At 57.7% G+C, this 57,671-nt stretch carries 40 protein-coding genes (1 of these 40 running past the window's edge); 20 read left to right on the top strand and 20 right to left on the bottom strand.

Going from position 1 to position 57,671, the window contains the following annotated elements; all coding sequences use genetic code 11:
- Positions 1-984: 984 nt before the first annotated feature.
- The gene (locus tag XH88_RS08910; RefSeq protein WP_271615027.1) at positions 985-1,707 is read left to right on the top strand and encodes a nodulate formation efficiency C protein; all 723 of its coding nucleotides are present in this window, start codon (positions 985-987) and stop codon (positions 1,705-1,707) included.
- A 764-nt stretch (positions 1,708-2,471) separates the two neighbouring features.
- Here the strand turns inward: XH88_RS08910 and XH88_RS08905 are convergent.
- Positions 2,472-2,621 carry a hypothetical protein gene (locus XH88_RS08905; protein WP_271615026.1) on the bottom strand — a complete coding sequence of 50 codons (150 nt, stop codon included), beginning with the start codon at positions 2,619-2,621 and terminating at the stop codon, positions 2,472-2,474.
- Between the two features lie 554 nt (positions 2,622-3,175).
- Here XH88_RS08905 and XH88_RS08900 point away from each other — a divergent pair.
- The 3 genes from XH88_RS08900 to XH88_RS08890 all read left to right on the top strand — a co-directional run bounded on the left by XH88_RS08900 (position 3,176) and on the right by XH88_RS08890 (position 7,738).
- Positions 3,176-3,874 carry a thermonuclease family protein gene (locus XH88_RS08900; protein ID WP_271615025.1) on the top strand — a complete coding sequence of 233 codons (699 nt, stop codon included), beginning with the start codon at positions 3,176-3,178 and terminating at the stop codon, positions 3,872-3,874.
- An 8-nt stretch (positions 3,875-3,882) separates the two neighbouring features.
- Entirely contained in the window at positions 3,883-4,626 is a 744-nt protein-coding gene (locus XH88_RS08895; RefSeq protein ID WP_271615024.1) for a carbonic anhydrase, read from the top strand.
- 1,945 nt (positions 4,627-6,571) lie between these two features.
- Entirely contained in the window at positions 6,572-7,738 is a 1,167-nt protein-coding gene (locus XH88_RS08890) for a flavin-dependent monooxygenase (protein ID WP_271615023.1), read from the top strand.
- A gap of 1,020 nt (positions 7,739-8,758) precedes the next feature.
- Here XH88_RS08890 and XH88_RS08885 read toward each other — a convergent pair.
- Positions 8,759-9,406, bottom strand: coding sequence for an FkbM family methyltransferase (locus XH88_RS08885; protein WP_271615059.1), 648 nt, complete (start codon positions 9,404-9,406; stop codon positions 8,759-8,761).
- A 223-nt stretch (positions 9,407-9,629) separates the two neighbouring features.
- On the opposite strand from XH88_RS08885, the gene XH88_RS08880 reads away from it, so the two are divergent.
- The 3 genes from XH88_RS08880 (at position 9,630) to groL (ending at position 12,543) form a co-directional block, all read left to right on the top strand.
- A complete protein-coding gene (locus XH88_RS08880; protein WP_271615022.1) occupies positions 9,630-9,941 on the top strand; it encodes a hypothetical protein in 312 nt (103 codons plus the stop codon).
- A gap of 563 nt (positions 9,942-10,504) precedes the next feature.
- Positions 10,505-10,819 carry a co-chaperone GroES gene (groES, locus tag XH88_RS08875; protein ID WP_271615021.1) on the top strand — a complete coding sequence of 105 codons (315 nt, stop codon included), beginning with the start codon at positions 10,505-10,507 and terminating at the stop codon, positions 10,817-10,819.
- Between the two features lie 83 nt (positions 10,820-10,902).
- Complete coding sequence (gene groL / locus XH88_RS08870; protein ID WP_271615020.1) at positions 10,903-12,543, top strand: chaperonin GroEL; 1,641 nt, start codon at positions 10,903-10,905, stop codon at positions 12,541-12,543.
- Between the two features lie 1,476 nt (positions 12,544-14,019).
- On the opposite strand, the gene XH88_RS08865 is transcribed toward groL, so the two are convergent.
- The 3 genes from XH88_RS08865 to XH88_RS08860 all read right to left on the bottom strand — a co-directional run bounded on the left by XH88_RS08865 (position 14,020) and on the right by XH88_RS08860 (position 17,924).
- Positions 14,020-14,730: a YopT-type cysteine protease domain-containing protein gene (locus XH88_RS08865; RefSeq protein ID WP_271615058.1), complete on the bottom strand. Its 711-nt coding sequence runs from the start codon at positions 14,728-14,730 to the stop codon at positions 14,020-14,022.
- 753 nt (positions 14,731-15,483) lie between these two features.
- Positions 15,484-15,891 (bottom strand): DUF7694 domain-containing protein, encoded by a 408-nt coding sequence (locus tag XH88_RS39185; RefSeq protein ID WP_442868425.1) that lies wholly within the window; start codon positions 15,889-15,891, stop codon positions 15,484-15,486.
- A gap of 1,826 nt (positions 15,892-17,717) precedes the next feature.
- The gene (locus XH88_RS08860) at positions 17,718-17,924 is read right to left on the bottom strand and encodes a hypothetical protein (RefSeq protein WP_208757086.1); all 207 of its coding nucleotides are present in this window, start codon (positions 17,922-17,924) and stop codon (positions 17,718-17,720) included.
- A gap of 1,794 nt (positions 17,925-19,718) precedes the next feature.
- Here XH88_RS08860 and trpD point away from each other — a divergent pair.
- The 3 genes from trpD to XH88_RS08845 all read left to right on the top strand — a co-directional run bounded on the left by trpD (position 19,719) and on the right by XH88_RS08845 (position 24,544).
- A complete protein-coding gene (gene trpD, locus XH88_RS08855; protein ID WP_271615019.1) occupies positions 19,719-20,732 on the top strand; it encodes an anthranilate phosphoribosyltransferase in 1,014 nt (337 codons plus the stop codon).
- 1,362 nt (positions 20,733-22,094) lie between these two features.
- On the top strand, positions 22,095-22,310 hold the full coding sequence (locus XH88_RS08850; protein WP_271615018.1) for a hypothetical protein: 216 nt from the start codon (positions 22,095-22,097) through the stop codon (positions 22,308-22,310).
- Between the two features lie 923 nt (positions 22,311-23,233).
- Positions 23,234-24,544 (top strand): peptide ligase PGM1-related protein, encoded by a 1,311-nt coding sequence (locus XH88_RS08845; protein ID WP_271615017.1) that lies wholly within the window; start codon positions 23,234-23,236, stop codon positions 24,542-24,544.
- A 277-nt stretch (positions 24,545-24,821) separates the two neighbouring features.
- On the opposite strand, the gene XH88_RS08840 is transcribed toward XH88_RS08845, so the two are convergent.
- The 14 genes from XH88_RS08840 to XH88_RS08775 form a co-directional block, all read right to left on the bottom strand.
- On the bottom strand, positions 24,822-25,499 hold the full coding sequence (locus tag XH88_RS08840; RefSeq protein ID WP_271615016.1) for a 2OG-Fe(II) oxygenase: 678 nt from the start codon (positions 25,497-25,499) through the stop codon (positions 24,822-24,824).
- Positions 25,487-26,647, bottom strand: coding sequence for a GFA family protein (locus XH88_RS08835; protein ID WP_271615015.1), 1,161 nt, complete (start codon positions 26,645-26,647; stop codon positions 25,487-25,489). The genes XH88_RS08840 and XH88_RS08835 overlap by 13 nt, the downstream gene beginning before the upstream one ends.
- Positions 26,648-27,845: 1,198 nt before the next feature.
- Complete coding sequence (locus tag XH88_RS08830) at positions 27,846-28,712, bottom strand: electron transfer flavoprotein subunit beta/FixA family protein (protein WP_271615014.1); 867 nt, start codon at positions 28,710-28,712, stop codon at positions 27,846-27,848.
- 542 nt (positions 28,713-29,254) lie between these two features.
- The gene (gene nifA, locus XH88_RS08825; RefSeq protein WP_271615013.1) at positions 29,255-31,075 is read right to left on the bottom strand and encodes a nif-specific transcriptional activator NifA; all 1,821 of its coding nucleotides are present in this window, start codon (positions 31,073-31,075) and stop codon (positions 29,255-29,257) included.
- A 185-nt stretch (positions 31,076-31,260) separates the two neighbouring features.
- Positions 31,261-32,097 (bottom strand): SDR family NAD(P)-dependent oxidoreductase, encoded by an 837-nt coding sequence (locus XH88_RS08820; RefSeq protein ID WP_271615012.1) that lies wholly within the window; start codon positions 32,095-32,097, stop codon positions 31,261-31,263.
- Between the two features lie 718 nt (positions 32,098-32,815).
- Positions 32,816-33,928 (bottom strand): nodulation protein NodZ, encoded by a 1,113-nt coding sequence (locus XH88_RS08815; protein ID WP_271615011.1) that lies wholly within the window; start codon positions 33,926-33,928, stop codon positions 32,816-32,818.
- A 167-nt stretch (positions 33,929-34,095) separates the two neighbouring features.
- Complete coding sequence (locus XH88_RS08810) at positions 34,096-36,123, bottom strand: carbamoyltransferase family protein (protein WP_271615010.1); 2,028 nt, start codon at positions 36,121-36,123, stop codon at positions 34,096-34,098.
- A gap of 323 nt (positions 36,124-36,446) precedes the next feature.
- The gene (locus tag XH88_RS08805; RefSeq protein WP_271615009.1) at positions 36,447-37,235 is read right to left on the bottom strand and encodes an ABC transporter permease; all 789 of its coding nucleotides are present in this window, start codon (positions 37,233-37,235) and stop codon (positions 36,447-36,449) included.
- A gap of 3 nt (positions 37,236-37,238) precedes the next feature.
- Positions 37,239-38,159, bottom strand: coding sequence for a nodulation factor ABC transporter ATP-binding protein NodI (gene nodI, locus XH88_RS08800; protein WP_128948433.1), 921 nt, complete (start codon positions 38,157-38,159; stop codon positions 37,239-37,241).
- 1 nt (position 38,160) lies between these two features.
- On the bottom strand, positions 38,161-39,870 hold the full coding sequence (gene nodU / locus XH88_RS08795; protein WP_271615008.1) for a nodulation protein NodU: 1,710 nt from the start codon (positions 39,868-39,870) through the stop codon (positions 38,161-38,163).
- A 13-nt stretch (positions 39,871-39,883) separates the two neighbouring features.
- Positions 39,884-40,513 carry a nodulation methyltransferase NodS gene (gene nodS, locus XH88_RS08790; protein WP_271615007.1) on the bottom strand — a complete coding sequence of 210 codons (630 nt, stop codon included), beginning with the start codon at positions 40,511-40,513 and terminating at the stop codon, positions 39,884-39,886.
- Between the two features lie 11 nt (positions 40,514-40,524).
- Positions 40,525-41,898: a chitooligosaccharide synthase NodC gene (gene nodC / locus XH88_RS08785; RefSeq protein ID WP_271615006.1), complete on the bottom strand. Its 1,374-nt coding sequence runs from the start codon at positions 41,896-41,898 to the stop codon at positions 40,525-40,527.
- 15 nt (positions 41,899-41,913) lie between these two features.
- Positions 41,914-42,573 carry a chitooligosaccharide deacetylase NodB gene (gene nodB, locus XH88_RS08780; RefSeq protein WP_128948429.1) on the bottom strand — a complete coding sequence of 220 codons (660 nt, stop codon included), beginning with the start codon at positions 42,571-42,573 and terminating at the stop codon, positions 41,914-41,916.
- Positions 42,570-43,202, bottom strand: a complete 633-nt coding sequence (locus XH88_RS08775) for a NodA family N-acyltransferase (RefSeq protein ID WP_128948428.1) — start codon at positions 43,200-43,202, stop codon at positions 42,570-42,572. Before XH88_RS08775 ends, nodB begins: the two co-directional genes overlap by 4 nt.
- 786 nt (positions 43,203-43,988) lie before the next feature.
- Between XH88_RS08775 and nodD1 the strand changes: the two genes are divergently transcribed.
- The 8 genes from nodD1 to XH88_RS08735 all read left to right on the top strand — a co-directional run bounded on the left by nodD1 (position 43,989) and on the right by XH88_RS08735 (position 53,883).
- A complete protein-coding gene (gene nodD1 / locus XH88_RS08770) occupies positions 43,989-44,933 on the top strand; it encodes a transcriptional regulator NodD1 (protein ID WP_128948427.1) in 945 nt (314 codons plus the stop codon).
- A 625-nt stretch (positions 44,934-45,558) separates the two neighbouring features.
- Positions 45,559-46,551, top strand: a complete 993-nt coding sequence (gene nodD2 / locus XH88_RS08765; RefSeq protein ID WP_271615005.1) for a transcriptional regulator NodD2 — start codon at positions 45,559-45,561, stop codon at positions 46,549-46,551.
- 551 nt (positions 46,552-47,102) lie between these two features.
- On the top strand, positions 47,103-47,312 hold the full coding sequence (locus XH88_RS08760; RefSeq protein WP_271615004.1) for a hypothetical protein: 210 nt from the start codon (positions 47,103-47,105) through the stop codon (positions 47,310-47,312).
- A 122-nt stretch (positions 47,313-47,434) separates the two neighbouring features.
- Positions 47,435-48,148, top strand: a complete 714-nt coding sequence (locus XH88_RS08755; protein ID WP_208757090.1) for a MerR family transcriptional regulator — start codon at positions 47,435-47,437, stop codon at positions 48,146-48,148.
- A gap of 417 nt (positions 48,149-48,565) precedes the next feature.
- On the top strand, positions 48,566-49,576 hold the full coding sequence (locus XH88_RS08750; protein WP_271615003.1) for a branched-chain amino acid ABC transporter substrate-binding protein: 1,011 nt from the start codon (positions 48,566-48,568) through the stop codon (positions 49,574-49,576).
- A 1,142-nt stretch (positions 49,577-50,718) separates the two neighbouring features.
- The gene (locus XH88_RS08745; RefSeq protein WP_271615002.1) at positions 50,719-51,081 is read left to right on the top strand and encodes a NolY; all 363 of its coding nucleotides are present in this window, start codon (positions 50,719-50,721) and stop codon (positions 51,079-51,081) included.
- A gap of 1,024 nt (positions 51,082-52,105) precedes the next feature.
- A complete protein-coding gene (locus XH88_RS08740) occupies positions 52,106-52,387 on the top strand; it encodes a hypothetical protein (RefSeq protein WP_271615001.1) in 282 nt (93 codons plus the stop codon).
- Positions 52,388-53,157: 770 nt separating this feature from the next.
- On the top strand, positions 53,158-53,883 hold the full coding sequence (locus XH88_RS08735; protein ID WP_128948423.1) for an outer membrane protein: 726 nt from the start codon (positions 53,158-53,160) through the stop codon (positions 53,881-53,883).
- Positions 53,884-54,234: 351 nt separating this feature from the next.
- Here the strand turns inward: XH88_RS08735 and XH88_RS08730 are convergent, their stop codons facing one another.
- Positions 54,235-54,390: a helix-turn-helix domain-containing protein gene (locus XH88_RS08730; RefSeq protein ID WP_333909242.1), complete on the bottom strand. Its 156-nt coding sequence runs from the start codon at positions 54,388-54,390 to the stop codon at positions 54,235-54,237.
- Positions 54,391-55,581: 1,191 nt separating this feature from the next.
- Between XH88_RS08730 and XH88_RS08725 the strand changes: the two genes are divergently transcribed.
- Both XH88_RS08725 and hemN read left to right on the top strand, forming a co-directional pair.
- The gene (locus XH88_RS08725) at positions 55,582-56,298 is read left to right on the top strand and encodes a sulfite exporter TauE/SafE family protein (RefSeq protein WP_271615000.1); all 717 of its coding nucleotides are present in this window, start codon (positions 55,582-55,584) and stop codon (positions 56,296-56,298) included.
- A gap of 1,282 nt (positions 56,299-57,580) precedes the next feature.
- Positions 57,581-57,671 carry the beginning of an oxygen-independent coproporphyrinogen III oxidase gene (gene hemN, locus XH88_RS08720; protein WP_271614999.1) on the top strand. Its footprint extends 1,247 nt past the window's final position, so the window shows 91 of its 1,338 coding nt (coding positions 1-91); the start codon lies at positions 57,581-57,583; its stop codon lies off the right edge, out of view.

Genomic DNA, 57,671 nt, shown 5'->3' with positions numbered 1-57,671 from the left:
ATTGTGTGCCAAGCCAATCTGCGACATTTGAGGCGAATGAGCGTGCATGTGTATGATTCACCACCATCTAGAGACATTCTCCAATCAGAGATGCCGTAATCAGACATGTCTTTGTCAGATGTCTCAATGAGCATCGGAGGTGCCTTGAGGCGGCGCCGCACGCCAGATCGATGAAAGGGACAGAAGCAGCCTGCCGGCCGGGAGTACCGCTGTTTCGAGCAGAATACTGGCGATGCGGCTTCCGATTTCCAGAGGCTCGCCCAGCACCTCCGTTGGCCAGCAGTTTTCTCGGACTAAAGGATCTACATCGAATAGGCCAGGGCACGTGGCGCAATCCAGCAACATGCGCGGCGAGAGGTTGATTTGGCGTGCCGGCCGGACTTCAAAGGCGGAACTCGGCTTTGTGTCGCTGGCAATCCTGTAGCTCGAACGCCGACGACAGCGATAGCGAACCGCACGGTTTTAAATGGCGGCAAACGCACCGCCGATTGTTATCAGGCACTTGGCATCGAGGCGTTCACCTCTTGCGCTAGCTATCCAGTGCGGCACAGGGATACGACAGCTGCGGCGGATACACTGAATGAAAACATCGAAACGGGCGCAGGTCGGAAAGTCGACAAGAGGGACACTAAATCCTTGAAAATTTCCGCCTCTTGCCTGGCACGAAGAATGCAAGCCCTCGGCATGCCCAGTCTCCTCCTGCTGGGCATGTCCAGCTCAGCCAATTGACGCTGTCGCTGGCGAGGGAAGTCAGCGGCGCGTGACATAGAGGGGAGCGCCTGCTGGCGCGGGAGAGCTAGCGGGGTGCCCCCTCGCATCTCGGGACATTTCTTAAGCTCGCTCATAGCAGGTTCAAGGTTACCCGCTTTGAAAGATGTCTGGATGAAACGTGATAGGCTGAGGTTTATGAAGAGAATGTCTGGAAGACCAGCGCCATGGCTTTGCCTGGCCGGATTTCTAATCTGCCTCGCCTGGCCGGCTGCCATGAGCAACAGTATTCGCGCCAACGACAGCCCCCTTGTCGAACGACTCAAGTCAACTTGGCGATCGCAAGATGGTGAGACGATAGAACAAATCATCTCCAATGTTTCGATGGTGGCCCAGTTCGTCCCTCAAATGTGGGGCGTTGTTGAACTTGGCCAAAACGACTTTGTTTTCGTTTCGTGGACCAGGCACCGGGACAACAAATCAGACGAACAGTCCGTTATCGCCTGGAAAGTCGCGCCCGACGGTACGATTGAACTCGCCTCAACGTATGCGAAGCCGATGGAGTTGGGCTGGCGCGCCCTGGCGCTCTCGTTGATCGCCACTGAAGTCGCACATGGCGAACGGGGCGCAAATCTTAGCTTTCTGCATGATCCGACCAACTTCAACTTTGTGACTACGCCGCAAGGCCGGCTCGGCGATCTTCTGCGGCACGGCCGCTGCACTATCGTCGATCCTGTTGGAGTGGACTACCTACCGAAGCGGAATGACAAGCCGACCGAGAAAGGAGATATTTGGCGCGTTCTGCTCGTTGTGAACTGTAGTATCCAAGGACCACGTTATTTTACACACAATGGGGTCATCTCTTTCGAGAAGACCGAAGGACATGATTGGGAGCCACAATCCTCCTTTGCCAAGCGTATCGGGAAATTTCCTCCCGGCTCCTGGTTCCAACGCACCGAGCCAAAGGAAGAGGAAGACTTAGAAGAGCGAAGGCCTTAGTAAACGGTCGTGCAGCGCAACATCGCGCCGCACCCGTCCATGGCCAGGCGCGTCGGACTCTACTGCAAGACATACCGCTCTGTTGTTTAGGGCTCCGCAACTGTCCGGCTGCCCTTTCTCTGAGACGAAAGCGACGAGGAAGTTACCGCGAACGGGGCAGCGGTAGCGACCCCGGCATGCCCGCTGAGCGCCTGCACATTTCCGAGTGCGCAGGGTGGGAAGCTCCGGGCCCGTACGCGAGAACGTCGAGGACCAGACTGGCTCGGCCCCTAGCTTTCCTCGCGCTCATTCGTCTGCACGCATAGATCCGGATTCGACGCATGGGAAAGCGCCATCCACTTCAAGCGCGCAGGAAGAGACCGGTACTTCCCGAACGGCCGCGACCATGTCATTCCAATCGTGCAGCGAGGTGCTTAAGAATGATGCGCAGCTTGAGTCGGCAACCGCACCGAAGCTATCCGCCCCGAGTGCGGTGATGCGCAACGCGTATTGTAGACTGAAGCCTCGCACTGAATTTGCATCAGGATGGTACTCGCGATTATCCGAACACGTGGGCCGCCTCCCCTTCTCCGGCGCGTCTACGGCAAAGCCGCGGCTCAATATCGCAGCCTTTACAATTTCTGGAGCAAACGCACGCTAATGCCAGCGCTCCTGGGTAAGCACGTTGAGATCGCGGGGAACGTCCCTACCAAAGAGCGGCCGCCCGTCGCGCGGCCTCAGTCATAAATAATTCAGTCCTTGTAAAACCGTTTGAGACGTAGCGCTTAACGAATATGGTGCAGCGCGGAGGAGCCAAAAGCCCCAATGCGATTGCCATAACCGATCATCTCGGGCGTAAGAAGGCACGGGATTTGTGCGGTTTTCTCAAACAAGAAAGGTTCATTTGCGCGGCGAGCGTTGAGGCTGAACTCCATTGCGTCTTCCTTTGAATCCGGTCAGAGCGATTCAGACCAGAAGCTTCTTGAACATCTTTTTCCTGTCAAGACTTAGGGCGCAATTTCATTGTCCTAGTCGGAACGGTCGGCAGCGTCCAGTTTGCCGATCCGAAGTCGTCACCAACCACAGCAAGGTTGCTCCTCCACGCCTGACTGCACCGCGAGCGCCGACGCTTCATAGTCGGCAATTTTGCAAAGACAACATTCCGACGCTCGGGTTTGTCCATCACCGCGAGTTCGGCGGGGCCCGATGCGGATCTTCTCCTCAGGTCGAGAGGGTACAGGGCGCTCCCAGTGAGAGAGCCGTCGATGCTCGAATACCGCCGCACGCACTGCGGAAGAAATCTCTTGACCCTTACGCAGCGTCAGGTCGTAGCTTCGCGAAGCTCTCATAAAGCACGTCGAAAATGCCAGCCGGATAGCGGATATAACTCGGTCGGGCAGTCGAATGTATCGGCACCGTATCGTGCGTGAACATGGATCAGGAGCGAAAGGTTAGTCTCGGGATGAAGCACCGCGGAATCATATGCGCATTGCTCGCTCTCATCACATCTCCGGTCTGCGCCGCGACACTCAGCGGTGTTCCGCGCATCCTCGACGGCAATACTATCGAGATCGAGCACACCAACGTTCGGCTCTCAGGCATCGAAGCTCCTGAGACGGACCAGATTTGCCTCGACGCCCAGGGCCGGAGATGGCCGTGCGGCGTAGCTGCTCGCGACGAGCTCATCAAGCATTCGAATGGGCGAACCTGGGATTGTCATACCCAAAGAGCCGACGAGTACAGGCGAGCCCTCGGCAGCTGCTTCATCGAAGGCGAGAATGTGAACGCCTGGATGGTACGCTCGGGCTGGGCACTATCGGCTGGTGCATCTCGCCATACGTACGCTGTCTATGAGTTGGTGGCGAGCACAGCCCATGCTGGGCTGTGGTCGGGGGCGTTCATCGCCCCCTGGGACTGGGCTCGCCGCAATAGGGGCACGATTATCGTCGGCGCGACATTGATTCCGATCAACGCTCAGGAAGTCCTGCTCGGATCCGATCTGCTATCGGAACCGCCGTCCCCCGAGTGCCTGATAAAAGGCACTCTCGGGCGCACCGGCGAGCGCATTTATCACCTGCCAGGGCAACCCAGTTACGAACAAATCGACATGACGAAGAAGCGCGGCGAACGCTGGCTCTGTAGCGAAGCGGAAGCCGAAGCCACCGGGTGGCGTAAGGCCGTGCGATGAGGCGACACATGCATGCAGCCCATTCTCCAAACATGCACCATTTAACCAAGATAGCGCGTTCGCGCCGGTCGCTGTTGGTGTTCGCTGCTTTGGCAGTTTCCCTGCGGTTCGGCAATAGCATTGTCGATGCGAAGGAAGCAAAAGGCCCGCCCAAGCCAGACAACCTGCTGGCGCCAGATGCTGCCCTAAAGCGGCTGCTGAGGGGGAATGATCGTTTTGTCCAGGGCGCATCACGAGCCGACGATTTCAGGCGCGAGCGTCCGGTCTTAGTTGAGGGCCAAAATCCATATGCGGCGGTTCTGAGCTGCGCCGACTCTCGCGTGGCGCCCGAACTTGTCTTCGACAGCGGACTAGGTGATCTGTTTGTCTGCCGCGTCGCCGGAAACTTCGCCAATGATGATACGCTCGCCAGTATGGAATATGCGGTCGCAGTACTGAACACGCCGCTGATCCTTGTACTCGGCCACGATCATTGCGGTGCGATCGACGCCACGATCAAGTCTCTCCATCAAGATAAGCCGCCGCCGGGGCACATTTCATCCCTGGTCACCGCACTTGCTCCTGGAGTGAAAGCATCTCTACAGCAAGCCGGCGACACATTCGCTCACGCAACCCGGCAAAATGTGATCGATAATGTCAACAAACTTAAATCGACGGGCCCGATTCTGAACGCTGCAGTCGAACAGAACCGACTGAAGGTCGTCGGGGGCCTGTATCGGATCGCCACCGGCAAGGTCGATATTGTGAGCTGAGGCTTGCACCTTCACACCCGCGGCAAATCATCGGCCGTCTGTTGCAGAACTTCTCTTCTGCGCTGCTGGGTTGGTCCATCGTCTGCAACACATGCGCCGGATACCATCCGCTCCACAACATTCATCGCCTCGGGAAGCCCTTCGGTATGCGTGGCCTCATAATTCTGCTCCTGTTTTACGCACTCATGTTGGCAACGCGCGGCCCGCATCAAGAAACGCCCGTAGCGCGTCCGACGTCATTCATGCCTCGAGATTGAGTTGACAACCCAACAGAGGTGGTTCCGTCACCAGATCGCAATGAAAAGCATTGGCCTCTGAACTCCAGAGCACGCGACGATTACGAGAGCTTCTCAGCCCAGATCGGGCAAACCGTCCATGGTGCTGCTTTACCAAGCTCAGCCAGGGCTGAACATCACATAGAACCACCAGCACGACTGGCCGCCCTGGCGCTGTAAAGAAACATGCTATCCGCATCAGTGCCGGACATGCCTTCTTGAGCGATTTAGGAGACCGCGACCTCGAAAAGTCAGCCGCTCATCAATCATTTGCTAGGTCGTCTCGTTCGCCGCCAAGGATGCGGCCCACATTGATGGTGCCGTTGAGGGCATGGCTGTTTTCGCCACGATTTCGCATACGCTCTGCTTGACATTCCACGCGATCGCACGACCGTCCACTCGGATAATCTACTATCCGTCCTCCATGACGAGGTCGACTCTCAGGTTCTTAGTCCCTGCGGGACTCGGCAAATGAGCTAGATCCATCCGCCTAGATGAATTCGGTGGGCCAGCAACAATGAGTTAAGCGTCGCACACCGCGTCTGCAGTAGGAAATGGTCTGGCAACCGAGAGCTTCCGGAATCAGGCTCTTCAACCGGAAGGTTGCTCAATGCGAAACAGCGCACTAGCTAGTGCGAAACAGAGCACTAGCTTCGGAACGTAGGGTGCCTGATCTGTCGCAACGCTCGTCGTGCGGGGATAGTTACTGCGCGACTTTGGCAAGCTCGGCCAAGATCGGAAGCATTGGAAAACCGCCGAAGAAAGAGGCGCCAGCGGCCGCAAAAGGGTCGGCCAGGGAATCTGCGCCAATTTCTTGCGTCCGGTACGACAGAACGTAGACAGCTCGTGTGTTGCTGGCGACTCTCGAAAGCTTCCGAAACCTGTCCGAAGCGCTTCATCTTCGCTGCATGTGCGGGGCACTCTTGCAGTCACCTCGAACCTGGCTTGATCGCGAAATTACAACCTCCCGAGCGCCGTGCGGTTGTTGAACACCTGCCGTCTGGAGGTCCTCTTCTAACCAAGCGCTCTCCCGCAGTCGCACGAACAGAAAATTGGACTTTTGTAGCGTCGGGAGACCGGAGCGGGCCCCAATTTTAGCATAAACATTGAAGCCGGTCGGCGCTCGAGGTCCGCCTCTGTCGTTTTGCTTGCTGGTTGTTGAGTTCATGACATTCGGGCCTGAAAGTGGACATGAAGACACGAGCATGCGCTGGCACGGCACGCCGGAGTGGCCTCGCGCGAGTCAGACCGGGACGGCAGACATGCTTAATGGCACGTCGATTGCTGGGAAGATGGAAAAGAAGACGCAGGCTTGCCGCCGTCCCAAGCACAACTCGGGAATTCCAAACCTGACCCGGCTTGTCCTAAGTGTGACACACGTCCGTGGAGAAGACATGACACCGCATGCGCCCGATCAAACGCCGGAGACCCAGTGCGGCAAAGACGGATCGATGTCGCCACCGCCTATCGGCTGCTTTGCTAGCCAGCCTCAACGCCAATGGCAACAGCTATATGTCGGTCAGGCTTCCGCGCCCTTAAGCCGGGAACTTACCGTGCGCAATCTCATGCATTCGGGGGATGCTCTCCAGCCGGTATCAAATCACGCGGCTTCGTCACGCGCGTATGAATGACGCGTGGTAATGATCGGCACAAGACACGGAGGACGTTTTATGAACGCACCACCAGAAAAGATAACTCCCGAAACCCGCGCTGCGGCTGCGACCTGGGCTCATCTGTCGCCGCTACTCGTCGAGATCCGTGCGCGTCGCAATGAGTTTGGCCGAGCGCAGAAAATTCCAAAAGAGATCATCGACGGCTTCAGGCGCGTCGGCGTCTATCGGGCTATGGTGGCCAAGCGATTCGGCGGCGAGGAGCGAACGCCAGCCGATTTTTGTCGCCTGATCGAGCGCATCTCCGAGGCCGACGGATCGGCCGGTTGGGTCGCCAGCTTCGGGGATGGAGCTCGCTACCTCGCTGCTCTTCCGGACGACACGCTTCGAAAAGTGTACGCCAATGGGCCGGACGTCGTGTTGGCGGGCGCGCTTTTCCCGCTCCAGCCCGCCAAACGATGCACCGATGGATTTGTCGTGAACGGAGTGTGGCCATTCGCTAGCGGCTCGCCGGGGGCGGATTTGATAGGAGTTGGTATCACAGTGGAAGGCGATCCGACCGGAGACCTCCCGCGCGTAGCGGTGATTCCGGCCGAGAAGGTAACAATCCGGCCCAATTGGGACGTCATCGGACTACAAGGCACTGGAAGCCACGACGTTGTTGTCAGCGACGTCATTGTGCCAGAGGAATGGACCTTGATTCGCGGTGGTCCGGCGACACTTGATGGGCCGATCTATAGTTATCCATCCGTGGCTTTTGCCGCGCAGGCACATGCGATTGTGGGCATCGGGATTGCACGTTCCGCAATCGACGAGGTGATCGCCATGGCCGGAAGCCGCGCCTCGATCACTGGAGCGCCTGTGATGGCTGAGCGCGGCTATGTCCAGCTTGAGATCGCCAAAGCCGAAGCCATGCTACGTTCCGCTCGTTCCTTCTTTTACGAGGCCACGGAGGAGCTGTGGAAGCAAGCGCTCACGGGTGAGGTAAATCTGAGCACCACGATGCTGATGCGGCTCGCCGCGACGAACGCCGCGCGGCAGGGCGCTGAGGTCTGCAGGATTGCGAGCGGTATTTCTGGAACTGAGGCGCTCTATACCACCAGCAATCTAGCACGCGCCATGTGCGACAGCTTCGTGGTTGCCCAGCACGCAGCTTTAAACGAGGGAACGCTTCAGAGCGCTGGCCGCGCTCTGCTCGGCACTGCAATACAGCCGGGCTTTCCATGAAGTGGGGCACGCACGGGCAAGCCACACGCCACGCCCGGCGTCATGATGTGGTCTTCCGCTGAGGACTTGGCGCCTTATTTCAATGTGAACAAAGACAGCTTTGGGCTCTCCCCCTTCAAAACGATTCCACTTCTTATCCTGGAGCACCAGGTTCGTTGTCCAAACATAGCGAGCCTTTATAAGCCTCTACAGCCTGCCCCGATCATTGACGTGCCGACCGGGATCCACCTGAACTTCTGCGCAACGACTCGCGGTTCAACTCACGCACTTTGCAAATGACCGCGCGCGCGGCTCGATTCCCACCCGCTGCCTACTTGCCGCTTGGGGCGCACGGTACGGAAGACGCTCTGCATTGCGCACTATCCTAGCACTCACCCTTGCGCTCATCGATGCGGCACGCCAGCGCGCTGGCAACGGCCGTGCGACATTGATGTGAAGCGTACTGTACACCGCCGATCGGAATTAATGGATCAATTCGGCCCTTGGCCGCTGCTGGCGGATCAGCATCGACGGCGCGGAAGAGACGCTGCGGCCCGCATGAGGTCGCGCATCGGCCAACCGGCTATCCTGCAGCTGAAGAGATCCATGTCGGCCACCAATACAGCCAGCCCTCTGCCGTTGCGATCGAGCGATATCGGCAAGCTGGACCGGCTCGGGCTGCGCCGGTGAAGTCGCGCGATCAGGTTCGGCGTGATCAACATTAGATCGTAGCGACTGTCGCTAGAGCGGAACCGACATAGCGGCGCCACGAGCGCGCGCCGCCCTGCTACATCGCCCGTTCGATCGCAGCGGCAGCACCACGGCCTGCCGCTCGGGACCGCGTGGACCCGAGGACTGCCATGGCGCTGGCCGCCCCCGGTGGAGCGGCCGACGTGCACGCCGGCCCGATGCCAACCCTGCGCACTGGCTGTCCGGCTGGCGATGGCCGCTCGCCTTGACGATCACCGCTCTGCAGCTGCGACCATCATAGAGTCCGCTGGTCAAGCCTTCGGTTAATGAGACGCTCGATATGAGTAGCTGCTAGAGGCGCGTATTCTTGAGCAATACATCACCTTCCACCGCGCGCGGATAGTGAGCCGCCACTTCAAATGATGGCAATAAGTTGAGAATGCCTTGGAGGGTTAACTGCCCTTCGTAGAGCTCGCGGTCACTATACTCGGTGTAGATGAAGCGCGTATTGCTCAAGGTCCGCATTCCGCCGGCGATAACGTCGGCTTCGGCTCCCTGAACGTCCATCCAGATGAAATCGACTGCGTCCACGTTGGCTTCGCTGCACCAGTCGTCCAGCCGCCGTGTTTCAACCGAGACAGGGTGATCAAACCGGACCCAATCATACTCGGTAAGATGATTCTTTGGCCGGCGTATTGAACCGGATAAGTCCCAATCCTTGGCATCCCCATCTGCATTGCTCGGATGGAAGTCGATCGTCCCGTTTCGATCACTGATGGCGATTTCAAGCAGCTTCACCTTATCGAGGGATGGACCGAGCTTCCTCTTGAAGCGCGCGATCGCTCGGGGGTCCGGCTCAAAGCAGTAGAGCCTGGGTTGCGGGCACAGCTCGAGAAACTTTTTCGTATCTGTCCCATCATTGCAGCCAATATCCAGGATGACCGGATTCGGCTTCTGAAGAAGTGAGACGATGTGCTGATGTACTTCTACGGATGACACAGCTGCTCTTCCATGGTGCGCGGAGATCGGATGATTTTCGACTTCGAAGCCGATCACACGTCAGAAGCCGCTGCACAACGTATATCAAGGTATAAAGCTCATATTTGCGCCAGCATCCCTTGATCCACGACAGCTGTTTGGATGCCATCGACATCAAACGGAGGGCCTGTCGAACAGCTCGCGATGCAATTCTCGAACTTATCGTCGGAAAAATGCGGCCTCGGTGAGCCAGATCGTCGTCCTATTTTTTCGAATTGCCGAAAGAACGCCTTCGTCCGAGCGTCACCTGTCGGATATGTTTTCTGGCGCGTGCCGATCAGAGTGCCCCTCGTGCAGAGCAACAGCCACTTCGCTCGATGACGAGTGGTGCGAAAATGTGCTCTGCCGACTGACGGCCACCTTCTCAGATTGGCTGACGGTAGCTCCCGGCGATCCCTTCCTCGGAATCGTCGGTGAGGAAACGAAGTCGGTGAAAGCACCGGCCCACGCGTTGCTAGGCGCGATCCTGCTTTCGCGGCATGTTCAAATTTCATAAAATGCCGTGGCGCTAGGATAACCAGGCTCAATTCAATAGGCTTTGAGCGCCGCGCCGCGGCTGGACGCCCATCATTCGTTACGATGGTGACCTGGCTAGGAGCATGCCGCGTCTTACAAGAAACAGCTCTCGATTTTTCGAGATCGTTGCAAACTTCTTCGCATACACGACTACGACAGATTTGACGAGCCGCTCTTCGATAATACTCGTGGACTGCACGCTGCGCCGGCCCCAGCTGCTAGATCGTGCCGTCAGGTCATCATGTGCAATCCCGACACCGTCTTCGACCGGCGGCGTTTCGATAGGTGCAACGCCAACCGAGCAATGTTGAAGTATCCCAAGGACTGATGCAGGTGTTTCGAAGAAACGCAATGTCAATTTCACGACAGTCGGGCGGCCGTGCACCTCAGCACGTTTGCTTCCGGACAAACACACACGCAGTCCGGTCAATGCTTCAGCAGAACTGGAAGGATAGATCGCTCAGCGCATTTCTGGCCTGACTCTTGCTACAGGCTGCTGGTCACATTGTGCCTAACGCCAACTTGTTCAATCAGGAGACCTCTATGAAATTCCGACCGCTTCACGACCGCGTCGTGGTTAAGCGCATCGACGCCGAAGAGAAGACCGCAGGCGGCATCATCATTCCGGACACAGCGAAGGAAAAGCCATCGCAGGGCGAGGTCATTGCAGTTGGCCCGGGCGGCCGCGATGATAGCGGCAAGCAGATTCCGATCGACATCGAAGTCGGTGACCGAGTGCTGTTTGGCAAGTGGTCCGGCACCGAAGTCAAGATCGATGGGCAAGACCTGTTAATCATGAAGGAGAGCGACATTATGGGCGTTCTCACCGAGGTGTTCTCGAAGAAGAAAGCCGCCTGACACAGGGCTCGCAGCAGAACCTCCTGAGGAGAGCCCACCGGGCGCGCTAAAGGATGAACTAATAGGAACTGAGGGAATTTTCTATGTCAGCCAAAGAAGTCAAGTTCGGAGTGGACGCGCGAGACCGCATGCTGCGAGGCGTCGACATTCTCGCCAATGCCGTGCAGGTCACGCTCGGCCCGAAGGGCCGCAACGTCGTGCTAGACAAGTCGTTCGGCGCGCCTCGGATTACTAAGGACGGCGTCACCGTCGCCAAGGAGATTGAGCTCGACGACAAGTTCGAGAACATGGGTGCCCAGATGGTGCGGGAAGTGGCTTCGAAGGCCGCGGATGCAGCCGGCGACGGCACCACCACCGCGACCGTCCTGGCCGCCGCGATCGTGCGTGAAGGCGCCAAGTCGGTTGCCGCCGGCATGAACCCGATGGACCTCAAGCGCGGTATCGACCTCGCGGTCGAGGCCGTCGTTGCTGACCTGCAGAAGAACTCAAAGAAGGTCACCTCGAATGAGGAGATCGCCCAGGTCGGCACAATTTCGGCCAATGGCGATGCCGAGATCGGCAAGTTTCTCGCCGACGCGGTGAAGCAGGTCGGTAACGATGGTGTCATCACGGTCGAGGAAGCCAAGTCGCTCGAGACCGAACTCAACGTCGTCGAGGGCATGCAGTTCGACCGCGGCTACATCTCGCCCTACTTCGTCACCAACGCCGACAAGATGCGCGTTGAGATGGACGACGCCTACATCCTCATCAACGAGAAGAAGCTCTCCTCGCTGAATGAGCTGCTGCCGCTGCTGGAGGCCGTGGTGCAGACCGGCAAGCCGCTGGTCATCGTCGCCGAGGACGTCGAGGGTGAAGCGCTCGCGAGCCTGGTCGTGAACCGCCTTCGCGGCGGCCTGAAGGTCGCGGCCGTCAAGGCTCCGGGCTTCGGCGATCGCCGCAAGGCCATGCTGCAGGACATCGCGATCCTGACAGGCGGCCAGGCGATCTCGGAAGATCTCGGCATCAAGCTCGAGAACGTCACGCTCAACATGCTCGGTCGCGCCAAGAAGGTTACGATCGACAAGGATAACACCACGTTCGTCAACGGCGCCGGCAAGAAGGCCGACATCGAGGCGCGCGTGGCCCAGATCAAGGCGCAGATCGAGGAGACCACCTCGGACTACGACCGTGAGAAGCTCCAGGAGCGTCTCGCCAAGCTCGCGGGCGGCGTCGCGGTGATCCGCGTCGGCGGCGCGACGGAGGTCGAGGTGAAGGAGCGCAAGGATCGCGTTGATGACGCGATGCATGCGACCCGCGCGGCGGTCGAGGAAGGCATCGTCCCCGGCGGCGGCGTCGCCCTGCTCCGTGCCTCCGAGCAGCTCAAGGGCCTGCCTACCAATAACGACGACCAGAAGACCGGGGTCGAGATCGTTCGCAAGGCGCTGTCTTGGCCGGCCCGCCAGATCGCGATCAACGCCGGCGAAGACGGCTCGATAGTGGTCGGCAAGGTCCTCGATAACGAGCAGTACTCTTTTGGCTTTGATGCGCAGACGGGCGAGTACAGCAACCTTCTCTCCAAAGGCATCATCGACCCGGCCAAGGTCGTGCGCATCGCGGTCCAGAACGCCTCCTCGGTAGCCGGGTTGCTGATCACGACGGAAGCGATGGTTGCCGAGCTGCCGAAGAAGGCGACGGCTGGTCCAGCAATTCCGGCGGCCCCCGGTATGGGGGGTATGGACTTCTGATCCCTTCTCAAGTTCTCGATGACATGTGAAACCCTGGCAATACTGTCAGGGTTTTTTCTGCATCAAGCGGCCTGTAGCCCTGCCAGTCGCAAGGATTGGGCCCATCGGCCTATCCATGTGCGCCGCGGCTAGACTCGGACGCAATTTTCTTGTGACCATTCCTTCGGCCATTGAGCGAGAGTGGAAGATCGCCCATCGGACGTGCTGGTGGATTCGTTGTCGATGCTGATCGTATGGACGCGCCTCGCCCGAAGTCGCAGAGACAATCATTTTCCGCCGTAGCTGATACAGCGGAGCCGCGCGGTCAAATATCGCTGGGCTAGTTATGTTTTAAGCATCGGCCACCTTCTCGCCGGCACATGGCACTATGCCAGTTTCATTGAAGCGATGGGCTTGTGCTTAGCTCGACTATACCCTTAAGCTAGTCGTTCGCTAGGCGGACAGCAGGGTTCAAGGCAGGAGGGCATCGACCCGCGCAGGCCGCTACGCCTGATGCATTGCGTCTGGTCCGTCAGCTTTTGGACAGCTTGTCGGTGTACAATGATCTTGAAGTTAGCGGCGCGTGGTAGGGACAGCGCTAGCCCCGAGTATGCGTGGGGATTTCGGCGCCGAGTCACGTTTCTGCTAACTTCAACCAGTAGTGCGGGCGTGGCAGAGATAACGTCTGGTCCATCCAGCCCGGCCAGCGCCGAGTCGCGCCCGCGCTGCTTCCGTGAGACTGGGATCAGATCCCCACAGGCGACGGTCTTCCAAGTCAGCTGAATAGCTCGCTTGCGCTCGCTGCCGCCGAGAGAGCTCTAGTCGTAGCTTCAGGATGTCATTCCGATTATCAGCAAGTTAATCCTAAAATGGCTTTGTAGCCCAGCTCGGCATACAATTTGATTGAGACGCTTGGAACGACACAGTGCTGTAAGATCACTGAGTCAGATCGCGGGCGGGGCCTTCACCGAAGCCAGGAGTCAAGTGCAGCGACGAGGAGAAGACGCGGATTGTTGCGGAGCTCCTGGCGAGCAAGGACTGGGTTTGTGCGCCGGTGCGAAGGCATGCGGATGTGCCAGCAGCAGCTGTTTGGTTGACGAACCCACTATAGATCTGCCGACGACGATTCCGATGCAGACGAAGTAGAGCTTTGTGCCGACTGTGGATGCCTGGTCCCGACCTTATCCCTGAGCGCGCGATTGCGCGCAGGGTAACGAAACAGGTTTGCCAAACGGCCGCCGATCCCGCCCGAGTGCAAGCGCAGGCGATTGAGGCTTTGAGGAGCGACGGCGGGCTCCCGAACTTGAGTGATCGGCCAACCTATGTCGCTGAACATTCACCCCTCTCCGCACTACGTCGAGAGCTTCCGTCTAGAGCACCGACTGAACATCGGCAGAACCGCGGCGGGTGCACCATGGTTGGCGATGCGGCTGTCCCGCATCGACAGATGAGGTTCCGCGCGGGCATCAGGCAAGCCCGTTGCAACCTCGGAAGCCCTCACGTGATCTTTTGTGTGACGACAGTCGCTATATCAAGGTTGTTCGGGGGGCTGCTGTAGCGCTCCGCCAGACTCTTGAACAACCCTCCGACCCGATCTGGCGCAACAGCAAATTCCCCATAGTTAGGATCAAAGAGGGTCGTCGTTCCATTAGACGTCGCCGTCGCGATCGAGTGGCCGCCACCCCCGACGAAATTCAAGCGGACCCAATAGCGGGACGCATCCTGGGTGACCTCCTTCACGATCTTGTCAATGCGCGAAGATGTACCAAACCTATATCCCGTCTGTTCACCAGACGGTTCTAGGCCGGCGTCGCGCAACATCGTGCTTTTTGCCTGGCGGTTGTGAGACCCTTCCGCCCCATCCTCTTTCAATAAAGTCGCGACCTGTTCATACTGCCCCTGCCGCCTTGCCGCTGAGCTGTGATTTTCAGTGCCCGGGAGCAGAGCCCTCATTCGAGATGAAGAGCTGCTTCGGGATGAAGGGCTGCTTGGGAGACTAAGGAGCCACTCCGCTACCAATCCAACACAAATTCCGCTGACATTGGCTTCGGACAATTCAGCAGTCCTGTAATCGAACAGATCACGGACAGAACTAGCGGCTGAGGATACCTCCGAGCTGGAGGACAGAGAGGATGTGCTGTGGCGCGAGGTGCTTGGACTAGACTCGATTGCATCTGAGGTATGTGGCTTGCTGAAGCAGAGCCCCATTCGTTCAACCGATTCGTCTGACGGCAGGCTCTCCCGCCGCGCGACTTCGGTGAGTGTTTGCGCAAATTCGATACTGTCTGCGGGCCTACTCAATTCATCAGCTTGGCCAGGGCGTGTGTATTCGCCATCGACTCGGTTATACATGCTGGTTCACCTGCTTCTTCGGCGTACTCGCCCCCTCAGAGGGAGCGCGCCGCTTTCCTGCGGCTGATATCGCGGCAAACTGACGAAGAGCTGACCACCAAACAAGCTTGGGGAAGCTACCGCCGCGTCGGCAAATTGGTTCCGCGACAGTCCCTGTTCACGAGCGCGGCTGCAGGTGTGAGGCAGTGGTCGACCAGCTAGTTACTCTTGCACAGTGACGCAGGCGCCGCTCGGCCGGCACAACTTCGCCTCCAAAGAGTGCGCAATTCGCGTCTTCAAATCGCTCCGTGATCGACCATCGGCCAGCGAGATGCTGTTGTTGCCGCTCAGGCACCTTCAGCACGGATCCGCAAAAACTGGTTTGAACCTGCGAAGACCCAAATTACGACCTATCGTTCCCGCTATAGCAATGGTGCAGACATTCCCCCCGAATCAGGGTGCGTTAGCAGCTCCTGTTTGACATCGGTATTTCAGAGCAGCCCGCCGTGCAAAATGCAACGGTCGAGCGAGACTGACATACACCCGCTTGTGACACCTCATTTTGGGGCGCCGAACGTGTGCTCCAGCAACCGCTCGACACGTCTGCTCGAACGTTGTTAACTCAGCCCGTCATGCTGTCGCGCTGATCCGCGCGAACAACGTTGCCGCATCTGAGGGACTTAATCCAACGACGCCTACGAAGCTCGGGGACGGCATCGGAATGTCTCGATAAGTGGGTCTCCACAAGTGAAGGCAATATCGGCTGTTATTCACATACCGCGATTGTGGCGGATGCAATTGCATGACGCTCTCCTCTTCATCCCAGAACAGGTCTTTGACAAAGCACATCTCCTCCCAGTTTGGACAACGCCGCGGGGTCGAAACAGCGACATGCTCCCAGCCAGGATGGACAAATGCAGTTATCTTGAGTTCACACCCGCAAGGCCCCTGTACAAAGAACAGGCCGCAAGGTCCTGATCCCGGAGCAGTAGCGAACTGGCCATGTTGCACACGGCCAGCCTCCAGCTTGTCTATCATCTGCGCTCGCACGCCCGCTCCTTTGCCTCTCGAATAGCCCTAAGCTCTACGTAGATGACGTTGTCGCGCAACAAGTCAAGCTTCTCGGCCCAGCGCTCCTGACTCAGTCTACGGCGTACCATCCGCAAAAGCGCACGCTCCTCTTATTCCTCTCGTGCTCGATTGCGGCCTTGGTGCCGCTGGTTGCCCGAGCATGGGCGGTAGCACGACGCGCGTTGGGCGCATTGACCCACCGATCTGACCTTCCTGCTACTTATGTAAATCGTCATTGAGCCTCGCCGAGGCGACGCAGTTTGCCATTGCTGCCAGGCATTCACTGCTCATCGCCGGCAGAGCGCACATCCCGCTCGAGCACACGAAGTCGGCGGCTCTTGAGGCTTCACCTCCTCTTCAACGAATTGGTCTTCATCATGGCGTGCCCCTATTGGGGGCGACATTTAGATCTCATGATGATGGCAACACCAGTAACGGCACCAGATATGTGAGGGCGACTTGCTTCGTGAGGAGTACGATCACTCGCGGCCTCCTCGCCAAGGCTGAACAGTCTTAATGCGCATTTATGTGAAAATGATTCAGTTCTATGGCGTCCAACTCGGCACAGATAGCCGCGGACGTCTGGCATGCCGCTTCTTCGAACTGATACATCCAGCGGATCGCCTGCGATCTTGGTCGTAAGCTAACGGTCAGGAACAATGAATAGTCTATCTCATTGACTGCAACGGCGAATATCGCCTGATCTTTTCCGCGTCACTAAGATGCAGCTCTTAACGCGTTGTCTACGGCATGTCACTCGCGAAGCGCTCACCCTTTGCTGCTAATGCGGGTGTTGTTTCCGACATGAATGTCGCGACTTCGACGTCGCGAAACGGCTCCGTTTGACGAACCCATCTCATCAAAAGCGCTGCCGACAGTTCTACCTCCTGGCATGTCGCTTGCTGTGCTGCCAGAACGCGACCTTGCTGTACCGAGGATGCATGGGGTCGGCCGAGTGGTCGCCAGGCAACGATCATCGATTCTCATACTGCTATGAAAGAGGACTGCTAACTTATGAGTGATAGGAGGCATGCAAAGCTTGGCATATTTCAGTTGACCGGCGTTGAGCACGATGAAACGACAAATTGGCGGGCAACAAAGCACTCAATGATCAAGGGTTTCGGCGCCGATCGTCCCTCCCTGCAACCCCGGAAGAGGTTGAACTGGGGCCTTTTAGCCGCACTTCTCATAAATGCGCTGCTTTGGGCTGGAATCTACTGGGTCGTCACATCGTTCTTCTGAAAGACTCTCGCGCGTGGCAACCGCGCGAGGGGGCTCCTAGGGCCTATTGCAAGCCGCGGCCACCACGGCTGCGGACAACCTGATGCCATTGCGCACTTCGCTGCTACCTGGATATGCCCTGCTCCGGCGGCCGCAAAGGGAAAGTCGACGCATAACCCAGATGGCTCAAGTTGGCGACAGTGACATGCCGTTGCAGCCGCGAGTAAGTGCCAAACATTCACCAGTAGCAGGTCAATGCGTCCGTGCGCAGGTGGCATCCTGGCGTCGTCGTTAGCGGCAACGGATTGACTGCAAGTGAGAACCAATACTCCCCATTCCCGTCATGTTAAAGTTCGCTTTCGAGAAGCTGAGGAAGCAAGGTGACCTGAAGGAACGTTGGGCACGTGGCCAGCTCCGCCGTCACGTGCGTTTGGCCCAGGACGGTCGGGCCGCCTCGCCCCTGGCTCCCGCAACGCCCGTGCAGGCGGGATTGACTCGCTTGCTGAGCGATGTCTGCCTAGCCATTGGAGCGGGTATAACAGGCTGAGGCCTTTATGTGCGGTAGCGACGCTCTAAAGCTCTTGCTCAGGCCACGTATCGTCCTCGTTTTTGCGCATCTGCCACACGAGGGCACGCCGCGCTAACTTGTCGTATTCCAAGGCGATCTTAAGCAGCCTGTCTTTGGCTTTTCCGTCATCGAGCCCTGCCGCTTTCTTTCGTGTTGCTTCTGCACGGCCTAGCCAGTGATCGGGCTGGTAGAGTTTGCTTTTCGAATTCATGCCGAGAGCATGCAACTCGTAGATCAAAGAATTGCGACACCGCCGCTCCGTATCATCACGTAGGAACCACGCTCGCCGCCGCGGCTTCCGAAGCAGTCAGCCCCAGTCCAGACTAATAATTCAGAAACGGCTGAGTACGCGTTGCAGACGATCCTTGTAGGAACAATGCACAGGCACCGACATCTTAAGACCATCGGTCCCACGAAGAGACTTGAATCGCACGCAGCGTCAGATTGTAGGATTCTGGACAAGTGGAGATCACCTCCGACAATCGCGTGATTCCTGACAGTTCACGAGAATTGCCAATGTCTCAAGTACCTACACTCGCCCAGGACGATCGAAGAGAGAGCCTAACATCATCCCGATGCAGACCTGCCCGCGATTCATCGAATGCTATTCCTGTCTCTGCTGGACGAAATCGCGCGTTGCGAGGTCTGCACGGCAGGACTCCTATCACCGCAGTCTCCCCTGACCCGACGCAAGACGAGACCTACCTCACAGATAACTCCATCCAACCTCTTCACATAAAGTGGAACAGAAGGGCGATGATACTAAACATTGTCTCAGCGCGTCATCATGGTCGCTCTTGCAAGACCGACAACGACCTAAGCACATCTGGTTTGCCTGATCTCTTTGCGTCGCCAGAGCTGGCCTGTGCCGCTTCGAGCCGGCATCGTGCCGAGTCCTCCGTCACTTATCGGCCCGATTAGGCCGCCCCATAGTCCCCCAGGTCATGGTCAGGCAGGCCCAAGCAATGCCGCGAGACATCGAGGCATGGACCGGCCGCACAACCGCCAGCAGCTCCAAAAGGATCATCTGCTGCGTCGGCGCAACCGCTAGTACTTCCCCCTTTCGTGAAGCTCTGCCGGTATGGAAGGTGGCGTCCCTGTCATGCTGGACAGATGACGAGCTCCGTACAGTGGCAGGGTGATGCGCTCCGCGGGGCAATAACAATAAGTAGCTCCACCGAATCAATGAAATGTTATGAAACGAAAACAACGAATTCAGTTGGCTTCGTGCCTCAGACTCTCCTACCGCCCCATCGCTCTCGGCCTGGCAATGACAACTGTAATGCTCGGGCCGCTCAACGCGCGTGATCGAACGCCGACCGCAGAGGAGAAAGAGGCCTGCATGGAAGACGTGTTCCGCCTTTGTAGCAGTCAAATACCAGATCGCACCGCTATCACTGCCTGCCTCAGAGCCAGGCAAGATCGCCTCAGTCAGCAATGTCGCGACGTGATCTCCGGGCGGGACATCAGCAATAAGAGCAGCGGCTCGAAATGAAGATGCTGCGACCTGTCCGTCCGACTCCTCTCCAGACGTCGCCCCAGCTTGACGTGCAACACGTCACTCTAGGGGGCGCCGGGCGGCTCACCTCTTCATGCGGGCGGATCAAGGACGCGTCCTCGCTTCTTGAAGGCTGTCGTGCACAGGCTCATTTGCGCCCGGCGAATTTATTTCTCAGAGCCAGCTGAGCTCGGCCTGAACTCTTCAGCACGCTATACTCATAGTGCGTGGGAAGCCCATCAGCGGCTCCGCTGCGCCGGCGCCCGGAAAGCCAAGACTAGCCGCCACTATCCGATCGACGGCACCATCGATGGAGAGAGCTTGACCCTCACGTAGCGTCAGGTTGTAGCGTCGCCACCGATGCCCACGTTCAGCTGACGGCCGCCTCAAGGACAAGTGCGGCATAGCGTGCGAATAGACCGGCAGCTGCGACAAGGCATGCGGTTTGCAAAGGCGCGTGGCTGAACGGTCAGCCCGCAGATTGGACAAAGGAACGTGTAAAGTTAGATGGAACCGCTCAAGTCGATCATCGCCAAAGTTGCCAGCGGCGCCACTCTGACGCGTGAAGAGGCTGCGTCAGCGTTCGACAGCATGCTGTCGGGTGACGCAACTCCCTCGCAAATCGGTGGCTTGTTGATTGGGATGAGGGTCCGCGGCGAGACAGTCGAAGAAGTCACCGGCGCCGCATCCGCAATGCGAAATATAATGCCCAAGGTGGAAATGCGATGCGAGCCCATCGATATCACCAGCACGAGCGATACCGCTATGTGTTCGCTCAACGTATCGACGTGCGCTTCCTTCATCGTCGCCGGGGTCGGCGTTCCCGTCGCCAAGAATGTCAGCCCCGCTGCATCCTTGCGCTCGAGCATCGCAGGCGTGTTGGGGCGCCTCGGCGTAAAGGTCGATCTCAAGCCTGACGCGATTGCACGTTGTGTGCGCGAAGCCGACATTGGCTTCATGTTTGCGTCAGCCGGCTATCCTGCGATGCAGCGCATCAGCCAGATCCGGAGCGTGCTTGGAACCTACACGATGTTCAATCTGATCGAGGCTCTGTCCAATCCGGCCGGGGTCAAGCGGCAGATCCTCGGAGTGTTCACTCCCGAATGGGTGCAGCCTTTGGCGCACGCCTTGAGCAACCTGGGCGCCGATTCGGTATGGGTTGTTCATGGCTCGGACGGGCTCGATGAAATATCCCTCACCGGGACAAGCTTCGTTGCTGCGGTTGAGGCCGGTACAGTCCGCACGTTCGAAGTGACGCCGGAAGAAGCCGGGCTCCCCCGCTACCGCGCGGATGCGTTGGAGAGCTGTGATGTTGAGGCTCACGCCGCTGCGTTACAAAAAGTGCTTGATGGCCTGCCAGGACGTTTTCGTGATGCCGCACTTTTGAACGCGGCGGCAGCACTGGTCGTGGCCGGTCGTGCGTCGAACCTACAGGAAGGCATGGCACTTGGACAAGAATCACTTGATCGCGGCGCGGCAGCCGCCCGACTGAATCGCTTGATCGCGGTTTCCAACGCCTGAGAGCCGAGTTGGCTGATGCTCGATCAATGCGGTCAAGAGTGCAGCTTACGCGCGCGAAAGTATTGCAGCCGCAATACGCGTCAGTTCTTGTGGAATTTGAGTGAGCGCCACCGGCCCAAGTCTTTGTCAAAACTACTCGCGCTGAGCACGTGACCCGACAGCCACCCCTTCATCCTAGAGGCTGTTCGAGGCCAGGTCGCTGAGGTGAGGACTCGCGCCGCAACGTGCGTTGCGCGCCAAAGGAGATAATCGGTGATGCCTTGGCAAAGGACTGAAGCACTCGGAACGATCGCAACGATAGAACACATCATTCGGAAGTTTCGGGAATTGATCGATACAGATAGCTCGATACCGCCAGAGCTGCGGCGTGCGCTGCACGAGATCCTGGATGAGCATCTTCTTGAGGGAAAACGGCGTGTTCTCCTGAGAGCGCATTAGGTGCGCCGACTCCGTCTACATGCCGGAGAGACTGTCAGGTCGACACCGTGCTTTACGCACACGCCTAAAACACTTGCCGCCAAGCCGGGCTTCGACCTGCTCGCTCGTCCAGTGGTGGCCAATCGAGATTGCTAAGCGCCACGACTCTCGCCCTTCTCAGACTGACCGCCGATGGTGATTCCCGCATACGCGCCGTGAGCAACTCTAACTTTCGACGGAAGTCAGCGACCAACGTGCGTTGGACACGCCGCCGGACATTCGTCGAATCTCTCATCAAAGGCCTCACAGGGCTACAGCCCAACCAGGGCAGCGCTGACATGCTTGCGACAGCCCCTTGGCGGGCTGCTTGGGCCAGCGTGAGCTTGGCCACTTTCCCGTAGACGGCCAAAAAAGGCTTGAATCTGACGTAGCGTTAAATCGTAGGCTCCTGGGGTGGCACCCATCTGGGTGTGAAGGACTTCGAATGCCTCAGCTGGTCAGATCCGCGGACCGATGGCCGCTCATGCTCCTCATTCTCTATAACCCGTCGCTCGGGAGGGCTGTGCAGCGAGTTCCGATTGCGGCGGCAGAGCTCGCACGTAGCCATAAATGGTTCGGAATTTCTGATCCGAATCATGCGGCTGTCGGCGGCCGCTCCGCCAGAGAGCCTATAAGCTCAGCATTTGTGGGCGTGGAACTCTACCCCAAGCCCCTAGGTGGCGCTGCTTTGCTAGCAAGCCTCTCGTCTCGCGCAGCAACGCAAAAACTCAGTTTGCCGAACCCGCTACTTTCAAACTGCTTTCCCGCACCTAGCAAGGCATTTCGGTCGCGCAAGGTGCGGCAGATGGTGAGCCCGCGCAGGTTTTCGAGGAGTGACCCGCGCGTGTGACTCCGCGCAACCAGCGCGGCACCGAAGACATTTGCTTGGCATGCTGGAGCAGAAAGTTGAAAGACCCGGACGGCCTTAAGAAGGTCCTGTTAATTGATCATATTGAAGGCCAGTGCCGTTACATCATCGGCTTCAAAGATGGAGATATGAGAGCGGCCTATATGTGCGGCGAGCCTGTATATCAAAGGCGCGGCAAGAACACCTCTTCGTGGTGCGCCTATCACTACCGACAGATGCACACGACCGCAGCAGAGCAGAGCAGAGCAAAGTGAGTGATCGAACGGCCGATTTCCCTCGAGCGATATCCATCCTTCGCAACCCATGACAGCCATCAAAAGCCGGGTTCTGCCAAGACGCTGTGATCATAGCATGTACAAGGGGCAACCGAAGCATATCACCCAGGCATCGCCAGGATCCGGGGTTCCATTGAAGCGCGTCGGCGCAGACATAATATGCGGACCTGATACACATGAATAGCCAACTGGATTGCTCGACCCTGGTCGAGCGACACAATACGTATACTCTCGACAAAACAGTAATCCATTTCGACCGGAAAACGCCAAGCTTTGTCGTCCTCAGTCGACACATCGAGCGGGCCTCTCGTACCTTCGAAAGCCGCTTTGGTGTCCAGAGAGGAGACCGACCCGAGGTTCCCAGCCTCACCGGGGACATTGGACGCTGCGACACCGATGGATCTTTTCCACTTCACGGCGGCAACACAACTCTCGATTATTTCAGGCGAGAATATCCGTACAGCCCGAATAGAGCGAGCGAATACGGAATATTCAGCTGCGGCCGAATGCAGCTGATCGGTCGAGCCGATGCGCGCTGGGAAGAAGCACCGGGCGTTTATGCGACCAAGCGACGGGGAGGCGGGATCGAGGCGGAAGCGCCGATCGCACGTGTTTGGTCACAGCCCATTCTAGCGTGCTCCGCGAGATCATTTCACGCGAACGATTCCGAACACCGCGCTAGGCGACGTAAAGCCCTTTCGCTGAAGCGACTCGTCACGCGACCAAGCTGTCAAGCGAGATCTGCAGATCGGAGACAAGTCGTTCTCTCGCGCTACATCGTAGGTGACTCGAGACGGCCCAAAAACTCCGCTCTCTCAGAACCTCCCCACGGCATGGCAAAGGACATCATGGTCGCCATGACGATCCCATCCTGATCACGTCCAGATACCCGGAGGCCGAGAATGCCGCGGATCATAATTATGAATGCCGGTACGCCTCAGATGTCGGGCGCCCTTCTAACAAAAGCTCAACTTTCGCTGGCCGCCAACTCGGCACATCGTTCAGCGTGGTTTGCGCAGGAGGGCGACCTGATAGTCTCCCCGGTCGTGATCCCGGCGGATCTGCTATCCTTCATTGGCGGGACGCTCGATTTCGATGTATCGAGTCTTCGCCTGCTTGTACCTGCGAGCCGCCAATCGACGATCCTCGATGATTGTACGTTGCTGTCCAAGACTGTTGTCGAGCGAATCAAAAGACATCTTCGTCAGAAATCAGCCTGGCGATTGTATCCCTGCTACCCTACCGAAGGCGTGGCACGCCTGGCGGCCATGCTAGGGATATCGAACAGCGGTGACGAGTTCGCTTTGCAGCGCGGGCCTGATCTGTTGAACCGCAAGAGCCACTTCCGCCAATTGGCAACCAGCGTCGCACTTCCGCTCCCTCATGGGTCAGTCGCGACAGACCCAAATGGACTATTCGAAGCCGTCACCTCCCTCAAATCCGAGACCGGCAGGGTCATTGTAAAGTTGGATAATGGAGCTGGTGGAGTCGGAAATGTCATCTTGACCAGCAATAAGAGCGATCCGCTACCTGGAGCCAGGGATACTCGGTGGATTTCATGGCCGTCATTTGATCCCGAAGCACTTTGGTCTGAGATGACAACAGCCTCGTGTAAGACGCTTGTCGTGGAATCGTACCACTTGGCCCAATCTTTGTTCTATCTCGAGTATGCAATCCAGGATGATGCATCAATCTCTTTTATCAATAGTGGAAGCATACGTCTGCGCAAAAGCACAGACCGATCCGAAAGAGCTCTGATCTGGACCGGGCTCGAGCTTCCTAGCGACCTGGAGAATGAGCAATGGTTGGCTGCCCAGGCGCATGCATACCGATTTGTGGCACTAGCGCGCGACCTGGGATATCGCGGAATGATCAACATCGACGCCATTTTCGCTAAAGATGGACGGTTGCTGTTCAATGAAGCGAACGGCCGCTGGGGTGGCGGCTCGGTGTTACACAACATCGCCATTCGTCTGCTAGGGTTCGACTATTCCGGTTCCAACGTTGTTTTATCAGTAAGAAATGTGCGATCACCATCCTTCCAAGCCGCCCATGATCGTTTCGTCAAAGATGGACTTATATTCGACCGCGCCCGTAAGCAGGGCGTGATCCCACTTGCCGCCGACGAAGAGGCTGGCACTGTGGAGTGCGTTGTGATTGCGCCCAACAGGCCGGCGGCCCACGATCAGCAACACCGACTATTGAGGTCCTAGCAAACACACCGTCAGCCGCTCAATTCGGCGCCGCTGCCAGGGGTACATTATCGCGCACCGCCGAGGCGCCCCCGTGGTTCTCGCAGCGACGAAGATGACCACAATCACGGAATAAGCTTTGGTCGGATGATGTGTCGTGGCCGTACATAGATCAATGTTAGCCATCGCTTCCGACAAGAACTGTCTGGTCAGTCCGACCACAAGACGGGAAAGCTATTTAATTCTCCAGAGAGCTCGCTGGCCGCCCGATTCTCAGAGAACCATATCAGGCGCCACCCTAAAGCCGAGCGGTTGAACTTTCGACGACCCGGCGGTTCGCGCCGCCGCGTTTCGAACAGAAGTACACGAGAGATCGGCGCTCCCCGCTCAACACCGGCCTTACCTCATGCCGAACCTTACATGTTGTGACAATCACGGCGCCAAATGGCGGTCGGAATACGTGTTGTTCGTACCCCGTTGGATATACCACGAATTCGCCGCCGTTGAAGTCTCTCGTTAGCTGCACAATCACCGAGTACTCGAAATCCGGATCGCTCTCCGCGTCCAAATGGATACCGACAAAGGACCCCGGCGGCATACGATGCATTTGGCATCGGCGAACCACGTAATCTGAGGATGCTCCGAATATCTTGCTTAGCGCGAAGCCGCGGTCTTTACTTTCGAGTAGCTCCATGATCTGCCGTGCAGCTGTCCCACTCACGTTGCTCGGCGCGCGGCCCGGCGGGTCTACCCTCACGCGCTTGACAAAGACCCTGTGCAAGTCGCCGGCATCTCCCTCCCGCACTTCTTCTTCCGGGATATCAGCTTGCAGCTGATCGATCTTCGCCAAGTCGTCTTGGGTGAACAATATCTGGGGGGCGATCACGGCCGTCCCTTTTACTAACAGCTCTACGCGGTACTTTGTCAGAACTTCTTCTGAAAGCAGACGAGATTTATCATTCGTTATGCGCGCCATTCGAGCTCACTCCTTTTATTTTCGAAGCATGACTCCGGGTCCTGGTGCAATGACGCGAATGCTTGCTCCCAATGCTCGCCATCGAACTCAGTTATTCTTATGCGCTCGATCGTCCTTCTATCCAGACATCGAACATTTACGCTGAACCCGGAGGGGCTCGACCTCGGCCTATAGAACGGCTTTACGCCACAAAGCCGGCAAAACGTGTGCCGAGCAATGTTCTTGTTGAACTGGTACGTAGTGAGGAGTTCTTCACCGCACTCGATGCGTAGCTTATCGCCAGTTACGAGCAAGTGGACAAATCCAGACATTTGACAAATTGAGCAATTGCATCGAACTGCGGACAGCTCTCGGGGCGCACTGACGTGGAACTTGATAGAGCCACAATGACAACGCCCACGATGTTGGATCTCGGAGTGATCATCTCCCGTGCGCACGGCCATTCCGAGCAGATCGCGGCACCACTGGACGCTGAGCTCATAGGCTCGACCGAATTCATCCAAAAAGCGATCACTACTCCCAGCCGGCACGAGTCTACCAATCAGCCGACCTGTCATTTCTCCGTGGTACCTCTCCGCAGGATCCTCTCCACCGACATGAACGCGAAAATACTCGAGATCGTCCGGCCGCGCTTTGAAGGTCTTTACCAGAGTGGTCCACAGCGACTGGATCATATCCGCAGCATGGAGTTCAAACGCGACCATGTAGGCGCAACGAACCAGGGCGTCTTTCGATGACAATCCGGCATAGAGAGAATGCAGGTACTGCTTCGTCCTGTCGCTATAGTTGGGCAGTATTGCTCTGCCGAGTAGTTGCGAGGCATCCTTTCTCAAGAGGTTGGAGTGAAAGTATTCCGTCAAAAGAATATCGGGTAGCGCCGCCTTGCCGCCCTGGAGAATCCGGCCATGGCCGCCGGTCTCATCCCAGCAGATAAAATTGGCGACCACGCTGGTTAGTTCAATGTCCCTCGCAAGATCCCGATTTTGATTCATCGCATCGAATATGAGATCCCTTTGGGACCCTGCCTGCAGGTACGGGAACGCCTGTGACATCGCCAGGTATTCAGGCAGCAGGCCGGCGACCTGATCTTGGGACATCTGCGAGGCGAAGGGATGCGGACCGAACAAGGCTTGCGCTTGCTCGGTCAAGTACTCGCAGGATATCCTCGGAGGGTGATCCGGTGCAAATTGAGACGCTCGAGATGTCATTTGACCCTTGCAGATGAGAAGCGAACCGGTCGTTGACGAAGCAACTCCGTATCCGGACCAGCTATTAACCGTCCTGAGTTCATTGACTTCGAAGGACCTATGACTGCGCTCACCTTTCTGGCGAACTTTCGTAGTTTCCTTGGCGGGGCAGACAGCGGCATGCTCTGTCCTGCTCATGCACATCGAAGGGAATGCGTTCATTGATGGAGCGGCGAGGATCCGTTGGTTTCCGGTCCACCAGCAATCCGATGCGGCAATGCCAGCCTCGGCCAGCATGCGCGTGGAAGCTCATCGTGGATACTTCGCCGCGCACGCCATGCTGAGGCTAATGTCGCGTGCGCGAGTAGCGCACCTGCTCGCTCGGCCAGCTTGCAGCTTCGCGATCTGGGGTGAATGAGCCAAGCCCCTCGCGGTTGCTGCTGCCGCCATTTCATCGAAGCGCTGTCAGCTTGGTACAGCATTGCAAAATCCAATTCGTACCTACCGAGCTCATAGGGCCTCCGGTCTCTGGTGGGTCAGGTTCGCGATTACCACCTCTTAGTTCTTATCGGCTCACAGCAATCATCATGCCAACTCATGAATTCGCTTCGTAAGAGTCCGAAGAGGTTGCTATATGCTCGTGACCTCTCCTCATCGCAAGTGCATGGCACTTGAGAGGCTGCCCACCGCCGTTAGTAACCAAACAGCGAACGGCCAGCAGCCGTGCATAGGCGTACGGGGCTGCTGAATCGTGGAGATTGCCTCGAAGGGCGCCGCATAGATTGGCTTTTCGCCCTAAAGCCAGCGACAGCCTCTTTTGTCGCGCAGAGGGCAGCGCTAGTATGGTGACGAGGGTCGCTGACGTATTCCGTTCTTCGCTCGCGACTGTTACGGGCGAAGCCGTGGCCTTCCACGCCGTCGAACACGACCGAACGGAGGATCTGGAATATGCGCAGGCCCGTTTGGCTGTATCCCGACAATCCCGTGCGATTCCGGGCATCGACCGTAACCATAACGTGGTCTACGGACCATGCGGCCCCAGTTGATCGCGAGATCGACGGACGCCAGATTCTGTTGGCAGCTGGCCGAGATTCGTAGCTACATGTTGCGCGCTCATCGACACGGGCGCGGCATTGATACATTCCCTGGAGCGTAATTGCTAAGATTTCCTGGACTCTCCAGATCGAGCCTCACGAGCAAGTGCCGCAAGATCGGTTTCGAGCTTCGGTTGATGCGAGAAAATTGCGTCTATCAACGCCTGCGCCGGTTGCTCGGCGCACTCGACCAACGCCGCCTTCTCGGCCCGCGCAGAGGGAGCGAACACACGTTTGACGACAGTTGGCGAGCCCTTGAGCCCGCATTTGGAGATGTCTTCGACACCGGCATCTTGCGCGCTCCATTTCACGATTGTGGCACGCGCGGCACGCAAGGCATCCGCCATCGCTCCGCGCCGAATCTGATTCGTCGCCTCAAGCATCGTGATGAGGCAGGGCAATCTGGTGTGCAGAACCTGCACACCACCTTCCGAGCGTCGCTCCGCTTCTATTGTTTGATTGGCGACGTCCAAGGATCTGACCTTCGCAACGTAAGTTAGCTGGCCTACGCCCAGTCGCTTGGCAATGCCGGGACCAACCTGCGCAGTATCGCCGTCGATCGTCTGCTTTCCCGTGAAGATGAGGTTTGTCCGGCCATATTCCTTACCGATTTTCCGGATCGCTGTTGCAAGTGCATACGTTGTGGCCAGCGTATCGGATCCCGCAAAGCAGCGATCGGTGAGTAGGACGGCGCGATCAGCACCATAGGTCAGTGCCTTTCTCAAGGACTCCTCGGCCGATGGCGGTCCCATGGTAAGCACGGTAATTTCGCCGCCGAACCGATCGCGCAGCTCCAGCGCGGCCTCGAGCGCGAAGAGGTCATATGGGTTGATGATGGTCGGCACTCCCTGACGCATGATTGTATTGGTTACGGGGTGCACGCGGATCTGCGCCGAGTCCGGAACTTGTTTGATGCAGACAACATTATGCACGGGGTTACTCCTAAAGTTGCGTCAGCTGCGAAGAGAACAGCAAGTGTTGTACCATCCCCGCCGTTTTGGACTCGGCTTGCGGTCACAAAGGCTCAAACCGGGTAATGCGCCTCTCTAGGCTGCTCTTCCTGACGAACGAATGCCGACACAAGTCAGGGCTCGGACAGCGCTGTTCCTGAGCGCACACCAGGCAAGTGACGGCAGGACTGCTCGCGGGATGACTGCCGCTAATCACCTGCGCGCCTCGGACCGATCGAGGGTCAATAAGCATTTCATTCGCTAATCCGGCTTGATTCAGCACCGGGATGATAGCCCTTTACGTGACGAGCAACTGGCGGTTCGCGATTGCATGACCCGCAGGTGAGGCTCTCATGGCGCACGCTCCATCTCTTACTGAACAGATCAGCCCTCCTCGCGGTCGCTGCGCTCGCAGCCAAGTCGTCGCCGCGGACGGACCCATTCCCTTCAGATTGCATGGACTGGCTAGGCCGATCGTCTTCACCTATCGGTTTGGCGGTATCAGTTCCGGCCGATGTGGCCGTTCAGAACCGCTTTATCTCGATTCCGTATTTCCTCAGCGCGTAGCCGATTTGGCGCGGGGTTAGTCCAAGTAGGCGCGCTGCCTTGGCCTGCACCCAGCCAGATTTTTCCATGGCCGCAATGACCCGCTCGCGATCGGCCATCCTCGCACCGCTAACGAGAACCGTGCCGGGAGGTGCCAATGAGGCCAGTTCGCAGCCAGACTGCGGCGGCGGGGTCGTTTCAGCTAGCGGAATGATGGGTTTTGCAGGCATCGGTTGCATCGGTGCCGCCTGGTCTGTTTTGCCGTACGATGTGCCTTTCCACAGCATCGTGGAAAGGCACTGGTCTTGGCTGCATGCAAAGTCACTTCTCACAATCGATGATCCGGCACAAAGCGTCGCTGTTCGCTCGATGCAGTTTTCGAGTTCGCGGACATTTCCCGGAAAGCCACAGCTCATCAGTACTTCGATCGCACTCGCCTCTAGGGTGAGCGTACGGCCGTTCTCGCTGTTGAACTTTCTGAGGAACTCTCTGGCGAGCAGCGGAATATCACTACGTCTTTCGCGCAGCGGCGGCAACAACAAGGGCACTACGCTAATACGATAATAAAGGTCCGCGCGGAACTCGCTCCTTGCCACGGCCTCTTCAAGGTTCCTGTTGGTCGCAGCGATAACTCGAACATCGACTTTAATCGTGTGATTGCTGCCGACGCGTTCGAACTCCTGCTCTTGCAGAACTCGCAGCAACTTCGCCTGGAACGGAGCTGAGATCTCGCCGATCTCGTCAAGAAATAGCGTCCCTTTGTCAGCAAGCTCGAAGCGCCCCTTGCGGGAGCTGACAGCACCGGTAAAGGCACCTTTCTCATGGCCAAACAATTCCGATTCCAGAACCGTCTCAGGGAGCGCCGCGCAATTCAGCTTAACGAACGGCCGCTTAGCACGGGCCGAGGACTCGTGAATGGCCTTGGCTACGAGCTCCTTGCCGGTGCCGGATTCGCCACGCAGCAGAACCGTGCTGTTCGATCTGGCTACAACTGCAATCTTATCGAGCAGCCCGCTCAGCGCCGGGCTGTCGCCAATGATCGCGTGGGCGTGAAGCTTCTTGCGCTCCCGAGCGGGCGGCCCACTGTCAACTATCTGCTTCTCTAGCCGGTCTTTGTCCACTAACAATGGCTCGCGATCGCCGGCGACCAAGCGATGTAACTTTACTGCTTGTCCCACCAGGTTGGCGACCATGGTGAGCAGCCGCGTATCGTACTCGAGCCGGAGACTTGAACTATCTTCCGGGATTCGGTCGATCGCCAGCGTGCCAACGATCCCCTGATCAATACGAATCGGAACCCCGATGAATGCTACGGGCATACTCTCGGAGGCGCCGAGGACCTCCCGGTCGGCAGCGTTGAAGGCCGGCTCGGCGGCTACGTTCTCGACGACAAGTGGCCTGCCTGTCGTTACAATCTCGTCGATTGCTTTCTGCGGCAGGCAGCTCCGGTAACGTTCGCCAGTGCCTTCGCTCCAGCCGGCGCCGACTGTAATTTCTGGCATACCGTCATCCCTGAACAGTGAGACGATGCCGTGTCGCATCGGCAGAAGCGATTGCAGCACAGCAAGGACGTTGGCCAAGGTGACTTCGAGCCGGCCAGGAGCATTGAGTATGTTCGATATTTCCAAGATACCGGTCAGCGCGTTCTCATGCGACGGCTCCTCCGGGGGCTTACGCTCCGGCTCCGGTTGCGAGGCAGGTCTTTCGCTCGACGAAGGAATATGCAGCATGAGCCTGTCTCCGTTGTCCTGATCATCCTCCCTGGAGCAATGTCCGGATTGGCGAGCTTCGTTTTGCATGTCACTCTCGATCTAGCGCCAAGTGTTGACGACATGACATCGAACCGTGACACTTTTTCATGGCACGACAGTAAACTTGCAGTGTGCCTTCGATTCATTTTTTGTTGATTGTATGCGCGCCGTCAGCGGAGAACACGAGTGCGGTTGCTGCAGTTCAAGTCAGCTTCGCCGCCGCGCCGGCCGATTCACAGGTGCTGCCCACCATTGATCGGCACCTCAGCACCCGTGACATAACTCGCCGCATCCGAGCACAGGAAGAAGATGACCTTGGCCACTTCATCCGGGGTCCCCACTCTGCGCAGCGGGATACTTGGAACGAGACGGGCTTCCGTCTCCGGCGATAGCATGTCGGTTTTGATTTCGCCGGGCGCGATCGCATTTACGCGAATGCCATGCGGCGCGTAGTCGTGGGCCAGTTCGCGTGTGAGGCTCGCAAGCGCAGCTTTCGAGGTCGCATAGGCGCTACCGGCGAATGGGTGCACCCGCGAGCCCGCAATTGACGTCACATTCACGATCGATCCTGACGCGGCTCTTAGCTCATCAAACAAACCCTGCGCCAGCAGGATCGGAGCCACCAGATTAAGGTGAAAGACCCTCATCCAGGTATCGGTTGACGTGGTCAACGATGTCAGCCGATCGCCAGTGGGCGTTTTCGGCGAGACACCGGCATTATTCACCAGCGCGTGCAAGGGCGCACCGGCCAAGCGTTTCTTGACCTCCGTGATCGCGCGCGGCAGCATTCGATGATCGCCGAGGTCGATCTGGAAGTGATCGTCATTCCCAGCCCCCCAGGGGCATCGGTCGCCGTCGAACGGTTGGCGCGCGCAAGAAATGATGCGCCAGCCCGCCTCTGAGAATAGCTTGGCGGTGGCATGGCCAATTCCGCGCGATGCCCCGGTGAGCAACATCGCCTTCGGTTCTCCATGATCAACGTGCGCTTTATCGGCCTCAACGAGGCGATCCAAATGTACTTCGGGCAGCGGGCCTCTGATCAGTTTGTCATTTGGCAGATCGAGACCCACGGCCGCCTCCTCTACTGTTGCGCCCGCGCACCCGTAGCAGGATTTGCGCCACTGCGATGCACGTAAATCCACTTCCGTTTTGCGTCCTAATGTCGCGCACACGGAATGCTTGGCGGATTCAAGACAGCGGCGGTGAGCTTTCCGACAGCGATGGTGAATTCGCTACGTAAGTTTTCGAGCACACTCGCCTCCTTCATGAAAGGGCCCGCCGCGTTCGCTCTCTTGATCGCGCAGGCGTACAAGCCTGCGGCTGGCCGGCACCTCTCGTCGAGGTCAAAGATCGCTCGGGATAACGGCCCCAGCCATTAGCCGCGCTAACTCAAAAACTGACGTACCAGGCTTGCACGTTAGATTCGCCAGGCGGTCGATTTGATCTATCGCGCGATGCTCTGAGCAGCACTGGGATCGGGCGGGTCGGTTCCAAACACGAGCTGGCGTGCTGAAATGTTCATCCGTTATTGAGCGCCGGTTAGCTTCCATTTGTGGCCCGCCCGAAACGAAGACGACGACGAGCTCCTCCTTTGCTGAAGCAGCAGTTTAGGGCCGTTCTTGTCGAAGTCGCGCCTCAGCCGAGAGCATCCGACCCCCGCTTCGTTCTCTTCGCCGCTGGAAGTTCGCGGCAACTGCAACACGGGCAGACAATCGTCGCAGGAAAGATCTTCCAGTGCTCTTGGATGTACAGAGCGGCTGACAGATCGATCAAGCGGGTCTGCGACTTTCATGAAGCCATGAGCTCTTGCGAGTCTTCCTCAATGAGGATCAAGCGGCCCGGATCGTTCAAATCGAATTCTATAACGCGTGGGGCGAAAAGACGCGCATAGCGCGTGAAGGCGCTCGTCGGGGGAAAACGGATCACGGTGTCGCAGCGGGCTAGGAGATACATCTCGGTGAGGGCAGAAAAGCCACCTTCGGCACCGAGGGCCGGATTGTGCAATGGGCCGGCTTGAGGCGCCTGGAACTGCTTTGGGATCACGAAAACATCAGGGAATTTAGCCGAAACCTGCTCAAGGACGAACGTGCTGTCCGTGCACAGGAACGCCCTCACAGGTTTGGCGTGGCGCAAACCCCTGGCCTTATCAATGGCATTACAGACCTGCTGCAAGGCGCGCTCCGCGTCAGCCCAGTAAGGAGCATGCCCCATAATATCTTCGCCGTTGCCATGCCGGACATGAATGCCGATGACGCTGTACGGCTCAAAGTGCTCGCGGTAGATGGCATCAATCCGAGCCTGAATTTCAGGTCGCGGTTTGATACTCCGGAAGATTTCTCGTTCCGCCTCCTGATCGCAGCGCCACATCAAACAGGCATCACAGACAACCGTGTTAGCGTCGCTATCTCTCTGACTTTGGAACAGTTGATCGAGTTGGTCGCGTTCCCGGAAAATCTGCTCGTCCGGGCGATAGACGCAATCGATAGATGGCTTATTCCACCATGCCGGAAAGAATGGTCCCGGAAACGAACGTTGATTGATGTCGTCATCGCAAATTACCTGCACACCTGCAATGTCACCAACCCGTTCGAAGAAGACTGGAAAGGCATTGGTGAATGGTTCATCAAGATAACAAGATCCCCGCCAATCGATGGCTAGCGTCCGTCCTGTCTGCTTTGCAAAACGCCAGGCTGCCGCCAGTGACCACAGACAGTCGCCGAACCCCGTACGTCGCCGGGACACTACGAACCGATCATTCCTCGAACCACTACCCATCTGCCTTGCCTTTTCGTGCGCTCCTGGTTGGACACGAGATGTCAACACAGACATCTCGGGCATCTTCTCGCCCGACGTCAGGGCCTGCGATCGCAGTACCGGCGAGCTGCGTCGGTAGAACTTCATAGCGGGGTTATCCGTGCTGGGCCGCGTTCTCTCAATACTTTCCGTGCTTTCTTCAGCGGTGTTGCATCGACCAGCCCGAAGTCCAGATGCCCAATGGCCCGCTGTGCATCGAATGGCCTGGTCCCCTCACATGCACGCATAGGCATAGCCATGCTCATGACTTACGGCTATGTTCCGCTTTGCACTTCATTGTGGCCGCAAGCCGCGCGTAGCGGATGCAGGCGAATGCACCGCCGTTCCCATCCGAGCCGCAGTTCCTTCACAAGATCTTCACGCTTGGCCTGGTCCAGCATGGCTGGTTCGAAAAGCCACCCGAGCGACGCCTCGCCCTCGATTCGCATCAACATCTCGAAAAGCTCAGGTGAGATACGCATACTGTGGTGGGCGGAATCTCCCGTGCGGATCTCGCAGACCGTGTCCTGACGATCTGGCGCTGTGTGGGAGCGAACACGATGAAGGGATGCATACGGTGGCAATGAAACGCCTAGCGCACTCCAATCCTCCAGTGATGTTGGTCGCTTCCTGACGAGGAACGGCCCAACAACAAGTCCGTCCAGGTCAGTCGTCAAGAACGTGGTGATCGCGTCTGACACGGACTGCACGATCGGTTCGGCATTGTTGTTAAATGAGGTGTTTAGAAGAATCGGAATGCCCGTTCGCTTCTTGAATGCATTAATTACATCCCAGTAGGCCGGGTTTGTCTTGCGCGATACGGTCTGCAGCCGAGCGGTCCCATCAACGTGCGTGATCGCACCGAGCACGTTACGCTTGTCTTCACGCACACGAACTACGAAGTTCATGAAGGGGAGCTGGCACGTGCCGTCCGGGAGCTCAAAGAACTCGCTCGCATCCTCCTCCAGTACAGATGGCGCAAAGGGGCGATAGCCTTCCCGCTTCTTGACCATCCCGTTGATGCGGTCCTTGTTTCCCGCAGGACGGGGGTCGGCAAGAATGCTGCGGTTACCAAGCGCACGTGGGCCGAATTCAGAGCGCCCCTGAACCCAGCCGATCACAGCGCCATTTGCCATCAAGTCTGCCGCACTGGATGCTATGTCATCACTGCGTTGAATGTTGAGATGGCTTGACCATGCGTTGAGCTCAAGCTGTACGGCTTGCTCGTTCCCCAGATCGGGCCCCCAATAAACGTCCGGCAGTCGCTTGCGCGGCGCTGGCCTACCTAGCTCGTTTGATACCATTAATGCAGCGCCGAGTGCGCAACCAGCGTCGTGCGCCGCGGGTTGAACAAAGATGTCGTCAAATAGTCCGGAATAAAGCAGCTTACCGTTGAGCGTACAATTGTGGGCCACCCCGCCAGCTAGGCACAAGCGTTTCATGCCTGTCGCTTCACGATGGTGCCGCAGGGTGTGAAGGACGATCCGCTCCAGCGCTTCCTGCAGCGACGCGCTGACATCTCGATGCTGTTGGGTGAATGGCATTCCCTTTCGCCGAACTTGGATGTTGCGGACCAGGGCCGGTCCGATTCGGTCCAGGTGAACGCGATAGCCACCGCTGTCCAATAGCTCGTAGAACTGCGCGAAAAGTTCGCGATAGCGATTGGGATCACCATACGGTGCAAGCCCCATCACTTTGTATTCGTCGAACATCCCGTAGCCGAGATATCGGATCGTCTCAAGATAGAGCAGTCCCAACGAGTTATGTTCTGGGAAACTTACAAGTTGCGCAATTTCGGTGCCGGACCCTACCGCCAATAAGCCTGAGAGAAAATCTCCACCTCCGTCGATCGTAAAGACGAGACTTTGCTCGAACCCGGACATGGCAAACGCGCTCACGGCATGTGCTTCGTGGTGATTCACGAAGGAAAGCCGGGACGGATCGATCTCGTTCCCGAACTCCCGTGCCAGCAGCTGCCGCAGCAACAGTTTGGCGTCCAACGGAACGGGCTGAGAAACAGAAAGGCGCTCGAGCATGGTTTTGCAGTAGGCTTCCGTCGCGTAGAACGCGATACGGTCGATGTCTCCGAGCTCGACTCCTGCGGTAGAAAGGCAGTAACGGATCGAATTGCTAGGGAACTTGTTGGAGTGCTTGATGCGATTGAGGCGCTCCTCTTCGACAGCAGCAATTACGCGGCCATCCTGCACAAGAACCGCAGCGCCATCGTGAAGAAATGTATTCGGCAGCTCCGGAGAGCTTTCATAGATTCTGTCAAGTCCGCCACTCAGTCCCAGGCACAACATTCCGTTCTCCAACTGGCCATGGCGGGAAGGCCAACTGCACCGTCCCACCGATCTAATCTGTACTGTTTCGCTCCGCAGGTGCGAGAGCCAGACAGCACAACACGACTTTGTAAGGTCCGTCTCAGCGTCGAGCAACAGGCGCTCACAAATTAGGGTGCTGACGTCCGACACCGATCGGCCGAACAGGCGGCCGTAGGCGTGGGTCGATCGTGGCTTCTTAAGGTCAGTGCAGAAGCTGTGACAGACCAGGTCACTCGCGAGCTACCGCGGTACCTACCGTGACACTGCATTGATTCGACCTTCTCCGTTTCGCTCATGTCATGTCAACGCAGAAGCCGGCGCTGAAATAGCGCTGTCGACGCGAAAAAGGGCAAGACCGCGTATACGCAGAGCGCACCTACGTGCAGGGCAGCACTGTCGGCGCCGCGCTCAAGCATCGCTGGGCGAATAAGGTCGACCGAATGTGCGAGCGGCAGCATGGCGGCAGCGTGCTGAAATGAACCGGGCAGTTGGCTCGTCGGAAAGACCGCGCCACACAAGAACACCATAGGAGTGAGGACAAGTGTCTGGTAGAACACGAAGTAGTCGTAACTTGGTGCGAGAGATATGACGACCATCGCAAGGCTCGCGAATACGAGGCCAGTAAGGGCGATTGTGGGCATCGCATACAGAATGGACGGCCATGACGTATAGCCCGTCGTGGCGGCGACGATTCCGATCGCTGTTCCGGCCAGAACGGACTTACTGGCCGCCCACACCAGTTCACCCAGGACGATATCGCCAAGCGTGAGCTGAGTAGAAAGAATTGCTTCCCAAGTGCGCTTGGCGTCCATGCGAGCAAAGGCTGCATATAGCGTTTCAAAGGTCGCGGATGTCATCGCGCTGACCGCGACCATACCCGCTGCCAAAAAAGCAATGTACGAAGTTCCCTCAACTTGTCCCACGATGAGTCCGAGGCCAAAGCCAAGACCAAACAGATTGGTTATGGGGTCTGCGAGATTGCCGAGAATCGATGCAAGCGCGACTTTCCTCCATGCCATGAAGTTTCGTCGCCATACCGCGATCCAGTTGTAAGCGTTAGCCGGCATCACCGACGCATAACTCTCATTCATTGCTCATTTCTCCATCTCGCGCCCGGTCAACCGCAAAAACACGTCTTCGAGGTTCGGGGGGCGCTGCAGAACGCGAAGGCCCGCTCGCCCGCGCAAATGCACGCAGACTTGCTCCGGATATTGCGCGTAGCAGAAAAGCGTCTCACCACTGACTTCGATGTGCCGCGCATAAGGCCTGATCAGCTCTTGGAGTTGATGTAGATCACCGCCATAGATTTCGAGCACGTTGCAGCCAATATGTTCGTCGATCAAAGCGTCTGGCTTGCCTTCGGCGATTTTACATCCACTCTCAAGCACGCATAGCCGATCGCACAGGCGTTCGGCTTCTTCCATGAAGTGGGTGGTCAAGAGGATCGTCTTGCCACGTGCAAGCAGAACCCGCAGGCGCTCCCAAATCAGGTGACGTGCATGCGGATCCAGACCAGTCGTCGGCTCGTCCATCACGAGTAAATGCGGATCATTAATCAAGGCACGCGCCAGCGTCAGCCGCCGCTTCATGCCACCGGACAACTTGGAGACGCGCACGTCCGCTTTGGCCTCAAGGCGCGCAAACTCGAGCAGCGAGGGCGCAACCGCCTCGATCTTGCGAGCGCTCATGCCGAAATAGCGGCCAAACACAAGCAAATTCTCTAGTACCGTGAACTCGTTTTCAAGATTATCGAACTGCGGCACCACGCCGACGCGCACACGCGCCGCACGAGCGCGGGAAGGCACAGGCTCATCGAGGACTGTAATCTCGCCAACGTCGGGCGAAATCATGCCGAGGAGCATGCGTGCAATCGTGCTTTTGCCAGCTCCATTGGGCCCCAGCAGTCCGAAGCACTCTCCGCGCGCAACCGAGAACGACAAGTCGTTGACGATGAGCTTGTCGCCAAATGACTTTTTCACGCCGGAAAAGTCGATTGCCACAGTGGACATGTTCATCTTAGGCTGACAGAAGTCGTTCCGTGGACGACGGTATCTTGACGAACGTTTTGCTCCAGAGGATGCCTTCGCACCAGACATGCTCGACAAGCCCCCATTGGCAGGCCGCCGCAGCGTCCGGGAAAAAGCCCCGTCCGTGGAGGTTTGCGCTCGTGTTGCAGAGCAGCGGAATGCCCGTGAGTTGCTCAAATTCGACGAGAAGCGCAGCAACTTTGTGAGGAGAGTTGCGGGAAATTGTCTGCAGCCGCGCCGAGCCGTCAAGATGGACCACCGCGGGGATCCTGTCGCGCCAATTCGCCCGGGTCTGGTGATCGAACAGCATGTAAGGATCTGGCGTCCCCGGGCTGAAGATCTCCGGCGCCCGATCTTCCAGACAGATCGGCGCCACGGGCCGGAAGTGCTCGCGACGCTTGATGTCGTTGAGATGATCCTTCATTGCCGAGCACGTCGGCGCTGCAAGAATGCTTCTACCCCCCAAGGCCCGCGGCCCAAGCTCGGCACACCCGGAAAGAAAGATGACGGGCTTGTTGTTGGCAAGAATCGACGCAAGTTCACGCAGACTGCAGGGTGCCGCCTCCCAGTCCGGCGGAACCTCGCTCTCCTGCAAGGCCGGACCATTGTAAACTGACCATTCCAACGGCCCGAAGCCATCCCGCGCTGCCATAGCGCCGCACGCCGCCCCGATTGCCGAGCCGCTGTCATTCGGAAACGGCGGCACCCAGACATCATCGAACAGTCCCGTCGCGCGAAGCGCGCTGTTCCATTTGATATTGAGACCGCAACCTCCGGCGATGCAGAGATTTCGCGCTCCCGGAAGCGACGAGTACCGCAGCAGAACCATCGCGATTTCCTTAACAAGAAGACGTTCCAAGAACACATGAAAGGACGCAAGGACGTCTTCCGCGCGCTTGGCCGTCAGGCGCAATGCGCTTGCCTCGAAGAAGTCGTGAATGGCTGCAAGGGACGCTTCCGCATTGTTGATGTTTTCGCGGTAGCGACGGGCCTGCTCCGTGTCAGCCGCTAACCGCGTTTCATAAAGCTCCTGGAACACTTCCACGATGCTTTCGTCCACGGAGCCAAGCGCGATGTAGGCCATCAGCTTGCCAGCAATGCCCAAATCCCAACTGGAGCGGTTCGGCTGCCGGTATGGCCCGAAGTGAAGGCCCGCGGCAGCATAGGCATGGCCAATCATCGGAAACAGCGATCCGATGAGTCGCGCCCCCTGAGGTTCGACATAGTAAAGGCGTGGAAAGATACAGCCGTCCCATACCAGACAGAACGCGGGTTTCCCCGCGCTGGCGAAGGGACTGGTGCTATATGCTGACGCGACGTGGCCCGTGACATGCGGGTAGCTCTTATATGGAAACTCCTCGCCTCCGAGGATGAGGCCAAAGCCGTCGACGGAATCGAGGAGGCCCTCAGCATGACGCTCGACATATGGCGCGCCTTTTAGCGCGACCGGCAACTCTCCGCTTAGGAGCTGGAACTGCGATTCATTCTCCCCGTCCCAGCCATCAATCACGAACTGATCGATGTCGCGCGGATCCAGGCCATGCTCCGCCAAGGCGCGCACGACTGCATCGAGATTGTCGACGGACTGATAGCGTGGACTGTTGCCGCGCTTCTCTTGCTCGACGCAAAAAAGAAGCCGACCGTCCTCGACGACAGCAATTGCTCCGTCATGTGTCAACTTTATTCCGCAGATGCGCATACGTCCTCCTGGCCTAATGGCCAACGTTTGATTGTTCTGAGGTGTCGCTCGGCTTCCGAAACCGGACGATCAAACAGTCTTCGTTCGCCGACCCGGTGCGGCAGTGCCGACGCTCGATCTCCGACAGGCTCTCCTTGAAGAGAGTGATCACCGTTTCGGCACCAGCAGCATGCCCCCAGCGTTGACATATTTCATCGCGCGCAGACCCGAAAATGAGAGTGCCACTTGGCGCAAGCATACTCACTAGGTTGCGGATAGCCGCATGCATCTCGACCACGTCCTTGAGGTAATAAAGAACCTCGGCCACGACAATCAAATCGAATTGCTCAGTGGTCGAGAACCGCTGAATGTCGCAGGCGACCCAAGTAATATGTGACCACTTCCCAGTCCGCAGTCGCGCTCGCTCGATTGCCTGCGGCATGACATCCACGACCGTAAGTCGCACGCATAGCGGCGCCAACATCTCGGTGAATGCACCGGCTGCACATCCGACCTCGAGGGCAGACCCCGCATCTCCGTTGCAACGCGACATCCGGAGCATTTGCGCGTATCGCTCCTGCTCGAACGCACTAGTGTCGAGGCACCATGGGTCGTCGACAGCCAACTCTCGCTCTAATAGTTGATGGTTTGCGTCCTGAGTCATGAGCCGACCACCTATTTGTAGACAGTCGAACGATCGCGACCGGAAACACTCTCCGTCGCCGCCAGGCTCGACGGAGGCTGCGATAACGGCGCCGTACGAATAGGAGCAGGCGCCACCCCCACACCAGCCGCACCTCGTCCGGCATTAGGGTGCAGAATGACACGCTGTTTCTCCTCTTCCGCCGGCACATCGGTGACTTTTCGCGATAGCCAATCGCTATTACTCAATGTACAAAGCGCATAGGCCTTCAAAGGCAGCAAGAGAAAGATATTGATCGGTGTGTGGAGCGAGAAGCCGATGAACCGCAGCTCGCGAGCACGAAGCGCTGCCACACTGCACCGGACCATAGTCATTGCAGCAATCGTCAATCCGGTCCACCAAGGTATAGAGCCGTCGATCAGGAGCTGTGCGAGCGCAGCAAGTGATGAAATGGCGAGGAGCAATGGGCCGAGATTTTGCCCGATAACGTCTAACGTCAAATAACCATCGAGCTCTGGCAGCAGGCGCCAAGCAAGAAACGTATCTCGAAAGGTACTGCGCGCCCAGCGGAGTTGCTGTCGTAGATATGGCCGAAGACTGTGCGGGACGACTGTGGCTGCTATCGCGTCCGGAACGTATTCGGTTCGAAACCCCGCCTTGAGCATGAGTATCGTTAGGTGGCGGTCTTCGCCGAAATCGCTCGGCTTCCCACGAAAGAATTGGGCTTCATATTGATCAAGAAGCATGGTGAGTGCGGACCGCCGATACATGGCACATGGGCCGCAGCAACACATGACGGCACCGAAGCGCGCCTGTGCCGCGCGCTCTTCGTTGCACGCGAGCCAATATTCCATGTCGATCAGCCTGGTCAGCCAGGTCTGGTTGCGATTGCTTGCTATCAGCTGACCCATGGCCGCACCGATTGCCGGCTCATGCATCTTCAATACAAGCTTCGTGACGACGTCGGCCGCAAGTATCGTATCGGAATCGACGTTGAGAACCAGATCACCGGATGAGCTGCGTATTGCTGCGATCTGCGCCTTGCGCTTTCCCACGTTGCTTGCCAACAAGATGAAACTGAATCTCGGATCGCTCGCATATATCTGGTGCACAGGAGCGACAACGTCGCGGTTTGCCGATCCGTCATCGACTACATAGACCTGTATCTTTCCGGCGTAGTCTTGACTGGCAATCGACTCCAGACATTCGGCGAGTGTGTTTGGATCCTCGTTGAAGCACGGTACGATGACGTCCACAGTAGGAAGGACCACCTCCGCTTGTCCAAGGTCGTCCAACGATGAGTCGATCGCCGGCTGGGCATACAGCGCTTGCACGCTCTTATAGATAGTCGAGAGGAGCGCATAAGATGAAACGGCGGCAGCACTGGTTGTCGCGAGCAGGTCCATGGGGTGTCGTTTTTTTCAGTGGAGTTGAGGGAGTGGACGGATTACAAACCCGCGCCGTTGCAGTGCGGGAATCAGATATGCCAGCGCCGTCTTGGTCTGATCGCGCAGCGTGGCATCACCGCACAGTCTCTCCTCATCGGGAGGATATCCGTCGTGCAGGAGCACAATTGCACCCGGGCGAACGTTCGCCAGTACCGTATTCACAATTGTATCAACCCCGGGGCGGGACCAATCTCTAGGGTCGACCGACCAGTGCAGAGCCGTGAGACCAGCGCTCGCCGCCATTGCGAGCACCTCTTGCGTCCATTTGCCGTAAGGCGCTCGCATATGCCTGGGCGAGGCCTTCCGGCACGCCAGACGGATGGCCTCGCTCGCCGTCAGCACCTCGTCGTGTAACTCCGCAGGTCCGCATCTGGATAGATCAGGATGGGTCATCGTATGGTTCGCAACCTCATGCCCTTCCGCAATCATTCGTCGGATGAGTTCAGGATGCTCCGTAGCGTACGTCCCGATGACGAAGAATGTCGCGGGGACCCGATGTTGCGCCAGCACATCGAGCACCCCTGGCGTACAAAATGGATTTGGCCCATCGTCAAAGGTCAAATAGACAGCTCGACTTTCGCCCGCGTCAGCGTAGTCGCAGCGGACAATAGATAGGGTAGAACGCTCTGTCACAACTCAGGCCCGTTCCGATCGATGACAGTCCCGGCCGGCCATTCGCTTATCGAGCGTCCGACCGGAAACACCACGACAATCACGTCTTCGATGCGCGTCGGCGATAAATTTGGATAGACGTCCGGCAGGGTGGAGCGGACGCGAATGCCACGCATCAGGGTGGCGAGTCCCTGCCTTTCGACCAGTCGGGTCAAATGTTTTTCAAGCGCCGAGCGAACCGCGCCAAAGGCGAATGGAACACCCAGCTCCTGCAGTGCGGGATACATCACGCGCATTGCGTGGCTTATCCCGTGACCCTCGAGATCCGGGCGCACCGCATATAACCCCAGCTCGGCCACAAGGAGATCGGCTCCACCAACGTTGATGAAGCGGCGCAGTAGCCCGATGTGAGCCGCTACCCCGAGCGCGTCGTAACCAATTACGCGGAGCTCGGGTCTTGCGCCGGCCCAACTTCGGTTCCCCTCAAACGGCTGCGCATTGAACGAACCCGTCGGTCCGTAGCTCTTGCGGAAGAACTCCGCGAGCTCGGCATGATCGGAGAGCTGAAGTTCACTTTCCCAACGACGGCTCCACTGCACTTGGGCGCGAGCAGAAGGCACTTCCGCAGTCGGGGACACGGCAATGTTCATGGCGAGCTTCCTTGCGCCGGTGGAATTAAGAGGGATGGTCACGTGAATTCGCTATTCGGCGAACCGCCGATCAATGCTGAGATGCGCCGCCATGCTCTGTCAGAGCTCGGCACCGCTCGCCTGCTCCGCGCCGCTGGCCTTTGCACGATGGAGCGATCGTTTGATTGCACGCTCGTCCGGTTAATGCCGCGCGCGCTATAAATCGGAAGGTGCCGACGAGGCGGTTGGACTAGCCAGAACCTGTCTGCATCAGCTAGCTTTTGCGCCTGCTGTCGCATCGTCTTCCGGCGCTTCGACGTCTGAGGGCCGGCCATCGACGCGCAAGCCTCATCGATGGCGCATCGGAGCGGCATCGGATCAAACTGGCTTCTATACATCTTCGACACGCCCCGCATTCACTGGACAGCCGAGCCATTTGGAGCGGCGCCTGGAATTCTTGGCATCCGCAATCTGCGTCTGCCGCTATTCCTCGACACTAGAATGAGGCTGAACGCGCGCTCAATTGTACGCGGGTAAACGTCAAATATGGAAACGGATGAAATCCGCATACCAACGTTTATCGGGACGCGCTTGGCGTTACGGGCGAGCTTAAGAAGAAGCAACAGCGCGCGCCCATGGTGCGCTCGCACGTCTGGACGCTCTTCTCTTAGCTCACGTGAACGACCGGAAAGCATCGTGGCGCGCCCAATTACTTTTGCAAACTTCAGTTTGCTATCCAATTTCCCGCAATTTGGTAAAATCGATTGTTTCGATGCAACACATCCACGCGATGGATAGACTGACAGCATGCGGTTCAAGGGACTTGATCTAAATCTTCTCGTTGCGCTCGACGCCGTGATGACGGAACGCAACCTCACAGCGGCGGCTCGTAAAATTAACCTGAGCCAGCCCGCTATGAGCGCTGCGATCGCACGGCTGCGCACCTATTTCCGCGATGAACTATTTACTATGAGAGGTCGCGAGCTCGTCCCGACACCTGGCGCGGAGGCGCTTGCAGGCCCGGTTCGCGAGGCCCTGCTGCACATCCAACTCTCGATCATATCACGGGACGCGTTCGACCCGGCTCAGTCGAGTCGACGCTTCAGGGTCATTCTCTCAGATTTCATGACGATCGTTTTCTTCCGCAGAATTGTGGACCGCATGGCACAAGAAGCTCCCGCAGTGCGCTTCGAACTGCTGCCATTTTCTGATGAACCGGATGAGCTGCTGCGGCGGGGCGAGGTCGACTTTCTCATTCTGCCGGAACTGTTCATGTCGAGCTCGCACCCTAAGGCGACGCTGTTCGATGAGAGCCTCGTATGCGTGGGATGCCGCACGAATAAGCAGCTATCCCGGCAGCTTACGTTCGAGAAATACATCTCGATGGGGCACGTTACTGCCAAGTTCGGACGGGCCCTGAGACCGAACCTCGAAGAATGGTTTTTGCTTGAGCACGGTCTGAGGAGACGAATCGAGGTCGTTGTGCAGGGCTTTAGCCTGATTCCGCCCATATTGTTAGACACGAGCCGCATCGGCACGATGCCCTTACGGCTGGCCAGACACTTCGAAAAGCGAATGCCACTGCGGATCATCGAACCGCCGCTCCCTCTCCCCACATTCACAGAGGCCGTGCAGTGGCCGTCGTTCCACAACACCGACCCGGCGAGCATCTGGATGCGGCGGATATTGCTCGAGGAGGCATCCAACATGGCATCTGGGGAGCAAACGCCTCCGGCTCGCAGGCGCTGTTAGGCTTACCCGCAAGCTACGCTTTGGACATCCTAGGCACGCTTGACCCTCCGACGTGCTCGGTCCCTTTCCTCGCTTCAGGGTCCTTTGCGGAGAAACCGCCACAGACCTCGCAATGCGGCAATCGCTTGCGAAGAATTCCCCGGTGAGCGTGGTAACTGAAGGTGTTTTGATGCGCTTGCGCCGGATTCAGGCTTCGCCAGCCGCTGTCGCGGCCGGAGATGCCTCCAGTAAAAAATGTATAGCTTCGCGAATAAAATGGCTTGAATCGCACATTGCGTCAGGTTGTAGGTTCACCGTCGTGACTAACGCTGCACGACGCAGCCTCGACAGGTCGCTTTGGCGAGCTCGCGGACTGTGGGTTGATCTGCCATTAGCGAACGACCGGACTCAACTGCGTTGTCGGGCAGAAACCGGCGAGACCAATCAGCTGAGAGGCTCCTGACGCTTACGCGCCGCTGCCGATTGGCCTAGCGTTCGCTCTCCATTCTTGCGGTATCTCGCGAGCTTCCTTTCGCGGTAGCAGGATTGCGCGATGTCAACTCGGGCGAGTCGAGACGATTGCTCCAGACGCAGCCGTCACGGCACGCTTTTGCGTAGCAAGGACGTTTCTGCCGGATAGGAAGAGATGCGTTTCAAAGGTCTGGATCTAAACCTTCTCGTCGCGCTGGACGCTTTAATAGCTGAGCGCAACCTCTCCTCAGCGGCACGCAAGATCAATCTCAGTCAGCCGGCCATGAGCGCGGCCGTTGCCCGGCTGCGCTCCTATTTCGGTGATGAGCTGTTTGGAATGAGGGGGCGCGAACTTGTCTTGAGCTCACGCGCGCAAGGGCTGGCGGCTCCTGTGCGCGAGGCTCTAATGCACATTGAACTCTCGATTATGGCGCGGGATGCGTTCGACCCAGCTCGATTGAACCGCCGATTCAAGATCGCCCTTTCGGATTTTATAACAGTTGTATTCTTCCGAAATGTCGTAGAGCGCGTCACGCGAGAAGCCCCCACCGTCAGCTTCCAACTGGAGGCGCCGACCGATGAGCACGAGGAGCTCCTCCGCCGCGGCGAAGTCGATTTTGTTATCTTGCCAGATTTTTTCATGTCCAGCACGCACCCAAGAGCGGCCCTATTCGAGGAGAGACTCGTCTGCGTAGGCTGCTGCACCAACAGGGAATTACAACGCCGGCTTACATTCGATCGATATATGTCGATGGGTCACGTTGCAGTTAAGCACGAAGGTGCGCCCCAAACGCCAGTTGAGCATTCATTCTTAATGGATCTCGGCCCCACTCGGCGCATCGACATTCTCGTGCAGAGCTTCAGTATGATCCCGCCCCTCCTGGTTGGGACGAACCGCATAGGCACCATGCCGTTAGGGCTCGTGAGGCATTTCCAAAGAACGATGCCCCTTAAGATCGTCGAGCTTCCACATCCATTCCCCGCCTTCACTGAGGCGGTCCAATGGCCCGCGCTTCAGAACAGCGACCCGGGAAGTCTGTGGATGAGGGATATATTGTTGCAGGAGGCCACCCGCATGGCAACTACACAAGAGCTCCCTGTCACCAGCCTCTTGGAAGAAGCAGACACCGCGGGACATCTCGTACGATCTGTCTCCCCGTTGCCGTAAGCCCATCCGTAAAGTCTACGGTCCTCGCATTCCAACACTTGTCTCAACACACCTCGCCTATCTTGCTCTCATTGTCGGAGGATAAAGCTCCTCGCGACCCACCGGCTCGTAGGACATTATGTAGTTCCTCGCATCTTCGCCTAGGCGCGGCAGACTGCCGGCCTGATTTTAGCGACGTGGACGGGGGCAAACCGACGAGCTCGCGTTGAAGCTAGGCGCTTCCGTTGCAACCGCGGGTGCGGGCGCACCTGTCTCAAGGAGGTAGGACAGGCAGGCAGCTCTTGTCGTGTCAGTCAGTCGTTGCTCCCGATGAACGGAGACGATCAGCGTCTTCGGAGTCCTACCAACATCCACTGCTCGCATAGAGATCGTCGGACCAGCCGCGCAGTCGAAGCAAGCATCGCGCACGCGTGTGGCGCTAGCGCATCACCCAGCAGTACATCACACCTTCATCGCTCCGCGCCGCAGGTATGACTTGTTTTGGCCCTACCGCAGCCAAACGTCTTGACGACGTGCGCTGCGCTGACCAATTTCAAACAAGGAGCTGAACGTTGAAGGTTTGCAGCGGGGTGTTCGATCCAGAGGAGCTTTCTGCCCTCGGACGACTTTATGACGGCGCCGTCAACGCGCTTCCTCCATCGATGCGGAGTCCAGAGAACCGCACGGCAATCGCCAAGCTCATCCTGGAGCGCACAGCGGCTGGCGAGGCTCAACTGGCACGCCTGACGAAGTTGTTGATCACCATTTCCCCTAAGGGTTGATCGGCCGCCATTCTAAGGATAGTCACCACTCGCGTGTCGGGGTGGAAGACGATTCAGCTGGAGCTTAGAAAGCCGCTTGAATCATACGTGACGTCAGGTTGTAGGCTTTGAAATTGAACAACATGAACAGAGCTACACCAAGAAGGCGTCGATGGCGCATTGGCGAACTTGCAGAGGCGACCGGAGTAACGGTACGCACGCTGCACCATTATGAGCACACTGGACTCCTAGCCGCCACAGAGCGTACTGACGGCGGTCACCGGATGTATGACCGCGAAAGCGTGCAGCGGGTTCACCAGATTCGCGCGCTGCGTGAGCTTGGCTTCTCGCTAATCGAGATCCGTAAAGCTATGGAAGGCACGACCTCACTCACGGACCTGCTGCGCAAACACCTAGAGCGCATAGAACTTCAAGTCGCGCGAGCAACTTTGTTACGGGACCGTTTGCGCAACATGACCATCGACGGCGAGGCGCAGGTAAGTGTGCATGAGCTGCCTGCCACCCTGAATGCCATGTCGCGGGTTGAGACGCGTAGTCAGACGTCCGAATGCACCTGCAATTTAGCTGCGGAGCGCGAGGACCGCTGGCGCCGAATCCGCGACGACCTTCGCGACTGCATGGATCGGGGCGAGCACCCTTGCGGAGAGCGCGCAAAGACTGTCGCAGTTGCAGCACGCTTGCTGATCAGCGAAATCGCCGGCGCCGATTCACGCGTTTCGATGATCCTGAAGGTACTTGCACGATTAAGCGCCCCCCGCAGTCTGGCTGGTTGGGATCCCTGCCTGATGCAATATCTCGATCTCGCCCTTAGCGGGTTGGAGGATCAGCCGTACTGACGCGTTCAAGGCCGGTTCCACACGTCTCCGGGACAACCTCTAGAAGCGCTAGGTTAACCGGCCGCTCTCTGATGCGGCTGAGAGTCTCAGGGAATGGGCAGATGGTCATCGCCCATCGATCCGCTTCCCTGACAGCTCCATCGCTCCCTCCCAAAAGGGCTTGATCCGCACGTAACGTCAAGTTGTAGACCTTCCAGTTGGAAGCTCACTGAGCCATCGCACGTCTGCTCGGCAGGCAACCTCGCCCTGCCGACGTGCAAGCTTACAACTAACTGTGGTTCACTTCAGGTGAGCATTGGAAGTTCTACAATGGTGAATAGGCGGCCCGCCTCTGTTGCGGGTGCAGCGCTTCTCTTCTGCGCTCTCGCCGGTCCGTCTGCGCGCGGCTCTGAAATAAAGATCGCCGTGGCTGACCCAATGACCGGAAGCAGCGCCGCGTTCGGCGCCCAAATGCGCGATGGTGCGGCTGCGGCAGTCGAAGTCTTGAATGTTTCGGGCCTACTGCCCGATAACGCCAAGGTTGTATTGAGTGTCGCTGACGACGCCTGCGACCCCAGGCAAGCTGTCGCAGTCGCGAATAAGCTCACGACAGAGCGGGTCCTGTTGGTGGTTGGCCACTTTTGTTCCTCTTCCTCGATCCCCGCCTCCGACATCTACGCCGAAGCAGGCATCGTTCAGGTGTCACCAGGCTCGTCAACTCCTCAGCTTACAGATCGCGGCCTTGAGACTGTCTTTCGGATCTGCGGCCGCGACGACCAACAGGGAACCGTTGCCGCCGAGTACATTCACATGAATTATCCCAACGAGAATATCGCGGTGCTCGACGATAAGAGCACTGCTGGCAAGGGAATTGCCGACGTGGTTGAAGCCCGGCTTCATCGATTCGGACGACAAGTCACTCGGCAAAGCTATGTTGCCGGCGAAAAGGACTTCAGAGCGTTGGTCTCAAGAATGAAGAAGGATCGGGTGCGCGTCGCCTATATCGGCGGTTATCATACCGAAATTGGATTGTTTCTACGCCAGGCATCAGAAGCAAAAGCAGACTTCAGAGTTATGGCGAACGATCCCCTGATGACCTCCGAATTCTGGGCCATTACCGGCAGCACTGGGAATGACACACTGTTTACCTTCATGCCCGATCCCGCCGGGAATGCCAACGCGGCCGGCGCGGTCGCCGGCCTCAAAGCTTCCAGCCGGTCCGCTGAAGGCTACACGCTATACGCTTATGCAGCTGTGCAAGCCTGGGCAGAGGCGGTGTACCGTAGCGGCTCCTTCGACCCTGCGCGGGTCGCCAGCGCACTTCGTTCACGGCCGATCGATACCGTGGTTGGCCCGGTCCGGTTCGACAAAAAAGGAGACAACTCGGCTTCTGGATTTCTGGTTTACCGCTGGCGCAACGGCCATGTTGAACGCGTCACGAGGTACTGATTTGCACGGAACGCCGCGTTCCCGACCGCAAAGTATACGCAAGATGAGACGTCCTCCGAACTTGATTGCAGCGATACTCGCTAGCTCTTTTATACTTGCCGCTTTCGGAGCGTTTTTCGCTCTCGCTGCGGCGCTCGCAGAGCTACGCAGCGTCGAGCTGCCGGAGGTGCTACATCCGATGATAGACAAATAGCAGCACCGTTGTCTGACTTCGGCTTGGGAGTATCCAGGGTTTTAGGGTCGGATTCAACGCTATTCGCCCCGCAACTTCGTGCCGGTCAATTTCGATCGGGCATCAGCAGATCAGCAGCGCTACCCAGCATTCCTTATGCACGCTAGACCTAGACCGTAGGAAACACCAATTAACCGACTCCCGATGAAGGCACGGAGGCTGCTCACGGGCGCTATCAACGAGCTGGATGCATCCCATCAACACTTTCTATTTTACTAATTCGACCCAATCACCGCATAAGTCGGTCGCCGGCTTACGGAAAGCAAAGTTCACGAATGTCGCGCGATAATGGATCCTTTTCAGCTTGGTCGCAGCGCCACCCAGGTCTGTCGTGGCTGCATCGAGCAATGTTTGACAGCGAGACACGCGGGGCACGAATGCAGTGCGATGACCAATCGCAGTTCGCGCGGAATCTATCACGTCGTCGCCTCTCCCCTTGGCACAATACTTGAAGACTCCAAGAAGACAGCTCTCACGCACACTGTTCGGCGATGGTAAATGCGTCCGCAGCATAGAACTCAGGCAGGTGAGCTGCCCTTTCCACCGGTGCAGGCTGGACTTTTCGCTCTGACGAGGCCTGTAGCGTCAACAATCCGATGCCCCCGCGGCGGCCTCCAAGCAAAGCAGTACCATCAGCTGTTGGCCCCCCAACGGAGTCGGTGCCATTGCCGGACGCGCTGGACAGCGCGACAATCCATTCAAATCCCGCGCCAACGACAACGCTCTTCGTTTTTCCCTAGACCCTCATCCGCCTTTGCAGTCCTTTCGCGGCACATGTGTGCCCGCCTCTATGGGACCGAGCGCACCTCCTGTGCAGCAATCACGTCCCGCGAAGCGTCGGGCATCTGCCGAACGGGAAACGATACCTCTACTCAGCCTGTCCTGCATTTCACCACTTTGGAGAAATACCGTGGAACTTGACCCTTCCAATTCACGCATACAGAACCTCGAGGATCGCATCGACCTGCAACTCGAGATCGTGGCTGCCCTCATGCGCGAAGAAGATAACGAGCTCGAAGCGATCCGATTACTTAATGCGCTCATAGGCCAAATGATTACGGCGGAATTGGAGCTCGGCCAGCTTGGCGACACGAGAACCGGCGACGGACGAATGCGACTGTCGCGAGACCGTGGCGTTTACCACCCCGAGGACCTTCAGGTTCTGGGACGCCTATTTGATCAGACTGTCGCGGCATTACCGGCCGCGCTGCGGACTTCCGCCAATCGAATGACGATCGCCAAACTCATTTTTTCACGTGCAGCAGCGGACTGAGATTTAATTTGCTTTTTTCTGAAGGTTGACGGCGTTGACCGAACGTTTATCGCTGGGCTAACGGTTGCGCTAAGGCCGTACGCACCAGCGATCGACATTTTCTGTTTACGGGCTCACCATCCGTAGGCGCGCCGCTCCCGCTGGCTTGCCATATAGCAACTGCTCGCCACCACGTTCGAAACCAGGCTCGCTCTATCTTGCGCCGCGGACGACACATTATATTCCATCCAGCTGGACCTTGCTGTCTCTCGACGTCTGTGGCCAGCTGCAGGGGTCGAGAGCTCGGAAGCGCAACCCAACACATACGTGCGAGACCTCGGATGACTACCGCCGCTTCCGGTCCATCGCTGCGCCGGCTTCCCTACGCCGGTCTGTCTCAAACCCGCAGCGAACGGGGCCGAACCGTCTTTGCCAGACGACAAAGAATCCATTATGGGAGCATCGCCATTGCCGTTGCATCTCGCTCCTCTCTAGGGCGACTGACCGGTAACAAACACCACACCCGGAGCAGGAGGCCATGCGCAGGTGACTCACCCGGCAATGGGCCATCGAGACATGTCAAAAAGCCGACAGACAAGTCACATCCGGAACACGCTACATGATCCACAATTCGACATCACAAGGACTATTGCGGTCTGGACGCTTCTTGGCTTGAGGGTGGAAAATGAGCGCGCGGTCCAATTCATCATGCTCGGCTTTAGTCGCGACTGGTGGGCGCCGATCTTCCGAGTAAATGAACAGGAGCCACAACTTGTGACTCGTGACCTACCAACAGGACCACTGCGGCAATGAAGTGCACGGTAACCCGTACTCGTCTCACTCGTTTCAGAATTATTCGAATGGTGCCCGTCACGACGTTCGGTCATCACAACTTCAACAAGCATCTTTATCCTCTCCTGAAAGCGCCGAGAGCAGCTCGGTAGAAAGTCTTGCAGAGCTGATGTCTTTCTTGCTTAGACATGCAACACAATCTCGGTTTGCTTTTGCGAAGGTACTTCCTTTCAGGATGTCGAGGAGTGTTTGAATGGATCAGTTCTCTTCCCAGCAGGTGCCAGATGCCGTCGTGAGCGTCGCATTTGAGAAGGCTTGGAGCTTTATCGAGAAGGATCCGCTGCTGGCACATAATCGCAAGGCCGTCCTTCATAGCCGACTGCGCACTTACCTCGAGCATTTGATAAGAAACGGAGAACGGAATACTCTGGATCTGGCAAACGAGGCGATACGCAACTTGCGGGCTGAACTGGCGCTGTCGCCCGAGCAACCAGGCGCTTGTACATGGACCGGCGAGAGCGTCCGGCGCCGTTGAGGTATTTAGGGTGCCTTTATCGTAGAACAATCGGGTCAGCACGTGGTCGAGCGGACTTTTCTCTGCTCATGTGCGGCCCCGTTGACGAGAACGTTCCCGAAAGCTGAGGCCTGCCGCTCCTCTGGCGACCGCAAGACCAGTAAGCTGAATACAGGCCCAATCGGGGGCGAGACGGGGCGGCCGCGCTAGTATTCCTCGCGCCAGGAAACCGACCACCCTTTTCTGCCTCACCTTGAGCTCGGCCCGGGCTTGCGCAATTTCAAGCAAGAGCATTGTCTAGCATAGCCACAGCAGGCTTCGCGACCCATCGATCGGTGGTAGAGTTACGGACTTCGAGCTAGCTAGATTTGTGGTAGTTCCCGAGCCAGAGCGATCGAGCCTGCAACGGCCGGCATCGCTCAAGCGATAGCACACCGTGCCGAAAGAATGACCTTGAGCGCCCGAGGCGGGCCATCGGTCCAGCATTGTAGGGCGCGGCCTGGGTTTGTCGCTCCTTAGCGACAGAAGGAGCCAAACACCTCCCAGATTGCTTCGCGTCGTAGCTCATCATGAACGATCATGTCAAAGAACAATCCGCGCGGGGCAACCACTGCCGAGCCGTAGCGTCTCCGTAGAAGCGGAACAGCGGCAAGCTGCGGGCTCCGCAATCTGACGCCACGTACGATTGGTGACATTTCTTTCGAAGACATGTGGTGCGGCAGTTACAGCAATTCGCGTTCATGTTGTTAAACGCACGGCGCCGGGGGGCACCGAAAGGAAACGACACTCGAATGAAAAAGATTCTGATTCTGACTGCCATTATGGGCGCACTCGGTGCGGCCACTCCCTCATTCGGCACGGACCTGGCCGGGCAGCCTGTCAAGGTCAAGGCGGCACCGCTGCCGGTCGCAGCCCCGATCATCGATTGGTCCGGCTACTATATCGGCGCCAATGGTGGCTGGGGAACGAGCAGCAATTGCTGGGATTTCAATGGCGTCGCTTCCGAGGGGTGCCACAATTCGACTGGCGGTACGATTGGCGGCCAGATCGGCTATCGTTGGCACATCTTCAACATGGTGTACGGCCTTGAAGGCCAGGGCAACTGGGCCGACTTCCGCGGCTCCAATGTCAGCACCGCCTTCCCGGCAGACACCGTTGGCACCACGACAGATGCATTCGGTCTACTCACGGGCCATATTGGATACGCGTTCAATGCTATCCTCCTTTATGGCAAGGGCGGCGCTGCGCTGACCAGCAACACCTATCACGTCAACTCGGTGGCAACTGGCACAGAGATTGGCAAAAACAGTGATGTTCGCTGGGGTGGCGTGCTGGGCGCCGGTGCCGAAGTCAGCCTCACGCCGAGCTGGTCGGCTGGCGTCGAGTATAACCACTTGTTCATGCAGCGCAGCAACATAAGCTTCCCAGCGGCCCTTGGCGCGGATCGCGTGCACCAGGACATCGATCTCATCACGGCACGGCTCAACTACAAGTTTGGCTCGCCGTTTGCCAGATAAAGGTCCCCCCGCGCTTGCTTGAATCGGGACCCCGACCGGCGGTCGGGGTTCTTTCCTCAGCTGTCCCTCTCCCTAGGGACCCCTGTCCTACTTCCGGAAGGATTGCGAGCGCGTCTGAGCAAAGGATCACCCGCTCGATGGAGAGAGGCCGCCATGCTCCGACCAGTGAGCATTAGATCCGCCGATTCCACATCTCACCGACCCTACGAAGCCCCAGAGCCTCACCCAGCGCGAGATGCAGACTTGCCCAAAGGAGCGTTATATCTGCGAGTTCGCCGAAAGCACCATGGTCAACTTGCCAGAAACTGGGAGCCAAAGATGTGACAGTTGGCGCTCGTTCCTTAACTGAATTCAAAGAACATCGAGGCGGATAGCGACTGCTTGGATCCGGCTGGTCGCGCCCAGCTTTCCCATCGTATTCTCGAGATGAAAATTGACTGCATTGTCGCTGATTCCCAGGATCATCCCAATTTTCCATGACGATTTTCCCTCTCCGACGCCATTCACCGCGTTCGTTGCTCTGCCGGCGACTGCGCCAGGATGATCGCATCGTCAAGCAGCCGAGATAGCGACATCGTCCTTGCTCCGAGGCAATCGACAAAGTGCTCGCTGATGCCGGAGCTGGCGAAATCGGAGATCATCGCCTGTCGTCCGTGTGGATCGACTCGATGCGAACACAAGGATGCCTCCACCTTACTCATGCCCCTAGTGATAGACGGTCCGAGGGCCCCCGGGACTGTGCCGGCGACAAGAACCAAGCAGCACTAACGGCTAGATGCTTGGGTCTGTTTAGCTAGCATGGCGAGAAAACGCAGTCGCGTCCGAACGACGCCTCGCTTTCTCTCGAATGCGAGCACGCCGATCCTGGGCTCTGAACTGCGCGATACACGTAAGGTAGAGCACGCGCTTTTCGGTGCGGTACCAATTCCCTGCTTTCAGATGAAGGCAACAGAAGCGTCATCTTTTTTCCCAATCTTTCACGTCGCCCATCGCTAACCTGTCGCTGATCGTCGGCGTGTGACAGCGCCGGTGACGCGATCGATGAGCAGCACGCAAGATCCGATGCAGACGCCATGCTCTCCACATCGTTGTCCGGCGCTTCATCGGACCCGTCCGGCAGGCCCGGTACAAACGGACCGAACGGGCAGAAAAGGGCCACGTCAAAAGTGCAACAAGAGATAGCCGCAATCGCGAGACCTGCTTGATGCGGAAGACATTTTGCATGCGCATCTCCAGAAGGAAGCCCCCCGGATCGGACTAGCAAGTGCCATACCAACTGTTGAGTTCGCCAAAATCAATCGTCTCAGAAGGGCTTCGAACGCGGACGGTTGGTTGCGAGGTAGGTGCCTCGAAGCATTCATGACATGGGGAGGGAAGGCGACAGCCCCATTGCGAGCCGCGGCACGAGGTGAGCTACAGCAAGACATGCAGCTCACCTCGGCCGCCTCGAGTGCTGTCCTCTCAGGGACTCAAACCCACCCCTATTGGGGCCAGTCAACTACCACCCTCGGCAATTGATGGGAGGGTCCACACATGGCACTCGCTAAGGAACTTGAACTGACTGCACCTCCGGCCGCGCGATTCGGGGAAACGCTTAGAGCCGCCCCCGAGCGGAAATACAATTGGGCCGCACCAGATGCACCAATCATGATGGGCTTGGTAAAACAGGGCGAAGGTCGTCGCCAAAATCGGTGAAGCATGGCTTCCCTGCTCTTCGCGATCATCTCCCTGCTATATGCGAGCGTTGGCCAGGCTGGCGGTACTGCATTCCTCTCGCTGATGGCATTTTTTGGTATGTCATCGACAGAGATGCGCCCCACGGCGCTTGGTCTCAACATTGTTGTCGCGACTTATTCTACTTGGCTGTTCACCCGCAACAAGGTCGTTGACTGGACACTCCTGCGCCCTCTTCTTTTTTCGTCGATGCCAGCGTCGCTTGCCGGTGGCTTGATTGTGCTCGAGGAGCAGATGTACAAAACACTGACCGGGCTCGTTCTTCTTCTGGCGAGCGCAGTGATGATCATGCAGCGGGGACGAGCTGTCGATCGCGTCGGCGAAACTCCGCTCCGGGCAAGCGTGAGCATTGGCGCGGTCCTTGGCCTCGTCTCCGGCCTGACAGGAGTGGGCGGCGGTGTGTTCCTCGCCCCGACGCTCATCGCACTGAATTGGGCATCACCGAGGCAGACCGTCGCGCTATCAGCCCCATTTATCCTGGCCAACTCCACAGTCGGCTTCGTCGGAGCTCTTTTCACTGGCCAATTTCCTTCCCCGGATTTGACTCTTTACGCAATCGCCGTGCTGGTGGGTGCGGTCGCCGGAACAGTAATCGGCCTGAAATGGTTGAGCCAGACAGCCATCAGATTCATACAGGCGGCGGTTCTGCTCGTTGCCGGCATTCAATTGGTTCGCGCTTGAAGTCGAGACGACATCCTTCATGCGGGGATCCCAGCGCGGTCAGATCGAAGTACAAGGTTTCTGCAAGGCGCGGCTCAAGCCTGGTCCGAGCGCCTTGCCCAACTTTGAAAGCCGCCAACACGATGGCGAAAAGCCGTAGGGTCGAGCGACGGTGAGGCGGATCCGAGCGCGTTCCGGCTGATCGTCCTCAGCCGGACGGTCAGTACTAGATCGCATCCGGTTCGCGCTTCCAATCGACGGGAGCACCAACGTCGGGCAGGCCGGGCGAGCAAACGAGGCCGTCCATCAGGTGCTCTTCGTCCGGCACGCTTGATTGAAGCCTCGCCAGGCCATAGCCGAGATCGGCGACGCCTCACCAGGAGGCTTATGTGGAACTGAATCTGGAGGTTCATCGCATTGATGCGACGCCAATGAAGACTACACAGATATGCGATCTGGCCGATCAACAGCTGCAACGGTGTTATCAGAAACAAAACGCCTCAACGATGAAGCATGAATAGAAAGTATAGCAAATCGTTCCGAGCTCGCGTTTGCCATCAGCACGACGTCAAAGTCGTTGTGACTTGGTGACATGTATTTGGATCTGAACGAGACGCCGGCGAACCAAGGCGTCCCGACGCACCTCGCGGGGGGCGGTAAAGTGCGCCGGGGCCACCCCAACATCATCAGTACATCCGTGATGATGCTTGCCGCAATGAGACAAGCAGCGTGGCGGAATTGAGGCTCATTGATTTTATGCTTGAAACCAAAAAATGTCTTTCTGAGCTGCTCCAAAAGACTTGAATCGGACGTAGCGTCATGTGCTGCAATCGCACATCGAGCTCTGATCTAGCAAGTCACTTATCTCCGTGACGCTCCGGCCTTGAACGGGAGGTATTGCAGAGCAACCACGTCGGCCTTTCCTCGGAAAACCGGGTTGAACAACAACAAGCTCAGCTGCCCTGCTCGGGTGTTAAGATCCCTGTTTCCGTCGCAAAGAAGTAGCACGCCAGGGAATGCGGAAACGACGATGCCCGGTGAGCGATTGATACTGCGCGCGGCTACTCGCGGCGAGCCGCGCTAGTTCGAGCGTCCTCGCAGAAATTCATATGCCACCATAAACGTACAAATAATCGCGGAGGAGCGGCTCTCACTTCCAGGCCTGAACCCCTACGCTGCGTTTAGCAGTGACATCGAAAGCAGGCCAAACTTCAGGGACCGTTAGACCCCTTTGACATAGCGCAAAGACATAACAGTGGGCATCGGTCAGCTTCATGCCGCTTGACCACGAGAGAGTTAGGCTTTGCAGACGTCTCTCCTGAACAAATATTGCGACCCTCGCCTGCCTTGGTACACCATATACCCGACCGTACCGGATTTCTCAGCGACTGTCG

Source organism: Bradyrhizobium sp. CCBAU 51627 (assembly GCF_028128765.1).
In the GTDB taxonomy this organism is placed as follows: Bacteria; Pseudomonadota; Alphaproteobacteria; order Rhizobiales; family Xanthobacteraceae; genus Bradyrhizobium.
This window is presented reverse-complemented; position numbering and strand designations above follow the sequence as displayed.

Coding starts and splice junctions, on each gene's coding strand:
- XH88_RS08905 (WP_271615026.1), bottom strand. CDS start 2,621: ATGGAGTTCAGCCTCAACGCTCGCCGCGCAAATGAACCTTTCTTGTTT.
- XH88_RS08805 (WP_271615009.1), bottom strand. CDS start 37,235: ATGAATGAGAGTTATGCGTCGGTGATGCCGGCTAACGCTTACAACTGG.
- XH88_RS08775 (WP_128948428.1), bottom strand. CDS start 43,202: ATGAACATTGCCGTGTCCCCGACTGCGGAAGTGCCTTCTGCTCGCGCC.
- XH88_RS08890 (WP_271615023.1), top strand. CDS start 6,572: ATGAACGCACCACCAGAAAAGATAACTCCCGAAACCCGCGCTGCGGCT.
- trpD (WP_271615019.1), top strand. CDS start 19,719: ATGGAACCGCTCAAGTCGATCATCGCCAAAGTTGCCAGCGGCGCCACT.
- nodU (WP_271615008.1), bottom strand. CDS start 39,870: ATGCGCATCTGCGGAATAAAGTTGACACATGACGGAGCAATTGCTGTC.
- XH88_RS08865 (WP_271615058.1), bottom strand. CDS start 14,730: ATGGGGCTCTGCTTCAGCAAGCCACATACCTCAGATGCAATCGAGTCT.
- XH88_RS08910 (WP_271615027.1), top strand. CDS start 985: ATGAGCAACAGTATTCGCGCCAACGACAGCCCCCTTGTCGAACGACTC.
- XH88_RS08845 (WP_271615017.1), top strand. CDS start 23,234: ATGCCGCGGATCATAATTATGAATGCCGGTACGCCTCAGATGTCGGGC.
- nodI (WP_128948433.1), bottom strand. CDS start 38,159: ATGAACATGTCCACTGTGGCAATCGACTTTTCCGGCGTGAAAAAGTCA.
- nodD2 (WP_271615005.1), top strand. CDS start 45,559: ATGCGTTTCAAAGGTCTGGATCTAAACCTTCTCGTCGCGCTGGACGCT.
- nodD1 (WP_128948427.1), top strand. CDS start 43,989: ATGCGGTTCAAGGGACTTGATCTAAATCTTCTCGTTGCGCTCGACGCC.
- groL (WP_271615020.1), top strand. CDS start 10,903: ATGTCAGCCAAAGAAGTCAAGTTCGGAGTGGACGCGCGAGACCGCATG.
- XH88_RS08740 (WP_271615001.1), top strand. CDS start 52,106: ATGGATCAGTTCTCTTCCCAGCAGGTGCCAGATGCCGTCGTGAGCGTC.
- XH88_RS08860 (WP_208757086.1), bottom strand. CDS start 17,924: ATGAATTCGAAAAGCAAACTCTACCAGCCCGATCACTGGCTAGGCCGT.
- XH88_RS08725 (WP_271615000.1), top strand. CDS start 55,582: ATGGCTTCCCTGCTCTTCGCGATCATCTCCCTGCTATATGCGAGCGTT.
- XH88_RS39185 (WP_442868425.1), bottom strand. CDS start 15,891: ATGATAGACAAGCTGGAGGCTGGCCGTGTGCAACATGGCCAGTTCGCT.
- XH88_RS08750 (WP_271615003.1), top strand. CDS start 48,566: ATGACCGGAAGCAGCGCCGCGTTCGGCGCCCAAATGCGCGATGGTGCG.
- XH88_RS08840 (WP_271615016.1), bottom strand. CDS start 25,499: ATGGCGCGCATAACGAATGATAAATCTCGTCTGCTTTCAGAAGAAGTT.
- XH88_RS08815 (WP_271615011.1), bottom strand. CDS start 33,928: ATGAAGTTCTACCGACGCAGCTCGCCGGTACTGCGATCGCAGGCCCTG.
- nodC (WP_271615006.1), bottom strand. CDS start 41,898: ATGGACCTGCTCGCGACAACCAGTGCTGCCGCCGTTTCATCTTATGCG.
- groES (WP_271615021.1), top strand. CDS start 10,505: ATGAAATTCCGACCGCTTCACGACCGCGTCGTGGTTAAGCGCATCGAC.
- XH88_RS08735 (WP_128948423.1), top strand. CDS start 53,158: ATGAAAAAGATTCTGATTCTGACTGCCATTATGGGCGCACTCGGTGCG.
- nodS (WP_271615007.1), bottom strand. CDS start 40,513: ATGACTCAGGACGCAAACCATCAACTATTAGAGCGAGAGTTGGCTGTC.
- nifA (WP_271615013.1), bottom strand. CDS start 31,075: ATGCAAAACGAAGCTCGCCAATCCGGACATTGCTCCAGGGAGGATGAT.
- XH88_RS08810 (WP_271615010.1), bottom strand. CDS start 36,123: ATGTTGTGCCTGGGACTGAGTGGCGGACTTGACAGAATCTATGAAAGC.
- XH88_RS08755 (WP_208757090.1), top strand. CDS start 47,435: ATGAACAGAGCTACACCAAGAAGGCGTCGATGGCGCATTGGCGAACTT.
- XH88_RS08895 (WP_271615024.1), top strand. CDS start 3,883: ATGCATGCAGCCCATTCTCCAAACATGCACCATTTAACCAAGATAGCG.